At 71.3% G+C, this 53853-nt stretch carries 44 protein-coding genes, 1 tRNA gene and 2 pseudogenes; 20 read left to right on the forward strand and 27 right to left on the reverse strand.

Annotation, left to right across the window (positions count from 1 at the left end; all coding sequences use genetic code 11):
* From BN12_RS01825 to BN12_RS01835, 3 genes are all read left to right on the forward strand, one after another.
* Window positions 1–770: dihydrolipoamide acetyltransferase family protein (locus BN12_RS01825; protein ID WP_162233019.1), on the forward strand; the 770-nt coding region annotated here is incomplete at its 5' end.
* 146 nt (window positions 771–916) lie between these two features.
* Entirely contained in the window at window positions 917–2377 is a 1461-nt protein-coding gene (locus BN12_RS01830; RefSeq protein ID WP_048549781.1) for a hypothetical protein, read from the forward strand.
* A gap of 66 nt (window positions 2378–2443) precedes the next feature.
* On the forward strand, window positions 2444–3685 hold the full coding sequence (locus BN12_RS01835; protein ID WP_235432271.1) for an MFS transporter: 1242 nt from the start codon (window positions 2444–2446) through the stop codon (window positions 3683–3685).
* A gap of 43 nt (window positions 3686–3728) precedes the next feature.
* Here the strand turns inward: BN12_RS01835 and BN12_RS01840 are convergent, their stop codons facing one another.
* The 3 genes from BN12_RS01840 to BN12_RS01850 all read right to left on the reverse strand — a co-directional run bounded on the left by BN12_RS01840 (window position 3729) and on the right by BN12_RS01850 (window position 7002).
* Complete coding sequence (locus tag BN12_RS01840; protein ID WP_048555886.1) at window positions 3729–5417, reverse strand: MDR family MFS transporter; 1689 nt, start codon at window positions 5415–5417, stop codon at window positions 3729–3731.
* A 140-nt stretch (window positions 5418–5557) separates the two neighbouring features.
* Entirely contained in the window at window positions 5558–6052 is a 495-nt protein-coding gene (locus BN12_RS01845) for a MarR family winged helix-turn-helix transcriptional regulator (RefSeq protein ID WP_048549783.1), read from the reverse strand.
* 89 nt (window positions 6053–6141) lie between these two features.
* Window positions 6142–7002 carry a maleylpyruvate isomerase family mycothiol-dependent enzyme gene (locus BN12_RS01850; protein WP_048549784.1) on the reverse strand — a complete coding sequence of 287 codons (861 nt, stop codon included), beginning with the start codon at window positions 7000–7002 and terminating at the stop codon, window positions 6142–6144.
* A gap of 51 nt (window positions 7003–7053) precedes the next feature.
* On the opposite strand from BN12_RS01850, the gene BN12_RS01855 reads away from it, so the two are divergent.
* From BN12_RS01855 to BN12_RS01870, 4 genes are all read left to right on the forward strand, one after another.
* Window positions 7054–9039 (forward strand): cytochrome c oxidase assembly protein, encoded by a 1986-nt coding sequence (locus tag BN12_RS01855; RefSeq protein WP_083454340.1) that lies wholly within the window; start codon window positions 7054–7056, stop codon window positions 9037–9039.
* 6 nt (window positions 9040–9045) lie between these two features.
* Window positions 9046–9849: a carbon-nitrogen family hydrolase gene (locus tag BN12_RS01860; protein ID WP_048549786.1), complete on the forward strand. Its 804-nt coding sequence runs from the start codon at window positions 9046–9048 to the stop codon at window positions 9847–9849.
* Window positions 9846–10220, forward strand: a complete 375-nt coding sequence (locus tag BN12_RS01865; RefSeq protein ID WP_048549787.1) for a hypothetical protein — start codon at window positions 9846–9848, stop codon at window positions 10218–10220. Before BN12_RS01860 ends, BN12_RS01865 begins: the two co-directional genes overlap by 4 nt.
* A 129-nt stretch (window positions 10221–10349) precedes the next feature.
* On the forward strand, window positions 10350–12179 hold the full coding sequence (locus BN12_RS01870; RefSeq protein WP_048549788.1) for a GMC family oxidoreductase: 1830 nt from the start codon (window positions 10350–10352) through the stop codon (window positions 12177–12179).
* Window positions 12180–12278: 99 nt separating this feature from the next.
* Here the strand turns inward: BN12_RS01870 and BN12_RS01875 are convergent, their stop codons facing one another.
* The 3 genes from BN12_RS01875 to BN12_RS01885 are packed head-to-tail and all read right to left on the reverse strand — an operon-like array spanning window position 12279 to window position 14679.
* Window positions 12279–12821 carry a universal stress protein gene (locus BN12_RS01875; protein WP_083454909.1) on the reverse strand — a complete coding sequence of 181 codons (543 nt, stop codon included), beginning with the start codon at window positions 12819–12821 and terminating at the stop codon, window positions 12279–12281.
* Between the two features lie 17 nt (window positions 12822–12838).
* Entirely contained in the window at window positions 12839–14206 is a 1368-nt protein-coding gene (locus tag BN12_RS01880; RefSeq protein WP_083454341.1) for an MFS transporter, read from the reverse strand.
* Window positions 14203–14679: an SRPBCC family protein gene (locus BN12_RS01885; RefSeq protein ID WP_048549790.1), complete on the reverse strand. Its 477-nt coding sequence runs from the start codon at window positions 14677–14679 to the stop codon at window positions 14203–14205. The genes BN12_RS01880 and BN12_RS01885 overlap by 4 nt, the downstream gene beginning before the upstream one ends.
* A 366-nt stretch (window positions 14680–15045) precedes the next feature.
* Between BN12_RS01885 and BN12_RS01890 the strand changes: the two genes are divergently transcribed.
* Window positions 15046–16062, forward strand: a complete 1017-nt coding sequence (locus BN12_RS01890; protein ID WP_053079924.1) for a LacI family DNA-binding transcriptional regulator — start codon at window positions 15046–15048, stop codon at window positions 16060–16062.
* Between the two features lie 40 nt (window positions 16063–16102).
* Here the strand turns inward: BN12_RS01890 and BN12_RS01895 are convergent, their stop codons facing one another.
* The 5 genes from BN12_RS01895 to BN12_RS01915 form a co-directional block, all read right to left on the reverse strand.
* The gene (locus tag BN12_RS01895) at window positions 16103–17971 is read right to left on the reverse strand and encodes an acyl-CoA dehydrogenase (protein ID WP_048549792.1); all 1869 of its coding nucleotides are present in this window, start codon (window positions 17969–17971) and stop codon (window positions 16103–16105) included.
* A gap of 132 nt (window positions 17972–18103) precedes the next feature.
* On the reverse strand, window positions 18104–19588 hold the full coding sequence (locus BN12_RS01900; protein ID WP_048549793.1) for a mannitol dehydrogenase family protein: 1485 nt from the start codon (window positions 19586–19588) through the stop codon (window positions 18104–18106).
* A 13-nt stretch (window positions 19589–19601) separates the two neighbouring features.
* The gene (locus BN12_RS01905) at window positions 19602–20486 is read right to left on the reverse strand and encodes a carbohydrate ABC transporter permease (RefSeq protein WP_048549794.1); all 885 of its coding nucleotides are present in this window, start codon (window positions 20484–20486) and stop codon (window positions 19602–19604) included.
* A complete protein-coding gene (locus BN12_RS01910) occupies window positions 20483–21424 on the reverse strand; it encodes a carbohydrate ABC transporter permease (protein ID WP_048549795.1) in 942 nt (313 codons plus the stop codon). Before BN12_RS01910 ends, BN12_RS01905 begins: the two co-directional genes overlap by 4 nt.
* On the reverse strand, window positions 21421–22788 hold the full coding sequence (locus tag BN12_RS01915; RefSeq protein ID WP_048549796.1) for an ABC transporter substrate-binding protein: 1368 nt from the start codon (window positions 22786–22788) through the stop codon (window positions 21421–21423). Before BN12_RS01915 ends, BN12_RS01910 begins: the two co-directional genes overlap by 4 nt.
* Before the next feature lie 156 nt (window positions 22789–22944).
* Here BN12_RS01915 and BN12_RS01920 point away from each other — a divergent pair, with 156 nt between their 5' ends.
* On the forward strand, window positions 22945–23949 hold the full coding sequence (locus BN12_RS01920; RefSeq protein ID WP_048549797.1) for a sugar-binding transcriptional regulator: 1005 nt from the start codon (window positions 22945–22947) through the stop codon (window positions 23947–23949).
* Between the two features lie 18 nt (window positions 23950–23967).
* Here the strand turns inward: BN12_RS01920 and BN12_RS01925 are convergent, their stop codons facing one another.
* The 5 genes from BN12_RS01925 to BN12_RS01945 form a co-directional block, all read right to left on the reverse strand.
* Window positions 23968–24759 carry a DeoR/GlpR family DNA-binding transcription regulator gene (locus BN12_RS01925; RefSeq protein WP_048549798.1) on the reverse strand — a complete coding sequence of 264 codons (792 nt, stop codon included), beginning with the start codon at window positions 24757–24759 and terminating at the stop codon, window positions 23968–23970.
* Complete coding sequence (locus tag BN12_RS01930; protein ID WP_048549799.1) at window positions 24756–25778, reverse strand: zinc-dependent alcohol dehydrogenase; 1023 nt, start codon at window positions 25776–25778, stop codon at window positions 24756–24758. The genes BN12_RS01925 and BN12_RS01930 overlap by 4 nt, the downstream gene beginning before the upstream one ends.
* Before the next feature lie 10 nt (window positions 25779–25788).
* The gene (locus BN12_RS01935; RefSeq protein ID WP_048549800.1) at window positions 25789–26790 is read right to left on the reverse strand and encodes a 1-phosphofructokinase family hexose kinase; all 1002 of its coding nucleotides are present in this window, start codon (window positions 26788–26790) and stop codon (window positions 25789–25791) included.
* Window positions 26787–27641 carry a class II fructose-bisphosphate aldolase gene (locus tag BN12_RS01940; RefSeq protein ID WP_048549801.1) on the reverse strand — a complete coding sequence of 285 codons (855 nt, stop codon included), beginning with the start codon at window positions 27639–27641 and terminating at the stop codon, window positions 26787–26789. Before BN12_RS01940 ends, BN12_RS01935 begins: the two co-directional genes overlap by 4 nt.
* Window positions 27642–27774: 133 nt before the next feature.
* Window positions 27775–29112, reverse strand: coding sequence for an FGGY-family carbohydrate kinase (locus BN12_RS01945; RefSeq protein ID WP_048549802.1), 1338 nt, complete (start codon window positions 29110–29112; stop codon window positions 27775–27777).
* 380 nt (window positions 29113–29492) lie between these two features.
* On the opposite strand from BN12_RS01945, the gene BN12_RS01950 reads away from it, so the two are divergent.
* Both BN12_RS01950 and BN12_RS01955 read left to right on the forward strand, forming a co-directional pair.
* The gene (locus tag BN12_RS01950) at window positions 29493–29873 is read left to right on the forward strand and encodes a hypothetical protein (RefSeq protein WP_157635297.1); all 381 of its coding nucleotides are present in this window, start codon (window positions 29493–29495) and stop codon (window positions 29871–29873) included.
* Window positions 29874–30405: 532 nt separating this feature from the next.
* Entirely contained in the window at window positions 30406–31122 is a 717-nt protein-coding gene (locus BN12_RS01955; protein WP_157635298.1) for a hypothetical protein, read from the forward strand.
* Window positions 31123–31126: 4 nt separating this feature from the next.
* On the opposite strand, the gene BN12_RS01960 is transcribed toward BN12_RS01955, so the two are convergent.
* On the reverse strand, window positions 31127–31897 hold the full coding sequence (locus tag BN12_RS01960) for a GNAT family N-acetyltransferase (protein WP_048549805.1): 771 nt from the start codon (window positions 31895–31897) through the stop codon (window positions 31127–31129).
* A 193-nt stretch (window positions 31898–32090) separates the two neighbouring features.
* Between BN12_RS01960 and BN12_RS01965 the strand changes: the two genes are divergently transcribed.
* The 4 genes from BN12_RS01965 to BN12_RS01980 are packed head-to-tail and all read left to right on the forward strand — an operon-like array spanning window position 32091 to window position 35659.
* Window positions 32091–33011, forward strand: coding sequence for an ABC transporter ATP-binding protein (locus BN12_RS01965; protein WP_048555888.1), 921 nt, complete (start codon window positions 32091–32093; stop codon window positions 33009–33011).
* Window positions 33008–33775: an ABC transporter permease gene (locus BN12_RS01970; protein WP_048549806.1), complete on the forward strand. Its 768-nt coding sequence runs from the start codon at window positions 33008–33010 to the stop codon at window positions 33773–33775. The genes BN12_RS01965 and BN12_RS01970 overlap by 4 nt, the downstream gene beginning before the upstream one ends.
* A gap of 13 nt (window positions 33776–33788) precedes the next feature.
* Window positions 33789–35039 carry an ATP-binding protein gene (locus BN12_RS01975; RefSeq protein ID WP_048549807.1) on the forward strand — a complete coding sequence of 417 codons (1251 nt, stop codon included), beginning with the start codon at window positions 33789–33791 and terminating at the stop codon, window positions 35037–35039.
* Complete coding sequence (locus tag BN12_RS01980) at window positions 35036–35659, forward strand: response regulator (protein ID WP_048549808.1); 624 nt, start codon at window positions 35036–35038, stop codon at window positions 35657–35659. The genes BN12_RS01975 and BN12_RS01980 overlap by 4 nt, the downstream gene beginning before the upstream one ends.
* Before the next feature lie 15 nt (window positions 35660–35674).
* On the opposite strand, the gene BN12_RS01985 is transcribed toward BN12_RS01980, so the two are convergent.
* Window positions 35675–36448 carry a dienelactone hydrolase family protein gene (locus BN12_RS01985; RefSeq protein WP_048555889.1) on the reverse strand — a complete coding sequence of 258 codons (774 nt, stop codon included), beginning with the start codon at window positions 36446–36448 and terminating at the stop codon, window positions 35675–35677.
* 283 nt (window positions 36449–36731) lie between these two features.
* Between BN12_RS01985 and BN12_RS01990 the strand changes: the two genes are divergently transcribed.
* Window positions 36732–37202 carry a hemerythrin domain-containing protein gene (locus BN12_RS01990; protein WP_048549809.1) on the forward strand — a complete coding sequence of 157 codons (471 nt, stop codon included), beginning with the start codon at window positions 36732–36734 and terminating at the stop codon, window positions 37200–37202.
* Between the two features lie 221 nt (window positions 37203–37423).
* Here BN12_RS01990 and BN12_RS01995 read toward each other — a convergent pair whose 3' ends face one another.
* The 3 genes from BN12_RS01995 to BN12_RS02005 form a co-directional block, all read right to left on the reverse strand.
* Window positions 37424–37975: an AAA family ATPase gene (locus BN12_RS01995; protein ID WP_048555890.1), complete on the reverse strand. Its 552-nt coding sequence runs from the start codon at window positions 37973–37975 to the stop codon at window positions 37424–37426.
* Window positions 37976–38418: 443 nt separating this feature from the next.
* Window positions 38419–41742: an RCC1 domain-containing protein gene (locus BN12_RS23320; RefSeq protein WP_053079925.1), complete on the reverse strand. Its 3324-nt coding sequence runs from the start codon at window positions 41740–41742 to the stop codon at window positions 38419–38421.
* 651 nt (window positions 41743–42393) lie between these two features.
* Window positions 42394–42467: transfer RNA gene (locus BN12_RS02005), tRNA-Gly, on the reverse strand.
* 365 nt (window positions 42468–42832) lie between these two features.
* Between BN12_RS02005 and dcd the strand changes: the two genes are divergently transcribed.
* Both dcd and BN12_RS26635 read left to right on the forward strand, forming a co-directional pair.
* The gene (gene dcd / locus BN12_RS02010; protein ID WP_048555892.1) at window positions 42833–43408 is read left to right on the forward strand and encodes a dCTP deaminase; all 576 of its coding nucleotides are present in this window, start codon (window positions 42833–42835) and stop codon (window positions 43406–43408) included.
* Window positions 43409–43430: 22 nt separating this feature from the next.
* Window positions 43431–44081 (forward strand): alpha/beta hydrolase, encoded by a 651-nt coding sequence (locus BN12_RS26635; protein ID WP_048549810.1) that lies wholly within the window; start codon window positions 43431–43433, stop codon window positions 44079–44081.
* 203 nt (window positions 44082–44284) lie between these two features.
* On the opposite strand, the pseudogene BN12_RS02020 reads toward BN12_RS26635, so the two are convergent.
* The 6 genes and pseudogenes from BN12_RS02020 to BN12_RS02050 all read right to left on the reverse strand — a co-directional run.
* A pseudogene (locus BN12_RS02020) lies at window positions 44285–45439 on the reverse strand (DHA2 family efflux MFS transporter permease subunit); the annotation flags it as partial.
* 106 nt (window positions 45440–45545) lie between these two features.
* Complete coding sequence (locus tag BN12_RS24230) at window positions 45546–46517, reverse strand: glycine betaine ABC transporter substrate-binding protein (protein ID WP_053079926.1); 972 nt, start codon at window positions 46515–46517, stop codon at window positions 45546–45548.
* Window positions 46518–46587: 70 nt separating this feature from the next.
* Window positions 46588–47346, reverse strand: a complete 759-nt coding sequence (locus BN12_RS02035; protein ID WP_048555895.1) for an ABC transporter permease — start codon at window positions 47344–47346, stop codon at window positions 46588–46590.
* Window positions 47343–48083 (reverse strand): ABC transporter permease, encoded by a 741-nt coding sequence (locus BN12_RS02040; RefSeq protein WP_327152694.1) that lies wholly within the window; start codon window positions 48081–48083, stop codon window positions 47343–47345. Before BN12_RS02040 ends, BN12_RS02035 begins: the two co-directional genes overlap by 4 nt.
* A complete protein-coding gene (locus BN12_RS02045) occupies window positions 48076–49194 on the reverse strand; it encodes an ABC transporter ATP-binding protein (protein ID WP_048549811.1) in 1119 nt (372 codons plus the stop codon). The genes BN12_RS02040 and BN12_RS02045 overlap by 8 nt, the downstream gene beginning before the upstream one ends.
* Window positions 49191–49913: an IclR family transcriptional regulator gene (locus tag BN12_RS02050; RefSeq protein WP_235432273.1), complete on the reverse strand. Its 723-nt coding sequence runs from the start codon at window positions 49911–49913 to the stop codon at window positions 49191–49193. Before BN12_RS02050 ends, BN12_RS02045 begins: the two co-directional genes overlap by 4 nt.
* 52 nt (window positions 49914–49965) lie before the next feature.
* On the opposite strand from BN12_RS02050, the gene BN12_RS02055 reads away from it, so the two are divergent.
* Together BN12_RS02055 and BN12_RS24935 are read left to right on the forward strand one after the other, a co-directional pair.
* Complete coding sequence (locus tag BN12_RS02055) at window positions 49966–51531, forward strand: aromatic amino acid lyase (protein ID WP_083454343.1); 1566 nt, start codon at window positions 49966–49968, stop codon at window positions 51529–51531.
* A gap of 270 nt (window positions 51532–51801) precedes the next feature.
* Window positions 51802–53853: pseudogene (locus BN12_RS24935) on the forward strand (hypothetical protein); the annotation flags it as partial.

Consider the following 53853-nt stretch of genomic DNA (forward strand, 5'->3'; position numbering starts at 1 on the left):
CCGCGCCCGCGGCCGCCGCACCCGCCGCTCGGGGCGCCGCACCGCTCAGCGGCCGCGGCGAGACCCGCATACCCGTCAAGGGCGTGCGCAAGATGACGGCCCAGGCCATGGTGGACTCGGCGTTCACGGCGCCGCACGTCACCGAGTGGGTGACCGTCGACGTCACGGCGACGATGGACCTCGTCGCGGACCTGAAGCAGGACAAGGAGTTCCGCGACGCGAAGGTGACGCCGCTCCTCGTCCTCGCGAAGGCGATGTGCATCGCCGTCCGGCGCCACCCGGACATCAACGTCAGCTGGGACGAGGCGGCCCAGGAGATCGTCCGCAAGGACTACGTCAACCTGGGGATCGCCGCGGCGACGCCGCGCGGGCTCGTCGTGCCCAACATCAAGGACGCCGACCTCCTCGGCCTGCGCGACCTCGCCGACGCCATCGCCGCGCTCACCGAGACGGCCCGGGCGGGACGCACCCAGCCGGCGGAGATGTCCGGCGGGACGCTGACGATCACCAACGTCGGGGTCTTCGGCGTCGACGCCGGCACGCCAATCCTCAACCCGGGTGAGGCGGCGATCGTCGCGTTCGGGGCGGTGCGCCGCACGCCGTGGGTCGTCACTGCCGCCGACGGCACCGAGTCGATCGAGCCGCGGTGGGTCACGACGCTCGCGATGTCCTTCGACCACCGGATGGTCGACGGCGAGCTCGGCAGCCGCTACCTCGCCGACGTCGCCGCGCTCCTCGCCGACCCGCGGCGCGGGCTCGTCTGGGGTTGAGGCAGCGCTCCGGCGAGGTGGAAGGATCGGCCCGTGGAGACGCCGATGTTCCCCGAACCCACCCGCCGGTCGAACCCGCGCCCGACAGGGCCGGGCCACCCCGACCCGCTCCGCGAGGGCCGCGGGGGCGGGACGGGGGCGCGAGGATGACCGAGGGCATCGCGGGAGTCGTCTTCCCCGAGGTCGACGGGCGGCGGAGCACGTCGGCGTTCGGCCGGGACGTCGTCGCCGCCGCCCTCCGTGCGGTGGACCCCGTCGGGGCGGACGCCGCGGAGCGGGAGACGAACTGGCGCACGGGGTATCTCGGCCACTTCCACCGGCTCGTCGAGGCCGGGATCCGCTCACCCGAGGCGGCCCGGACCATCGCCCGCGACGGGCTGTCCGCCATCCACGCCGGCATGCGGTACCGCCCGGTGGGCGCGGACGTCGACGAGCCGCTCGGCGCGGTCTTCGATGCCCCGGTCCCGGCACCCTTCGGGACCGCGGTGGTGGAGGGGACGCAGGTCCGCGAGGAGCGCCTCACGGTGCCGCACCGCGGGGGCCGGCTGGGCGGTGACGCCATCCTGCGCCTCCTCGAGGGCTGGGTCGCCGGAGGAGTCGTCGAGCCGAGCTTCGCCGGGGCGATCGAGCGCGTCGTCGCCCACCCCGAGTGGCTCGACCTGCGCGGCTGGACCGTCGGCGTCGTCGGCGCGGGCGCCGAGATGGGGCCGCTGCGTGCCCTGACGCGGTGGGGAGCCACGATCGCGGCGGTCGACCTGCCCCGGCCGCCGATCTGGGAGCGGGTGCTCGGGGAGGCACGGGAGGGAGCCGGGCGGATGCTCCTCCCGACGGTCGGTGACGACGGGCCGATCGAGCAGCGGGCCGGTGCCGATCTGCTCACCGACCTCCCGCGCGTCGCGGAGTGGGTCTGCGGCCTCGGCGGCGACGTCGTCATCGGCAACTACGTCTACGCCGACGGCGCGACGAACGTCCGGGTCGCCACGGCCGTCGACGCGCTGTCGGAGCAGGTCCGCCGGCGCCGTCCCGGCCGGACCGCCCTGGCGTTCCTCGCCACCCCCACCGACGTGTTCGCCGTGCCGGGCGAGGCGGTCGAGCAGTCGGTGACCGCATACCGGGAGCGCCGCACGAGCAAGGTCCTCCGGGTCCCGCTGCGGACCCTGTCCGGCGGCCGGCTCCTGCGCCGCAACTACCGGCCCGGCGAGAACCCCGGCATCAACGACTCCGTCGTCCTCCAGCAGGGGCCCAACTACCTGCTCGCCAAGCGGCTCCAGCGCTGGCGGGCGACGACCGCCGCCGCGGAGGGCGCCCTCGTGTCCTTCCACGTCGCCCCGCCGACGCGCACCCGCTCGGTCCTGAAGAACCGCGCCCTCGCCGCGGCATACGGCGGAGCCCATCGGTTCGGCGTAACCGTCTTCGAGCCCGGGACCGCCAACACCCTCCTCGCGGCCCTGCTCGTCCACGATCTCGTCGAAGGGGTCCCGCGGCATGAGCACCCGTGGCAGGACGAGGCGTATGCCGCGGCCCACGGCGGGTTGTGGCGTGCCGCCTACGACCCCCGGAGCGCGCTCGGACTGGCGGCCCTCCTCGGGATCGGCGCGGCCCGCTGACCCCGGGCCGGATGGAATAGAGCGACTGCTCAAACGGTTTGGCTTCGAGGGATCCGGCGCGAGACAATGGCGCGTCCCCTCAGCCACCTCGATGCCGTCTGGAGTACTCCCGTGCTGTCCGCATACGCCCCCCTGCTGCGCGTCCCGAGCGTCGCGCCGTTCCTCCTCGGAGGGGCCTTCGCACGGGTGGGCGGATCCATGTTCGGCGTGTCGGTCATCGTCATGATCAGCTCCCGAACCGGGTCGTTCGGTCTCGCCGGCGCCGTCTCGGCCGTGGGAGTCCTCGTCCTGGCGATCGCGGGACCGCTCATCGGGCGGCTCATCGACCGGCACGGCCAGCGCCGCGTCGCGCTGCCGTTCATCATCGCGACCTTCGTCGCGGGGCTCGTCATGGTGCTCCTGTCGTTCGTCGGCGCGCCGCGGTGGACCCTCTTCGTCGCCTACGGCGTCTCGGCGTTCCTCCCCGAGATGGGGCCGCTGTCCCGGGCGCGCTGGGTGCACATCTTCCGGGGCGAGCCGCAGTCGCTCCACACGGCGATGTCGTTCGAGCAGGTCAGCGACGAGGGGGCGTTCATCATCGGCCCGGTCCTCGCGGTCCTCCTCTCGACGCTGCTGTTCCCCGAGGCCGGGCTGCTCGCCGCGGAGCTCTTCTTCACCCTCGGCATGGTCATCTTCCTGTCGGCCCGGGCCACCGAGCCGCCCGTCGTCGCCCGCGACGACCGTCCGCACGGACTGGCCGTCACGCGACCCGGGCTGCTCGTCGTCGCCGGCGTCCTCGTCATGACGGGGGCGATCTTCGGGTCCAACGAGGTCGTCGCCGTCGCGGTCACCGAGCAGGCGGGGAACAAGGAGTTCTCGAGCGTCATCCTCGCCCTCTTCGCCCTCGGGTCGATGCTCGCCGGGATCGTCTTCGGCTCCCGGCACTTCGACTCGACGCTGACCCGGCGCCTCGTGCTCGCCGCGACGGGCATGTTCCTCCTCGAGGCCCCGGCCCTCGTCGTGACGAACCTGTGGGGCCTCGCCGCCGTCATGCTCGTCGCCGGCTCCGCGACGGCGCCCATGCTCATCACGAGCCTCACGCTCGCGCAGAAGCTCGTGCCGCCCGCCTTCGTCACCGAGGGGATGGCGGTGGCCATCACCGGCATCCTCATCGGGATCTCGATCGGGACGGCGGTGGCCGGCTGGGCCGTCGAGCACTTCGGGGCGCATGCCGCGTATGCCGTTCCCGTCACCGCCGGGCTCGTCGCCGTCGCCCTCGCGACCGTCCGGTTCCGCCCCCTCCAGCGGGCCGAGCTCGCCGACGCCTGACCCGCCCCGTTCCCGCCTCCTCGAACAGGGTGGTGGGACGGAGTCAGTGGGGGAGGGCGGGCTCCGGGGCCAGCTCGTCGGGGTTGGCCCGGGCCGGGCCACCGCGCAGCTCGACGTGGGGCAGCAGGAAGATGACCGCCCATCCCACGGCCATGACGGCCGCCGCGCAGATGAAGACGAGGTCCATCGAGTCGGCATACCCGACGAAGAACGGCTTGGCCAGGCGCGGGTCGATGTGGTTGAGGAACGAGGAGTCCGACAGCGCGCCGGCGGACAGCGAGGACTGGCCGCCCGATCGCGACTCGGCGAGCTGCTTGAGGAACGCGGCGTTCGCTGGATCCGCGAGCACCGCCGGGTCCTTCGTCGCGGCCTGGAACTCGGCGCTGGGCATGATGGTCTTGAAGGCGGCGGCGATCTTGTCGGGGACGGTCGAGAAGAGGATCGAGAGGAAGACCGCGACGCCGAGGGTCCCGCCGATCTGCCGCGTGAACGTCGCGGAGGATGTCGCGACGCCCATGTCGCGGCGGTCCGCGGCGTTCTGGACGGCGAGGGTGAGCGGCTGCATCATGAAGCCGAGCCCGAGCCCGAAGACGAGGCAGACGACCGCCAGCTCCCAGTACGGCGTGTCGTAGCGCAGGAAGTAGAGGAGGACGAGCGCCCCCGTGAGCAGCCCGCCGCCGGTCCGGATGAACCGCCGGTAGCGACCGGTCCGGGAGATCAGCTGACCGGCGATGACCGAGCCGCTCATGATGCCGAGGGTCAACGGGAGCAGCTGGAGGCCGGCCTCCGTCGGCGAGGACCCCTTGACGATCTGCATGTAGAGGGGCAGCAGCGAGATGCCGCCGAACATCGCCATGCCGACGATGACCGAGACGATCGAGGCGATCCGGATCGTCGGGTTGTTGAAGAGCTTGAGGGGCAGGAGCGCCTCGTCGCCCAAGGACCGCTCGACGAGGACGAAGGCGAGGAGTCCGACGGCACCGATGAGGTATGCCGTGATGGCCCGCCCGGAGGCCCACCCCCAGTCGCGGCCCTGCTCGGCGACGAGCAGGAGCGGGACGAACCCGATGACGAGGGCGAGGGCGCCCCACCAGTCGATGCGGTGGTTGAGCCGGTGGTGGTGCAGGTGGAGGGTGCGGGCGACGACGCCGAGCGCGACGATGCCGACGGGCACGTTGACGAGGAAGACCCATCGCCAGCCGGTGATGCCGAGGATGCTCGACTGCCCGGCGAAGAAGCCGCCGACGACCGGCCCGAGGACGCTCGAGGTGCCGAAGACCGCGAGGAAGTAGCCCTGGTAGCGCGCTCGTTCCCGCGGCGGGACGATGTCGCCGATGATGGCGAGAGCGAGGGCGAAGAGCCCGCCCGCGCCGAGCCCCTGGAAGGCGCGGAAGAACGCGAGCTCGAGCATCGAGTTGGCGAACGAGCACAGCGCCGACCCGGCGATGAAGATCGAGATGGCCGTGAGGAAGAACTTCTTGCGGCCGTAGATGTCGGAGAGCTTGCCGTAGAGCGGCGTGACGATCGTCGAGGTGATGAGGTATGCCGTCGTCACCCAGGCCTGCTCGGACAGGCCGTGGAGGTCGTCGGAGATGGTGCGGATGGCCGTCGCGACGATCGTCTGGTCGAGGGCGGCGAGGAACATGCCCATCATCAGGCCGGTGAGGATCGTGAGGACCTGACGATGGCTCAGCGGGAAGTCGTCGTCCGACGACGGCGCGAGGTCCGCCACGGCGGTGGTCGTCGCGGCGCTGGCCGGCACCGGCCCGTCACCCCGGCCCGGCGCGTGCTCGAGGTGGCCGGCCCGCTCTGCCTGACGGGCACGCTCGAGCCGTCGGGCGGCCCGGCCGCGGGGCTTGGCGTGCCGGCCGCTCACGCGGTCTCCTCCTGACGGTAGGCGGCATACGCCTCGAAGAGGGTTCCCGACTCGTGGGCCGCCGTGATCGTCTCGGTGAGCTTCTCGAGGAGCTCGATGAGGCGCTCGGCCTCCTCCGGCTCCCAGTCCGACAGGATCCGCTGGAACCACCGCCCGCGGCCGACCTTGAGCCGCTCGACGAGCTCGACGCCCTCGGCGCTGAGGGAGACCATGGCGACCCGGCCGTCCTGCGGGTCGGGTACCTTCTCGGCGAGGCCCTGGGCGACGAGCGCGGACACCTGGCGGCTCACCGTGGAGACGTCGGAGTGGACGCAGGTGGCGAGGGTGGAGACCCGCCGGGGCTCCTCGACGAGGGTGAACAGCACGGGGTACGCGGAGGGCTCGATGCCCTCGTGGATCCGAGGGACGTGGGCCTTGATGCTGCTCACGAGCTTGATGACCCCGATGAGGTCGGTCGACAGCCGCGAGGCAGTGTCGGTGGAGACGGCCATGGCCTGAGCCTTCTACGAAGAGTGATTGTTTGCTGAAGACAACTATACCGTGGCTCGGCCCCGTATCGGACCATGAAGGTTCGGTCTGCTCACATCGTGACGCTCATCGCCGCCAGCACCCGGTGGGCGACCTCGTCGTCGCCGTGGACGGTGACGTGCACCTCGTCGGGGCTGCGGCGCCCGGCCGCGAGCCGGCCGAACGCGCTCGTCGACATCGCGAGCTGCGTCACGGACTCCGACCCCTCCGCCGCGGGATGCGTCGACGCCTCGCCGGTGAACAGCGGCACGCCACGGGGTCGGCCCTCGTGCTCCTCGACGCGGACGCCGATGCGGCCGACGACCGGCCCGGTGACGTCGATGATCACCGTGTTGCCGGGGGCGACGCCGGCGGAGCGGGCGACGACCTTCGGCATCCCGAGCTCGAGACGCTCCATCGTGACGCTCGCCGCGGCCGTGTCGAGGTCCCCTGGCCGCCCGATGGCCTCGCGGACGTCCTGCTCGTGGGTCCAGATGTCGACCATCCGCAGCGCGAGGACCGTGTCCGCCGGGGCGGGACCGAACGGCCCGTCGATGACCGAGTCGGCGGTCAGCTCCACGGCATACAGCTGGGACTGCCGCAGCGCGAGGACCTGTTCGAGCTCGTCGACGACCTCCTCGCCCGTCCACCCGCGACGATGCTCGACCCCCAGCTCGGTGAACCGGCCGACGTCGTTCCTGATGTGCTCGTATGCCGGGACCTCCACGGCGGGGAGCGGCTCGCCGCCGAGCCACGCCTCGAGGGCGACGACGTGGGAGATGACGTTCTTGACCGTCCACCCGGGACAGTCGGTCGGCCGGTCGAAGTCGTCCGGCCGCATCGAGCGGCCGAGGTCGATGATCGCGCGGACGACCGCGCCGTAGGCGTCGACCAGCCCCGACAGGTCCGACGGCGCGGCGGGGTGGAACGGCATGGTCGAAACCCTACGACGGGCCACCCAGCATCGCTGCTTACGCTGGGGGCCATGACGACGCGCGTGGCCGAGCCGGTGAGGCGGGCGCCGTTCTCGGTCGCTCTCGTCACCGCCCTCGCCGGCGTCGTCCTCGGGGGCCTCACGACCGCCCTCTTCAGCCCGTATGCCGTCGCCGACCCGGGGGCCCTCGTCCGCTGGGGCCTGCCGGTCACGACGGCGATCCGCGACGTCGCGATGAGCGCGACGACGGGCCTGCTCGTCCTCGCCGCCTTCATCGTCCCCGAGCGCGTGACGACCGACCGCCGCGGACTGGCCCGCCGGCTCGCCACGTGGACGGCGCTGCTGTGGGCCGTCGCCGGCCTGCTCGTCGTCGTCCTCACCTTCTCCGACCTGTCCGGCACCAGACCCGGTGCGGCGGGCTTCTGGAGCGAGCTGTCGTCGTTCATCTGGAGCCTGGAGACGACCCGGATCTACCTGCTCTCCGCCCTCGCGGGGCTCGTCGTCGCGCTCGGTGCGCCGCTGGCGCGCGGGCGCGCGGCGACGGCCTGGCTCGTCGCCGTCTGCCTGGTCGGCGCGTCGATCCTCGCCCTGACCGGCCACTCCGCCGGCGCGGTCGACCACGAGACGGCCGTCAACGCGCTCGGGGTCCATCTCCTGTCGATCACCGTCTGGGTCGGCGGCCTGCTCGGACTCGCCGCCCTCCGCCCGGTCCTCGGCGTCGACCTCGGAGCCTGCGTCGGCCGGTTCTCCGTCCTCGCGCTGTGGTGCTACGTGGCCGTCGCGGTCAGCGGCATCCAGCAGGCCTGGATCCGGCTCGGCTCGATCTCCGGTCTCGCGACGGCATACGGCGCCCTCATCGTCGCCAAGAGCGTCGCGCTCATCGCCCTCGGGATCCTCGGCTGGCGGCAGCGGGAGTCGCTGCGCCGCCGCCTGACCGCCGACCCCTCGGACGGCCGCGCCTTCGCCCGGCTCGCCCTCAGCGAGGCCGGCTTCATGGGGGCCGCCATCGGAGTGGCCGTCGCCCTGGCCCGCAGCGCCCCGCCCGTCCCGGAGACGGTGAGCGACGCGAGCCGGGTCTTCGCCCTCACGACCTTCCCCGACCCCGGACCGATGCGCTGGAGCGACTGGTTCTTCGCCTGGCGCATGGACTGGCTCATGCTCGCCATCGCGCTCACCGCGATCGGGCTCTACCTCGCCGGCGTCGTCGTCCTCCGCCGGCGGGGCGACGCCTGGTCGCTCGGGCGCACGATCTGCTGGACGCTCGGCTGGCTCGTCTTCGTGTGGGCGACCTGTGGAGGCCCGGGCATCTGGGGACGCATCCTCTTCTCGGTCCACATGGTCATGCACATGTCGATCGCCATGATCGTCCCGCTCCTCCTCGTGCCCGCGGCACCCGTCACCCTCGCCCTGCGCACCCTGTCGGCCCGGCACGACAAGACGTGGGGACCTCGCGAGGTCATCCTCCAGGTCGTCCACTCGCGGGCGCTCGCCGTCATCTCCAACCCCATCGTCGCGGCGGTCCTCTTCTTCCTCAGCCTCGCGCTGTTCTACTTCACGCCGCTGTTCGAGCTCGCCCTCCGGACCCACACGGGGCACCTGCTCATGCTGGCCCACTTCCTCCTCACGGGCTACCTGTTCGTCAACGTCCTCATCGGGGTCGACCCCGGTCCGAAACGGTGGTCGCCGCTGCTGCTGCTCATCATCCTGTTCGCGACGGTGTCCTTCCACGCCTTCTTCGGCGTCGTCATCACCGGCAGCCAGACCCTCCTCGCCCCTGACTTCTTCCAGACCCTCCAGCTACCGTGGATGACCAACCCGATGGCCGACCAGGTGACGGCCGGCGAGATCGCGTGGGGTGTCGGTGAGCTGCCCACCCTCATCCTCGCTCTCCTCGTCGCCCAACGCTGGGTCCGCGCCGACCGGGCCGAGGCCGAGCGGAGCGACCGCCAGGCCGCGAGGGACGGCGACGCCGAGCTCGCCGCATACAACGCGATGCTCGCCGAACGGCGGGCGCAGTACCGACAGAAGGGTGACTGACGCACGATGCGGGCCGCACTTGTCCAGATCGCCTATGGCGACGACGAACCCGTGACCGACCGCGTGGCACGCGTCGCCGCACTCGTCCGCGACCAGGCGGGCCACGACCTCGTCGTCCTCCCCGAGCTGTGGGCCCCCGGCGGGTTCTCCTACCGCGAGTGGGAGACGCGGGCCGAGCCCCTCGACGGGCCGACGGCGCAGGCGATGTCCGCCGCGGCACGCGACGCGGGCGTCGTCCTCCACGCGGGGTCGATCGTCGAGCGGCTCCCGGCCGTCGGCGCCGACGGGCGGACCCTCGCCAACACCTCGCTCGTCTTCGGTCCCGACGGCAGCCGTCTCGCGGCATACCGGAAGATCCACCGGTTCGGGTTCGGCGCGGGGGAGCCGCGGCTCATGGAGGCCGGGACCGACCTCGTGACCGTCGACGCGCTCGGCACCCGTCTCGGTCTCTCGACGTGCTACGACCTGCGGTTCCCCGAGCTCTACCGCTCCCTCCTCGATGCCGGCACCGAGGTGCTCGTCGTGCCCGCCGCCTGGCCGATGGCGCGGGTCGCCCACTGGACGCTCATGGGGCGGGCCCGGGCCGTGGAGGACCAGTGCTGGCTCCTCGCGTGCAACACGGCGGGGACCCATGCCGGCACGACGATGGGCGGCCACTCCCAGGTCGTCGCGCCGACCGGGGAGGTCGTCGCCGAGGCCGGGCCCGACGAGGAGGTCCTGTCGGTCGACGTCGACCTCGCGCTCGTCCCATCGACGCGGGAGTCCTTCCCGGTCCTCGCCGACCGTCGCTGGCAGGGAGCGCCGGCATGACGTCGGACACCTCGCGACTCGCCAACCGCACCGAGACCCTGCTCACCGCCCTCCGGACGATGGACGAGTCCTCGTATGCGGAGGTCGACTCCGTCGCGGCGGTCCTCGTCACCCCGGGCTTCGGTCGCAACCCCGTCGCGGCCCCTGTCGACCGGGCGCTCGCCGAGCACCGCGAGGGCCGGCGCCGCGAGATGGCGACCGTCCTCGCCGGCCTCGACCCGGCCGTCCGGGCGCACCCGGTCTCGTTGGCCCTCGCCCTCACCGACCCGCTCGACCGGCTCGTCCACCCGATGACCGACGAGGTCATGTGCCTGCTCGACTGGGTGCTGCGCGGCGGCGACGCCGACCAGGCCCTCGCCGTCCTCGGCTGACCCGGGTCCGCGTCCCGACGCGGTCACGGTCACCGCGGAGGGCGCCCTTGTCACCGTCGCGAGAGTGTGGTTGCGTGTGCCGCACGTCCGGCCGACCGGATCGGGACAGACCGCAGTGAGGTGGCGTCGATGGGCTCGAGCTATGACTACGTGGTGGTGGGGGCTGGGTCGGCCGGTGCGGTCGTCGCGGCGCGACTGAGCGAGGATCCGGACGTCACGGTCTGCCTCGTGGAGGCCGGTGGACCGCCGCCACCGGCCGAGCTCATGCCGGCAGCGGTGGCCAGCCTGCAGAACGACCCCACCACCGACTGGATGTTCGAGGGCGACCCCGGTGGTGTCGGCAAGGGCCTCGTCGGCGGCCGGATGATGGTGCCCCGCGGGAGGATGCTCGGTGGCACGTCGGGGCTGAACTACATGGCCTACGTGCGCGGCCACCCGGGGGACTTCGACGCGTGGGCGGCGGGCGGGGCCGAAGGGTGGTCGTACGCCGAGGTGCTGCCCTATTTCCGCAAGGCCGAGGGCTTCGTCGACCATCCGCAGCTGCACGCCGACCTCCCGGCGCACGGCACCGAGGGCCCGGTCGGCGTCTCGGTGCGCGAGCCGGTCCTGCCGGCCGCGGCGCAGTTCGTCGACGCCGCCGGCGCCGCCGGGCTGAAGCAGGGCGACTACAACGGTCAGCAACGCGAAGCGCCGGAGGGGGTGGCCTCGCTCTTCCAGACGACGACCCGGGACGGCAGGCGCAGCTCGACCTTCCATGCCTACCTCGAGCCTGTGCTCGACCGGCCCAACCTGACCGTCGTGACGGGCGCCGTCGTCGAGCGGATCCTCCTCGCCGGCGAGCCGGGCGTGGTGCGCGCGACGGGGGTGGCCTACCGCACGGCGGACGGTCCCGAGGAGGTGACCTCCTCGGTCGAGGTCGTGGTGTCCGCGGGTGCGATCGGGTCGCCGCACCTGTTGCTGCTGTCCGGGGTCGGCGACCGTGCGCAGCTGGGCGACGCCGGGGTGGAGTGCGTCGTCGAGCTTCCGGATGTCGGGCGCCATCTCAAGGACCACCTGCACACCCCTCTGATGTTCGCCGCCGACGGCATCGGCGAGACGATGACCGAGGTCGCGCTTTCGCTCGGGCCCGATGCGCTCCGGGCGCCGGCCGGCCCGCTCCCCGCCGACCCGGCCGACGACGCGAGCCTTCCGCCGGAGCTGCAGGCGGTCAAGGCCGAGGCCGAGCGACGCCTCGGCGAGTGGTTCACCACCGGCCGCGGCATCGCCTCGTCCTCCCTCTACGACGCGGTCGCGTTCTTCTCCACCGGACTCGGCGACCCGCATACCCACGACGCCCAGATCGGCTTCCTCGCGTGTGGGTACACCCCGCCGATCTGGGAGGCCGTGTTCCGGATCCCCCCGACGGCGTTCTTCGAGGACCCTGCGACCTTCCTCGACCCGACCTGTGGACAGATAGTCCTGCTGGCCAACCCGGTACAGCCGCACTCCGAGGGCTCGGTGACCCTCGCGAGCGCGGATCCCGGCGTGCCGCCGCGGATCGAGCTGAACTACTTCGACGACCCGCACGACGTCCGCGTCATGGTCGCCGTGCTCCGCAAGGCCCTGGAGATCGCCGCTGCGTGGCCCGGCGGCGGACTCGGCGACCCTGTCATCCCGCCGCACCTCGCGCGGGTCCACGGCCACGCGGCCGGCAGCGAGCCGAGCGACGAGCTGCTGGAGGACCTCGCCCGCCACTACGCGCTGACCGTCTACCACGAGACGTCGACGTGCCGGATCGGCGATGTCGTCGACCCGCAGCTGCGGGTTCTCGGTGTCGCGGGACTTCGGGTCGCCGACGCGAGCGTCATGCCCAACGTCGTCAGCGGCAACACGAACGCCGCCGCGATCATGATCGGCGAGAAGGCAGCGGAGCTCATCGCCACCGAGCACGGCGTTCGCCTTCATCAGATGGTCCGTTGAGCTTCGTTCGCGAGGCCATCGGCCAACACGAAGCAAGTGCTCCTCTCGATGGAGCGCCCTTCCTCCTCCGCCTTGGCGGGGAGGGCCTCGCTCTCGGTCTCACCGAGCCGCAGGTTCGTCATCCGCCGGAGGCGGGCTCCAGCTGTCGACAGGGGAGTCCTCGGGAACGACCAGGTCACCCGTCTCCGCGACGGGACGGACGATGAGGACGTCGCAGCGCGCCTGCTTGGTGACCTCGGTCGCGACGGTGCCGAGCAGGCGGTCGGCGACGGACCGGTCTCGACGGGCCCCGACCACGATCACGTCGGCGCCCCGCTCCTCCGCGACGCTGAGCAATGCCTTGGCGGGCTCACCCTCGACCAGGAGGGCGGCGGCGATGGTGGCGCCGTTCGCCTTGCCGAGGCCGACGGCCTGGGCGAGGGCGTCGCTGGCGGCGCCCCGGCCGAGCACCTGGCCGAAGCGGACGTCACCACCGAGTGTGGCGACGTTCTTGGCGTCGAGCCGGCGGGACATCTCCGCATACGCACAGACGATGACCAGGTCGGCATCCTCGTGCGTGGCCAGCCACGCGGCGCGGGCCACGGTCGGCTCGGCGAGAGCCGACCCGTCCGTGCCGACGACAACGGTCCGGTAGTCCTTCATGGCCATCCTCGGCCTCCTCAGTGAGCGCTGGGCATGTAGGAGACCTCGTCGACATCGCGGACGATGGGCGGTTCCTTGATCCACATCGTGGCGGCGGCGGCACAGGCCAACAGGATCCCGGCGAACATGATCGCGTTGGTCGGGTTGTCTCCGAGGACGTGCTTCAGGATCGTCCCGAAGGTGAGCGACTGGATGAGCATCGGCACGACGATCATCATGTTGATGATTCCCATGTAGACGCCGTACCGGGTGGAGGGGATCATCCGGACCACCATGATGTAGGGCACGCCCATGATCGAGGCCCACGCGATGCCGAGCCCGATGATCGGGATGAAGAGCAGATATTGGTTCGTCAGGTGCGGGAAGATCACCAGCCCGATCGCCGCCAGGGCCAGACAGCCGGCGTGCACGCGCTTGGCCCCGCGTCTGCGGGCGATCGCCACCAGGGAGAAGGCCACCGAGAAGGTCACGATGTTGTACCAGCCGTTGACCAGGCCGGTCCAGGCCACCGCCTCCTGGAACCCCTTGGAGTTGACGTCGGTCGTGCCGTAGACGGACTTGGCGATCGCCAGGGTCACGAACTGCCAGTAGCAGACCATGCCGTACCACTGGAACAGGTAGACCAGGGCGAGCTTGCGCAGCTGGGTGGGCATCTCGACGATGGCCTCGACGACCTCCCTGACCGGGTTCGCCTTCTTCACCTTCAGTGCGGCGAGCTCTTCGGGCGTCGGCGGGATCTCCGGCGTACTGAGCACCGAGACGAGGACCGACCCGATCGAGCAGACGGCACCGAGCATGAACGACCCGAGCACCCAGTAGGGGATCCCGGCGGACGTGCCGCCCGTGATGACCTTCTGGAAGACGAACAGGGAGATGTTGGCCAAGGTGATGCCGAAGCCGGTGAAGAAGCTCTGCGCCAGGAAGCCCTTGGCCAGCTGCGACGGGGGCAGCTTGTCGGCGATGAACGCCCGGTAGGGCTCCATCGCCGTGTTGTTGCTCGCGTCGAGCAGCCACAGCAGCAGCACGGCCATCCAGACAGCAGCCACGAAGGGGAAGAGGAACAGGCAGATCGCGCAGCCCAGCGCACCGACGAGGAAGAAGGGCTTGCGCCGGCCCCAGCGCGGGCTCCACGTCTTGTCCGACAGGGCACCGATCATCGGCTGGATGAACAGGCCCGTGATCGGCCCGGCCAGGTTGAGGATCGGCAGCTCTGAGGGGCTGGCGTGCAGGAAGGCGAAGATCGGATTGACGGCCGTCTGCTGCATTCCGAAGCTGTACTGGATCCCGAAGAAGCCGAAGTTCATGAGCAGGATCTGCCGCATGTTCATCAGCGGCTTCTGCCGCACGACGGTCGTGTGCTGGATGTTCGGAGCCTCCGCGGTCATCGCGCCCCTCCGACCGTCGAGGTCTCCCCGAGGTATGCCGCGAGCCTCGTTAGCTCCTTCTCCCAGCCTTCGCCGTGCCACCCGGCGACGTCAGGGTCGTACGGGCCCTGGATGATGCGCAGGAGCGTGCCGTTGCGTCCGTACTTCGTGAACTCGACGCGCAGTTCGAGAGGCTCCTCGGGGTCGATGCCGGGGTCGCCGGTGATCCGCTCACGCGAGACGAAGACGTCGGGGGAGAAGTACTCGGTGTAGACCCCGTCGGTCGTCACCCGGGTCGCCGAGTCGTTGTCGCGAACCTTGACGTGGTGATGCCGTCCGCCCAAGGCCCGGTCACCGGCCGTCGCCTCCTCCACGTGCCATCCCGGGCTTCCGCGCCATCTGCTCAGCTCCTCGGGCTCGACCCAGGCCCGGAACACCGCCTCGCGTGGTGTGTCGAACTGCCGCTCCACGACGACCATCACGTTCGCCGTCATCGTCGACCTGCGCTGAGCCGATGGTTGCGTCGACTGCCGCACCGGCGACGGCCCTTGCCCGACATCCGTGTCATGACCCACCTCACTGTGGCGTCCCGAGCCTCGAGGGCGAACTGCTCCTGGAAGCGTTTGCAGACGGGGACTCTAGTATTCATAGCGGAAGTCCACAAGAGGGTACGGATATGCTGGATCTGTCTGCTATACAGAGTGTTCCGCCATATCGGAACCTGCAGAGAAGAGCGGAAGCGATTTCAGCAGCGAGCATCGGGGCACGCCTCTCCGGGTTCAGGTCCGACGATCTACGCTGAGTTCGTGGACAGCGACGTCGATCGAGGGTCTGGGACGGGCCGGTCGAGGATCGCTGACGTGGCTGCGTTGGCGGGGGTCTCCCCCGCCACGGTCTCCCGGTCGCTCAGCGGCCAGGGCAACGTCTCGGCACAGACGCGTGAGCGGGTCAGGGATGCGGCCCGGAGGCTGTCCTACGTCCCTTCCCCCCTCGCGTCCGGCCTCGCGTCCGGGCGTACGAGGACGATCGGTGTCGTCGTGCCCTTCCTGACCCGGTGGTACTTCGGCAGCGTCGTGTCCGGGGTCACCCGGGTCATGGAGGCTGCCGGCTACGACGTTCTCCTCTACCACCTGGGCAGCGCCGCCGACCGGGACCGGTTCTTCGCCCGGATGCCACTGGCCCGGCGCGTCGACGGGGTGCTCAGTCTCTGTATGCCCCTCACCGAGGACCACACCCTGGCCCTGCGCGCCCTCGATATCCCGCTGGTCAGCGTCGGGTCACGGATGGCCGGCCTGCCGTCGGTGTGCATCGACGACGTCGCCGCCGCCCACGCCGCCGTCAACCACCTCATCAACCTCGGGCACGAGAACATCGCCTTCGTCGGCGGCATCCCGGACGACCCGGGCTTCGGCTTCGTCTCCTCCGAACTGCGGCTCCGAGGCTACCGATCGGCGATGGGGGCGGCAGGTCTGGCGCCCCCGTCCGCGCTGGAGGTCTTCGGGCGTTACGGGATCGACGGCGGAGCCACCGCGATGGCCAGGCTGCTGTCCGGAGCCCGCCTGCCGACCGCCGTGTTCGCGGAGTACGACGAGCTCGCATTCGGCGCCCTGTGGTCCCTGCGCCGCGCCGGACTCGCGATCCCCCAGGACGTCTCGGTCGTCGGCCTCGACGACCACGAGATGGCCGAGGTGCTGGACCTCACCACCGTCGGACAGGATGCGGCCAGCCAGGGATCGCTGGCGGCCACCATGCTCCTCGAGACCCTCGACGGGAGGTCGGATACACCGCCGACCGACATCGTGCTCCCGACCGAGCTGCGCGTCCGTGGGACGACGGCCCCGCCGCGTCGTGGCGTGGGCGTCGTCCCGTCGACGTGACCCGATGGCGCTCGGTGGGACGGTGCCGCGGAGCCCGAGGTCAGAAGGCGGACTCGGGCACGTCCATGAGGTCGTTGTCGGACGCCTCGGCGATGGCGCGCTCGGCGGCGAGCCTCGGCAGGACGTTCTTGGCGTAGAACGACGCTGCCGCGACCTTGCCGGTGTAGAAGTCGGCGTCCCGGCCGGTCGCGCCCGCGTCGAGGGCCTCCTGGGCGACGGCGGCCTGCCGGAGCAGGAGCCAGCCGACGAGGAGGTCGCCCGCGGAGAGCAGCAGCCGGGTGGTCTGCTGGCCGACCAGGTAGACGTTCCGCGGGTCGCCGCCTTGGCGCGGGTCGGAGCGCATGAGGTCGCCGATCATCGCGCCGACGATGCCCTGGACGTTCTCCAGCGCCTCGGCGAGCAGCTCACGCTCCCGGTCCAGGCGCCCGCCCTGGGCGCCGGTGTCCTTGGCGAACTCCTGGATCTGGCTCGCGACGTGGGCGAGGGCCTGGCCCTTGTCCTTGACGATCTTGCGGAAGAAGAAGTCCTGGCCCTGGATCGCCGTCGTGCCCTCGTAGAGGGTGTCGATCTTCGCGTCGCGGACGTACTGCTCGAGCGGGTAGTCCTGGAGGAAGCCGGAGCCGCCGAAGGTCTGCAGCGACTCGGTGCCGAGGAGCACCCACGCGCGCTCGGACCCGAGTCCCTTGACGATGGGGAGCATGAGGTCGTTGACGCGGGCCGCGAGCTCGGCCGGGCTGCCCGGCTCGAGGGCCTCGGACCCGGTGCGCAGCTGCTCCATGTCGACGATGTCCTGCTGGCTCGCCGTGTAGTGGACGAGCGCGCGCAGCCCCTCGGCATACGCCTTCTGGAGCATGAGGCTGCGGCGGACGTCCGGATGGTGGGTGATCGTCACGCGAGGGGCGTCCTTGGCCGGGTTCGCGAGATCGGCCCCCTGGACGCGCTCCTTGGCGTAGTCCAAGGCGTTGAGGTAGCCCGTCGATAGCGTGGCGATGGCCTTCGTGCCGACGAGCATCCGGGCGTTCTCGATGACCCGGAACATCTGGGCGATGCCGTCGTGGACGTCGCCGAGGAGGGTCCCCACGGCCGGCCGCTCGCCGCCGAAGGTCAGCTCGCACGTCGTCGAGACCTTCAGGCCCATCTTCTTCTCGACGTTCGTCACGTAGACGCCGTTGCGCTCGCCGAGCTCGCCGGTCTCGAGGTCGACGTGGTACTTCGGCAGGACGAAGAGGGACAGGCCCTTGGTGCCCGGACCGGCGCCCTCGGGACGCGCGAGGACGAAGTGGACGACGTTGTCGACCATGTCGGACTCGGCGGAGGTGATGAACCGCTTGACCCCGGTGATCGTCCACGTGCCGTCGCCGTTGTCGTGGGCCGTCGTCCGGCCGGCACCCACGTCGGAGCCCGCATCGGGCTCGGTGAGGACCATCGTCGTGTGCCAGCCGCGCTCGACGATCCACCGGGCCAGCCGGCGCTGGTCCTCCGTGCCGAGGACGTGGAGCAGCCGGGCGAAGGAGTACGTCGCGTTGAACATGGCGACGGCGGGGTTCGCGCCGAGGAGCAGCTCGTTGATGGCCCACTTCAGGCTCGGCGGGCCGTAGACGCCGCCGAGGTCGCCACCGGCCTCGAGGCTCCAGAAGCCCGAGTCCTGCCACGCGTGGAAGGACCTCGCGAACGACGCGGGCATCGTCACCTGCTGGGTCCGCGGGTCGTAGACCGGCGGGTTGCGGTCGCCGTCGGCGAACGACTCGGCGATCTCGTGCTCGGCGAGCCGGGCGACCTCCTTGAGCATCTCGCGGGCGGTGTCCGCGTCGAGCTCGGCATACGGCTCCTGGCCCAGCACCTCGTCGCGGCCGAAGACCTCGTACAGGTTGAACTCGATATCGCGCAGATTGCTCTTGTAGTGACCCATGGGGGTGCACCTCCTCGTGCCGGAACGCCTCGGTTACTCACGAGTAATACTACTCGGTAACAAAGGCGTCCGGGAGCGAGTTCGGTCACGTCGGAGCCGGTCGAGGAGGGCGGGGGCGGCAGGCGCCGGAGGTCAGCCGGCCATGAGCTCCTCGAGCGTGGCGCGGGCCCCCTTGGCGTGGAGGGAGCCGAGGAGACGGAGGTATGCCGTCGTGAAGCGCTCGTCGTCGGCGAGGCCTCCGAAGAGGTCGGGGTCGCGGATGAAGGCCAGCGGGTCCTCGTCCTGTCGCGCCGCGGCGGCCATCACCGCGTCCCTGAGCCGGTCGACGACCTCGATGGGCCGGCCCTGCTCGTCGACGCCCTCGGCATACCGGGCCCAGGAGGCGACGACGAGGGCCGAGCAGTCGATCTCTCCGCCGTCGCGGAGGTTCGCGACGATGACCGGCACGAGCCACTTGGGGATCCGGTCCGAGCTCTCGGCGCACAGCCGGGCGAGGGTGTCGCGGACCTCGGGGTTGGCGAACCGCTCGATGAGCTCGTGGCGATAGGCGTCGAGGTCGACGCCGGGCACGGGCGGGAGCGTCGGGGACCCCTCGCGCTCCATGTAGCGCAGGAGGAAGCCGGCGAAGAGGGGGTCCTGGCATACCTCGTGGGCGTACTGGTATCCCGCGAGGGTGCCGAGGTAGCACAGCGCCTGATGGCTCGCATTGAGCAGGCGCAGCTTCATCAGCTCGTAGGGCACGACGTCGTCGACGAGCTGGACGCCCGCGTCCTCGAACGGCGGCCGGCCGCGACCGAAGTGGTCCTCGAGCACCCACTGGGTGAACGGCTCGCAGACGACGGGCCAGGCGTCCTCGACGCCGAACCGGTCGCGCAGCGCCTCGATGTCGGCGGATGTCGTGACCGGCGTGATCCGGTCGACCATGCCGTTGGGGAACCGGACGTGGGAGTCCATCCAGTCGGCGAGCTCGGGGTCCTTGAGCCGGGCGAAGGCGCCGATCATCCGGCGGGCGATGTCGCCGTTGCCCGGGAGGTTGTCGCACGACATGACGGTGAAGGGCTCGGCACCGCTCGCGCGGAGCCGGCGCAAGGCCTCGGTGACGAACCCGAAGACGGTCCGCGGCGGACCGTCGCCGGCGATATCGGCCTGGATGTCGGGGTCGCCGGCGTCGAACTCCCCGGTCACCTGGTTGACGTGGTAGCCGCCCTCGGTGACGGTGAGGCTGACGATCCGGGTCGCCGGGTCGGTGAGCCGGTCGAGCACGGCCGCGGGGTCGTCGGGGGCGAAGAGGTAGTCGACGATCGACCCGATGACCCGCGGCTCGAGCGTCCCGTCGGGATGCTTGACGACGAGCGTGTAGAGGCCCTCCTGCGGCCGGAGGGCGTCCCGCATCCGCGCGTCGCCGGGAAGCGTTCCGACCCCGACGATGCCCCAGTCCATCGCCTCGCCGGCGTTCATGAGCCGGTCGACGTACATCGCCTGGTGGGCGCGGTGGAAGCCGCCCACGCCGAAGTGGACGATGCCCGGGGTGACGTGGGAGCGGTCGTATGCCGGTCGCCCGACCTCGGCGGCGAGGTCGCCGAGGTGGGCGGAGGACAGGGTGATGGGGTCGGTCACGTCCCCACGCCTATCACTTGACGGCGCCCATGGACAGGCCTTGGACGAGCTTGTCCTGTGCGGCGAAGCCGGCGATGAGGACGGGGAGGGAGATGACGAAGGAGGCGGCGCAGACCTGGGCGAGGAAGAGTCCTTGGCTGGTGACGAACCCGGTGAGGAAGACGGGTGCGGTCTCGGCTCGGGTGCCGGTGAGGACGCGGGCGAAGAGGAGCTCGTTCCAGGAGAAGATGAAGCAGATGAGGGCGGCCGAGGCGATGCCGGGCATGATGACGGGGGCGATGATCTTGCGGAGGGTGGTGACGAGGTTGGCGCCGTCGACCTCGGCTGCTTCGAGCATCTCGACGGGGACCTCGGACAGGAACGAGCGGAGCATCCACACGGCGATGGGCAGGTTCATCGAGGTGTAGAGGATGACCAGGAGCCAGATGTTGTCGAGGAAGTGGATCTTCTCGGCGATGAGGTAGACGGGCAGCAGGGCGGCGACGGCGGGCATGAACTTGGTGGAGAGGAAGAAGAAGAGGACGTCGCTCCACTTCTTCACCGGCCGGATCGACAGGGCGTAGGCGGCGGGCAGGGCCAGGACGATGACCAGGGCGGTGGAGATGATGCTGGCCGTCGCGGAGTTGAGGATCGGCGGCCAGGGGTGGGATCCGAAGAAGGCGTGGTAGCCCTCGGTCGACAGCGGGGCGAAGATCTTCGGCGGGTTGGCGGCGGCGTCGGTCTCGGAGTGGAAGGAGGTGAGGATCATCCACAGGACCGGCAGGACGAACAGGATGCTGATGATCCAGGCGAGGGCCGACAGCAGCATGGCCTTGCGGGGCGGCTTGTGGTGGCGGATCTCCTGGGTGGTGGCGGTGCCGGTGGTGGCCCGGCCGGGGGTGGCGGCGGTGGTGCTCATCGGGTGTCCTCCCGGAACAGGCTGATGACGGTTCGCAGGGCGAACGTCGCGATGATGATGGAGCCGATGACGACGATGACGCCGGCGGCGGAGGCGCGGCCGTAGTCGTGGGCGGAGTAGAACGTCTCGTAGATGTAGTAGGGCAGGTTGGCGGTGCCCAGGCCGCCGCTGGTGATGGTGAAGACCGCGTCGAAGTTCTGGATGATGTAGATCGCGCCGAGCAGGCCGGACAGCTCGATGTACTGGCGCAGGTGGGGCAGGGTCATGTTGGTGAAGATCTGCCAGGGGGAGGCGCCGTCGATGCGGGCGGCCTCGACGACGTCCATGGGGCGGCTCTGCAGGCCGGCGAGCAGGATGAGCATCATGAACGGCGTCCACTGCCACACGAGGGTGACGACGATCGCCGCGAGCGGATGGTTGCTGATCCAGTCCGGCTGGGGAGCCCCGCTGCCGCCGATCCAGCGCAGGATGCCGTTGAGCAGGCCGTACTGCGCGTTGTAGATCGCGTGCTTCCACACCAGCGCCGCGGCGACGGGGACGATGAGGAAGGGCGTGATCATCAGGGTCCGGGCGACGGCCCGGCCGCGGAACTTGCGGTCGAGCAGGAGCGCGATGAGCAGTCCGAGGACGAGGCTGAGCAGGACGACCGAGACGGTGAGGATGATCGTGACGATGATCGCCTGGCGGGCGTCGACGTCGGTGAGGACCTTGCCGAAGTTGGACAGGCCCGCGAAGCCCCGGTCGTCGGGGTAGTAGGCGTTCCAGTCCATGAAGGAGATGACCAGGGTCGCCACGAAGGGGATCTGGGTCACCACGATCATGAAGACCAGCGCGGGCAGCAGGGGCGCGCGGCGGGCCCAGTCCCCGGCCCGCTGCATCGTGGAGGGCGCCGGCGCCCCGGGGGCCGTCGTGGGCGCGGAGGTGCTTGTCGTCGTCATTCGCCCGCTCGCTTCCGGTAGTCGGCGGCCACGTCGTCGGCTCGCTGCTGGCCCCGTTTGAGAGCCTGGGCGACGGACATCTTCCCGGCGATCGCCGAGCTGACGTCCTGGCTGACCTCGGTGCCGAGGTTGGTGAACTCAGGGATGCCGACGAACTGGATGCCCGGTGCCGGGCGGGGCTGGACACCCGGGTTCAGCGGGTCGGCGGAGGAGATCGCTTCCAGCGTCGGCTTGGCGAACGCGCTGGAGGCCTTGAGGTAGTCGGGGTTGACGTAGGTCGAGGCGCGCTTGCCGGCCGGGACGCGGGACCAGCCCAGCTGCTTGCCGACGAGCTCCTCGTACTCGCGGCTGGAGGCCCAGGAGATGAACTTCCACGCCGCCTCCTTGCGGGGGCTGGCCTGCTCGATGGCCCACGCCCACGTGTACAGCCACCCCGAGCTCTTGGTCAGGACGACCGGAGCCGGGGCATACCCGATCTTGCCCTTGACGGGAGAGTCGGACGACTCCAGCGACCCCGCCGCGGACGTCGCGTCGTACCACATCGCGACGCTGCCCTGGGTCAGGTCGTTGAGGCACTCGGTGAACCCGGACTGCGCGGCACCCTTCTCGCCATGCGCCCGAACGAGGTTGACGTAGAAGTTCGTCGCCTTCGTGAACCCCGGCCCGTCGACCTCGGCCTGCCAGTCCTTGGTGAACCACGTCCCGCCGAAGGTGTTGACGACCGTCGTCAACGGCGCGAACACCTGACCCCAGCCGGGCTGGCCGCGCAGGCAGATGCCCGCCATCCCCGGCTGCGCCCCGTCGACCTTCGCCGCGATGTCGGCCACCTGCGGCCACGTCGGATGCGCGGGCATCGTGATGCCCTTGGCCGCCAGGACGTCCTTGCGGTACATGAGGAAGCTCGACTCACCGTAGAACGGCTCGCCGTACAGCTTCCCGTCGACCGTCAACGCCTGCGTCATCGGCTTGAGGATGTCGTCCTGGTCGAACCCGGGATCGTTCGCGACGAAGTCCGACAACGGCGCGACCCACTTGCTCTTGGCATAGATCGGGATCTCGAAGTTCGACAACGACGCCACGTCGTACTGACCCGCCTGGCTGGAGAACTCCTGGCTCGCCTTGTCCCGCAGGTCGTCCTCGGGCAGCACCGTGAAGTGCACCTTGATCCCGGTCTGCTTCGTGAACTGCGGCGCCAGCTGCTGCAGATCGACCATCTGCGGGTTGTTCACCATCAACACACTGATCGAGTCCGTACCACCGCCGCTCGAGGCGCCACCACCCCAGCCGGCACAGCCGGAGAGGACGATGCTCATCGCCGCGCCGCCGGCGGCGATGACTGGCCATGCTCGTGTCCTGGGCACCATTGCCCTCCTTCGGCCCTGGGGGCCCGTCCGTCGCATCGGATGACCTGGCTCAGATGAGCGCGTACTGTGCACAGATGAGATTGCTGTGATTCGGGCCCGTTGTCAACACCGGGCCCCCGAGAATGGGTCAGGATCCGTGCCGGATGAGGAGGCCAGATGGCGGCGATCAGAGGGCCCTCGGAGGCCGTGCTCGTCGACGCCGTGGCTCGTCGTCACTACCTGCTCGGCCAGTCGAAGGTCGACATCGCTCACGCCCTGGGGATCAGCCGGTTCAAGGTGGCGCGGCTCCTCGAGCTCGCGATGAGCAGCGGCGTCGTGCGGATCGAGATCGTCGGACCGAGCGGGATCGAGCCGATCCTGTCCGAGGAGCTGCGGCAGCGGATGGGCCTGGAGTATGCCGTCGTCGTCGCCGCGGAGGGCAGCGGCCGGCAGGTGCGCGAGGAGCTCGGTGCGGCCGGCGCCGGCCTCGTCGCCGAGATCGTCGGCCCCGACGACGTCCTCGGCCTGCCGTGGAGCCGCTCGGTCAACGACGTCGTCGACCGAATCACCGACCTCCCACCGGTCCCCGTCGTCCAGCTGAGCGGCGCGCTCGTCCTGCCGGACGAGAACTCCAGCTCGCCCGACGTCGTCCGTCGGGCCGCCCGCATCACCGGCGGGCCGGGTCACGTCTTCTACGCCCCGCTCGTCCTCGACGACGCGGCCTCGGCGGCTGCGCTGCGCCGGGACCCCGCCGTCCGGGACGCGATGCGGCACGTCTCCACGGTGACCGTCGCCGTCATCGGCGTCGGTGCCTGGCGGTGCGGCGCCTCGACGATCCACGACCTCGCGAGCGAGCAGGTCCGCCGCGCGGTCGCGGACGCGGGGGCCGTCGGCGAGGTCGCGGGCGTCGTCTTCGACAGGATGGGGCGCGAGATCGACGGGCCGCTGGCCCAGCGGGTGGTGAGCGTGACGGCCGAGCAGCTGCGTCGCATACCGCACGTCGTCGCCGTCGCCCACGGCCCGGCGAAGGCGGGAGCGATCGCCGCCGCCGTCCGCGGCCACCTCGTGACGAGCCTCGTGACGACGGCGGACACGGCACGGGTGCTGCTGGAGGAGTTCGCGGACGGCGTCGACGGTGAGGTCGCCGTGCCGGAGCGTGACGCGCGGACCGTGGATCACTAGGCCGTCCCGGGGCGATCCCTAGACCCGGATGACCTCGACGCCGCAGGACTGCTCGAGGTGGGCGGCCTCGTCGCGGTCCATCCCGGTGTCGGTCACGAGGACGTCGATGTCGGCGAGCTCGGCGTAGCGGAAGACCGACTCGCGACCGGCCTTCGAGTGGTCCGCGAGGAGGACGCGCAGGCGGGCCGACTCGACGAAGGCCTGCTTGACGGCGGCCTCCGCCTGGTCGGGTGTCGCGAGCCCGTGCTCGAGGGAGAAGGCGTTCGCGCCGAGGAAGGCGACGTCCGCGCGCACCGACTCCAGGTGCCGCAGCGCCCATTCGTCGACCGTCGCCTGGGTCTCCGCGCGGACCCGGCCGCCGAGAGTGGTCACTGTGCCCGCACGGCGCAGGAGGGCGAGAGCGATGGGGAGGGAGTTCGTGATGGCGATGACCTGCGGGCTCTGCGGGAAGGCCTCGGCGAGGGCCGCGATCGTCGTCCCGGAGTCGAGGAGCACGGCGCCGCTCTCGGGAACGAACTGCCGTGCCGCCGCGGCGATCCGGGCCTTCTCGTCCGCATACGACGTCCGGGCGCCGACGTGGGGCTCGTACGAGAGGGACTCGACGGGGACGGCTCCGCCGTGGACGCGCTGCAGGAGGCCGCGGTCCTGGAGGTAGAGGAGGTCCTTGCGGACCGTCTCGTGGGTGACGCCGAACGTCTCGGCGATCCCGGCTGCGCTGACCTGCCCCCTCGTGCGGAGCGTGTCGAGGATGGCCTGGTGCCGTTGCGCCGCGAGGTGGAAGTCCCCGGCCGCTGGTGTGGGATGGTTCATGGCCGGATGAGGACCTTGATCTCGTGGCCGCTCGACGACGCCGCGAACGCCGCCTCGGCCTCGGCGAGCGGGAACTGCTTCGTGATGAAGTCCTCGGCCCGCACGGCGCCCGCCTGGAGCATGGCGATCGAGGTGGCGTAGTCCTCCGGGACGTAGGTCGCGCAGCCCTGGATGCGGATCTGGTTGTCCTGCACCGTGATCGTGGGGATCGTGACGTCGGCGGACGGGACGCCGACGATGGCGACGGTGCCGCCCTTCGTCGCGAGGGCGATGGCCGCGGTGATCGTCTGCTGGACGGCGACGCAGTCGAAGACGACGTCGGCGCTCTCGCCGAGGGCCGAGCGGACCCGGTCGACGAGGCCGTCGGCGGTCGCGTCGACGACCTCGTCGGCACCGTGCCGGAGCGCGGTCTCCCGCTTGTCGGGCAGTGGGTCGGTCATGACGACGCGGCGCGCGCCCTGGTAGCGGGCGACGGCGAGCATGAGCAGGCCGATCGTGCCGCAGCCGATGATGACGACGGCCGCGCCGTCGAGGGGCCCGGCGATCCGGCCGGCGTGGACCGGCGTCGACAGCGGCTCGATGAGCGAGGCGGCGAGGTCGTCGACGTCGTCGGGGATGACGTGCAACCGGTCGGCGCGCACGACGAACTCGTCGGCCATGCCGCCCTGTCGGTAGCCGCAGCCGAAGAACTGGAGATTCTCGCAGAGGTTCTCCTCGCCGCGGCGGCACTGCTTGCACTCCCAGCAGGGGAGGGTCGGCTCGACGGTCACCCGGGTGCCGAGGGCGACGGACGTCACGGCCGACCCGACCTCGGTGACGACGCCGGTCACCTCGTGGCCCGGGTAGTACGGGATGGGGATGAGGGGGTGCCGTCCGTGGAGCGCGTGGGTGTCTGACCCGCATACCCCGATGGTGACGGTGCGGGCGCGAACCTCGCCCGGCTCCAACGGGGTTGGCGCCTCGGTGTGCAGCTCGACGCGGTCGAGCCCGGTGACGACGATGCGGCGGATGTCGGTCATGGGGAACCTCTCAGGCGGGGGTGATGGTGGTGACGATGATGCCTTCGGTGCCGCGTCGGCCGGGTGTGGGATCGACCGTCGTCGCGGACAGGCAGGCGGAGCGGCCCCAGGCCAGCGCGCGGGCCATCCGGTCGGTGGCCCGGCCGGGCCCGGCGAGCCAGCCGGAGAGGAAGGCGTCCCCGGCTCCGGCGGTGTTGACCGGGACGAGGACGGGGCCGCTGCCGTGGAGCGCGGCCGTCCCGTCGGTGTGGACGGCTCCGTCGCCGCCCATGCTGACGAGCAGCTCGACGCCGTGTGCGGCCGCGAGCCGGTGCGCGGCCGCGGCGACCTCGGTGGCGGTTCCGCTGGAGAGGTCGTCTCCGGCGATCTCGCCGAGCTCGTGCCGGTTCGGCGCAAGGAGGTCCGCCCGTGCCTCGAGTGCCGTCGTGAGAGCCTCGCCCGAGACGTCGACGGCACATCGGGCGGTATGCCGGTGCGCCAGCTCGACGAGATCGCCCACCACGGTGGGGGAGATCCCCGGCGGCAGGGAGCCGCAGATCGCGAGCCATCGGTCGGGAGGGTTGCCGGCCCTCTCGTCGGCGACGAGGCCGGCCCTCTCGTCGGCGGCGGCATCACTCTCGTCGGCGACGAGGGCGCGCTCGACGGTGTCGAGGAGCCGCTCGATCTCGGCTGCTTCCAAGGGTGTTCCTGGGCCGTTGACCTTCACCGTGTCGCCGCCTCGCAGGAGGAGCGAGGTGTTGATGCGGGTCTCGCCTCCGACGGGTACCCCGACGTGGTCGACTCCTTCGGCCTCGAGGAGCTCGAGGAGGTGCTGTCCCGTGCCGCCGCCCGCGGGGAGGACGGCGAGGGTCGACACCCCCGCGGCGTGGAGCGTTCGCGACACGTTGACGCCCTTGCCGCTCGCCTCGACCGAGGCGGTGCGGGCGCGGTGGACGTCGACGTCGCCGAGTGTGGCCTCCTCGAGGGCATACGTGAGATCGAGGCTCGGGTTGAGCGTGACGGTGACGATCACGAGGGGTCACCTCCGGCGAGCCCGACGAGCGCGGCGAGCTGGGCGACGACGTCGGCGAGCGCCTCCCGGGCGGGGCGCAGGTAGCGCCGCGGGTCGACGAGCCTCTCGTCCTCGGCGAGGGTGGCCCGGACGGCCCCCGTGAAGGCGACGTTGAGGATCGTCCCGATGTTGATCTTCACCATCCCCGCGCCCACCGCGGCTCGGAGCTGGTCGTCGGGGACGCCCGAGGAGCCGTGGAGGACGAGCGGCACGGGAAGGGCCTCGGCGAGGGCGGCGACGAGGTCGAGGTCGAGCGCCGACGTCCGGTCGGTCATCGCGTGCGAGCTGCCGACGGCGACGGCCAGCGTGTCGACCCCGGTCGCCGCGACGAACGCCTGGGCTTCGCCAGGATCGGTCCGGACCCCGGGCGCGTGGGCGCCGTCCTTGCCGCCGACCTTGCCGAGCTCGGCCTCGAGGTAGAGGCCCCGGTCGTGAGCCCAGTCGGCCGCCGCCCTCGTCGCGGCCACGTTGTCCGCATACTCGAGATGCGAGGCGTCGAACATGACCGAGCTGAGCCCTGCATCGGCCGTCTCGTGAAGAAGATCGACGCTCTCGACATGGTCGAGGTGGATCGAGAGGTCGGCTCCGGAGCCCTCGGCGACGGCGACGGTCGCCGCCGCGAGCGGTCGGAGCGCACCACCGTGGTAGCGCACGGCGTTCTCGCTGATCTGGAGGATCGCGGGGGTGCCCGCCCGCTCGGCGCCGGCGGCGATCGCCTCGGCGTGCTCGAGGGTGATGACGTTGAAGGCGGCGACGCCGTGGCCGGCGGACTGCGCTCGGGCGACGAGGTCGGCCGTCGTGACGAGAGGCATGGTGGCTCCTGATGCTGCTGGGCTCGTGCGGTCGTGGGATGCGATGCGGTTGCGTGTGCGGTGCGGTCGCTCGGGAAGCGGTGGTCGTGGGTGCGGGGCAGGTGGTCGGTGTGTCCGGTGCGATGCTCGCGGCTCAGGTGGTCGCCGCTGTCGGTAGGTCGGGAAGGTCGGCGTAGGTCCCGTCGGCGAGGCCGGCGAGGAGCGCGGCGCCGCGGCAGCCGGCCTCGGCCGTCGTCGCGCGACGGACAGGCCCGACGCTCGCGGCCTTGGCGCTCATGAAGGTCGTGCTGTGCGTCCAGCCTCCGGCGACGACGACCTCGCCGCGGGGACCGGTGGCCCTGGTCAGCACGTCGCTCAGTGCGGCGGACTGCCCGCTCACGCCCTTCGTCGCGGCTCGCCAGACGGTGCCGGGCTCGGCCGCGCGGTCAATCGTCACGTCACCCGCGCCGGGTCCGAGCGTCACGGCGTCCGGCACGTCGGGCGCGGAGGCGGCGAGCCGGTCGAGCTCGGCGAGCCCGTCCCGCTCGACCCCGAGTGCGGCGAGGACCTTGCCGAGGACGAGGCCGCCCTGGGTCGCTCCGAGGAGGCACCAGCGCTCGCGGACGGCGCTCCAGCCGACGGTGACGCCCTGCCTCGCGAGGTCCTCGACGACGTCCTCGGCGAGTCCGGGTGTCGCGGTCCGCAGGAGGGCCTCCGCCGTGCCGCACGAGACGAACTCGTCGCCGGGAGCGTGGCAGCCGAGGCCGATCGCCGCCGCCTGGTGGTCATGCCCGGCGAGGGTGAGGACGGCACCGTCGACGGCGGCGAGGGGGCCGCTCGTGCGGGCCCTCCCCACCGGCGTGCCGGCGCTGACGAGGTTGGCGAGGAGGCCCGCGTGGGCCCCGGACCACTCCATCGCCTCGGTCCACGGCTCTGCGGTATGCAGGTCGAGCCACCCCGTCCGGGAGGCGAGGGACAGCTCGCTGGCCGGCTCGCCGCCGAGTCCGCGGACGACCCACTCCGCGATGCTGTAGCGGCGACGGGCTCGCGCGGTGGCGGGGACGTGGTCGCGGAGCCAGCGGTGCTTCGTCAGGCTCCACTGGGTCCACAGCGGCAGGCCGGTCCGCCGGGAGAACCGCGAGCCGCCGAGGTCGCGGATGAGGACCTCGAGCTCCGCTTCGTCCCGGTGGTCGTGCCAGGCGATGACCGGCGCGAGCGGGGTGTCCGCCGCATCGGTGAGGACACCCGACTCCGCCATGCTCGCGACGCCGATGGCGCTCACCCGGTCGTCCGGGCACTGCTGCAGAGCCTCCGCGAGAGCGCTCCGGGCCGCGTCGAGGACGAGCCGTCCCGAGGTCTCCGCCCCCGCCCCGGTCTGCGTCCAGACGGTGGGGGCGCGTCCGACGGCGAGCTCCTCGCCGTCGGGCGTCATCAGGAGCGCCTTGACCGACGTCGTGCCGACATCGACTCCGGCGAGCAGTGACCGCGCCATCCACGCCTCCACACATGCGTTTGATTGGATTTCGTTGGATCTTGTTGTAACAGATGGAGCCCATCACCGTCAAGCACCCGGCGTTCCGTCGGTCGAGGCATTCGCGGACCGTCGTCGTCGGGTCCTCTCCTACCTCGACTCCCCGGCCGCCCCGCCGGTCGAGGTATCCAGTGACGTTCGGGTGGTCTCTCCGTACCTCGACTCCGCGGGCACCTCCACGGTTCGAGGTATCCAGTGACGCTCAGAGGAAGGCCGGATCTCCATGTACCTCGACTCCGTGGCCGTCCCTCCTGGTCGAGGTAATGGGGGACTCCCGCCAGGTCTCTCCGTACCTCGACTCCGTGGCCGTCCCTCCGGTCGAGGTAAGGAGCGACGTTCGGGTGGTCTTCCTGTACCTCGATCCCGCCAGTGTCCCGCCCGGTCGAGGTATCCAGCGACGCTCAGAGGAAGGCCGGGTCTCCCTGTACCTCGACTCCGTGGCTGCCCTCCCGGTCGAGGTATCGAGCGACCTCCAGAGGGTCTTCCCGCACCTCGACCCCGCGGCCATCCCTCCGGTCGAGGTATCGAGCGACGTTCGGGTGGTCTCTCCGTACCTCGACTCCGCGGGCGTCCCTCCGGTCGAGGTATCGAGCGACGTTCGGGTGGTCTTCCTGTACCTCCACTCCAGCACTGCCCGGCGGGTGGAGGTAATTGGTGGCCTCCGCACGGTCGCTAGATACCTCGACTCCCGCGTTCCCCTGGCGGTTAGAGGTATCTCATGACGTTGACGTAGTGCTTGACGCCGGATACCTCGACTTCCCTGCGGTCCCGCCGGTCGAGGTATCCGGTGACGTTCGGGTGGTCTTTCCGTACCTCGACTCCGGGGGCGCACCGCCGGTCAAGGTATCCAGCGGAGTCCCATGACCACGCCACGCTTCGGAAGCCGACCATCTCTCCGGGCGGCGTCCAGGGTGGACCCGTGTTTACGTCCGCGTCCGGGCATGGTTCGCTGGTGCCGTGCCCGGCGACGGGGCCGATTCGCGCCCACCCCACGACCCCGCCTCGGCGCAGGCTGCCCGGCAGGACTCCGCGCCGGCGAGTCCTGCGGCCCAGGACCCGGGCAGCTCTGCGACTCAGGATCCCGCGAGCCCCGCGGCCCAGGACCCGGCGAGCCCTGCGGCCCAGGACCCGGCGAGTCCCGCGGCCCAGGACCCGGCGAGCCCCGCTGCCCAGGATCCCGCCAGCTCTGCGACCGAGGATCAGGGCTCCGAAGGTCAAGTGGCGGGCGACCCCACCCCAGGCTCGACTCCGCCGGTGGAGGCATCACACCCGAGTGGGGCCTGGCATGCCCCGGAGGGCCGCACCTCGGGCAGCCCCTCCCCGGGCAGCCCCTCCCCGGTCAGCCCCGCCGTCACCGCGGCACGCGCCCACCTGGCCGAGGGACGGCTGTGGAAGGCGCGGGATGTGCTCGTCGACCGGGTCGCCGAGCATCACGACATCGTGGCCCTCGACCTGCTCGGGCAGGTGCTTCACGACATGGGCGATCTCCCGGCGGCCGGCGCGGTGTGGTTCGGGACGCGGCGTCAGGGCGACGACGTCGACGCCTCCGTCGCAGCGTGGCGCGACCGGTACGACGACGACTTCGTCGCGATGTGGCGCAGCCTGCCCCGCTCGGTGCGGATCCACCCCGGGTCCCGCCGGCTCGAGGCGCTCCGCGAGCGGGCCCGGCAGGCCTCGTCCGACGTCATCGAGCGCGGACGCCCGGATCCGCGGTCACCGGCTCACCCGCATACCGACCCGGCATCCGCTCCGCACGGTGACGCATCACCCCGTGACCGAGGCGAGGAGGCCCTCTCCCGGCCGCCGCTCGACGGGTCCTCCCAGGCGCCGGACGGCACGGTCGGCGAACCCGAGGGTGGCTCGGGTGGCGGGTTCGATGCGGCGACCCTCATCGCGTGGGTCCTCGCCGCCGTCTTCGTCGTCTGCGCGATCATCGGGCTCGTCACCGTCCTGCGGTGGATCGTGCCCTGAGGCGTCAGCCGACGATGCAGGCGGTTGCGACGCGCCGGAATCCGACGCGTTCGTAGACCCTCGCCACGGCGTCGTCCTGGGCCGAGAGGAAGCACGTCGTCACGCCACGGTCGCCCGCGTCGGTGGCCAGCTCGGCCGCGATCGCCGCGCCGAGGCCCCGCCGCCGGGCGGACGGCAGGACCGCGATCCCCATGAGCTCGGTCGTCTCGCCGCGCGGACTGTGGCTCCCTCCTCCGACGGGCCGACCGAGCTCGCCGTCCTCGAGTTCGAAGGCTCCGACGTATGCCGTGAGCCCGCGCTCGATGGCGTCCGGCCAGTTGCCGACGGGAGCCTGCGCCACCTCCTCGCTGCCCGCGAAGCCGGCGTCCACCGCGCCGACGACCTCCCCGAGATGGCGCGAGTCCGGGGGCATGAGCTCCAACGCATACCCGTGGGGCGGCTCGGGAGCGACCGGCTCGTCGAGGACGAGGATCGGGCAGACCTCGACGTCGAGCCCGGCCTCGCGGGCGGCGGGCAGGAGCGTCGGGGTCGTCTCGTCGACCCACTCGAGCTTCCGGGGCACCCCGATCTCGTCCTGGCGCGCCAGCGTGGCCAGGACGTCGTGGACGGTCACCTCGGCGTCGAGGCCCAGCCGCGGCCGCGCGTAGTAGGGATGCCCGCCCTCGCCGCGGCGGACGAAGAGGGTGAGCGGACCGATCTCCTCCGTCGTCGCGAATGCCCGGGGCACAGTGTCGTAGTAGGCCTCGAGGGTGGCGAGCAGGTCCGTGATGCGCATACGTCAGTGTGCTCCCGGCGCGTCGTCGGAGGCCACCGCCTGGGCGCGTTCACCGGATGTCCAGGGACAACCCCTGGTCCCTCGCACGACGAGGCCTCGCCGGGGCCTGTCCCGTCCCTCCACCGATCGGTTGACGGGTTTCGTCGCCGGGGGGTTGATGCACCACGTCGCGGGTCTGCCGAGACTCGAGGGCATGGCAGAGACAGCGGTGGACGTCAAGGATCTCAGCAAGCGGTACGGCGATCGGGTCGTCGTCGACGATGTCGGCTTCGTCGTGGAGGCCGGGGAGATCTTCGGGATCCTCGGGCCCAACGGGGCCGGCAAGACGACGACGGTCGAGTCGATCGCGGGTCTGCGGATCGGCGACGCGGGATCGGTGCGGGTTCACGGCATCGACCCCTGGACCGATCGCCGGTCCTTGACCCGCGTCCTCGGCATCCAGCTCCAGGAGAGCCGCCTGCAGCCGAAGATCACGGTTCGGGAGGCCCTCGAGCTGTGGTCGGCGCTCCACCCCGATCCCGAGCCGTGGCCCGGGCTCGCCGAACGCCTCGGGTTGGAGCCTCACCTCGACCAGCGCTTCGTGTCGCTGAGCGGTGGCCAGCAGCAGCGCCTGTCCATCGCGCTCGCGCTCGTCGGCCGGCCGCGGGTCGTCATCCTCGATGAGCTGAGCACAGGCCTCGACCCGCGTGCGCGCCGGGACGTGTGGCAGCTCGTGCGCGACGTGCGCGATGCCGGGGCCACCGTGCTCCTCGTGACCCACGCGATGGAGGAGGCGCAGGAGCTGTGCGACCGGATCGCCATCGTCGACCACGGCCGGATCACCGCACTCGACACTCCGGACGGACTCATCGAGGCGGCCGGAGCCCTGACGAGGACGTCGTTCGTTCCCTCCGCACCGACGGATCTCGAGGCATTGCGCGCCATTCGCGGCGTCGCATCGGTCCGGCGCGCCGACGACCGCGTCGTGGTGGAGGGCATCGAGGACGCCGCCCTCGCGGTGCTGTCGGCGCTCGCCGGCCAGCAGGTCGTGCCGCACCGGCTCCGCGTGTCGGGCGCCACCCTCGACACCGCCTACCTCGACCTCACGGCCCACCCCGACAAGGAGTTCGCATGAGCACCACCACCACGACCACCACGACGACACCGGCTGCCGCCGTCCTGCGCACCGAGACTCGTCTCTTCCGACGCGAACCCGGCTCACTGTTCTGGATCCTCGTCTTCCCGACCGGCCTGCTGTGCATCCTCGGAGCCATCCCGGGCTTCCGTCTCGACAAGGCGGGGCTGGGTGGCTTCAGCGTCGTCGACCTCTTCGTCCCGGTGTCGGTGCTCGTCTCGATGACGCTCGCGGCCGTCCAGGCCATGCCGCCGGTGCTCCTGGCCTACCGGGAGGCCGGTGTGCTCCGCCGACTGCGGACGACACCCGTGCAGCCGGCGACGCTGCTGGGCGCACAGGCCCTCCTGCATGCCGGTGCCGTCGTCCTCTCCTCGGCGCTGGTCGTGTCCGTCGGCAGGCTGGCATTCGGCACCCCGCTTCCGGGGTCCTGGCCGGGGTATGCGCTGGCCTACCTCCTGGCGCTCGCCGCCGTCTTCTCGATCGGCTCCCTCATCACGGCACTGTCACCGAACACGCGCATCGGCTCGGCCGTGAGCACGGTCGTGGTGTTCCCCCTCCTGTTCACCGCGGGGGTCTGGCTCCCCGTCCAGGCGATGCCGCACCTGTTGCGCGACATCGTCGATCTCACTCCGCTGGGCGGCGCGTCCGAGGCGATGACCGAGGCCATGGCCGGCCACTTCCCGGCAGGCTCGCATCTGCTCGTGACCGCCCTCTGGGTGGTCGTCGTCGGCGCCGTCTCGGTGCGCACCTTCCGCTGGGAGTGAGAAACTGGGCGTGATGTCGTCCGCTCCGACCAGCGTCGAGCTCAGCGAGTCGAGCGCCGAAGGCTGGGCCAGGAAGATCGAGCGCTACCTCCCGCTCGGTCTCCTCGGTGTGGCCACGGTCGCCGCCCTGGTGAGCGGCTCGGTGATCGGATGGCTCTCGCCCTGGCCACGGCTCGCTGGGCAGCTCGGGATCGCCGTCCTCGTCGGCCTCTGGTTGGCCCGGCGGATGGGTCGCCCGATGACCGTCCGGGCGTATGCCATCCGATCCGGCGCGGCCTTCGTCCTCACCGTGCTCAACCCCCTCTTCTGCATCTTCGCGTGGATCGGCTACACGGACGCCGACCGGGTCTTCCGGGGCCGCAGGCTCTGGACCGCGTTCGCCGCGACGGCCGTCACGATGGCGTTGGGGCAGTCCGGTGGCCTGCCGCGCTCGTGGGGCCAGGGGTTCCTGTTCATCGGACTGCTCGGCATCAACTTCGGCATCGCCTACGTGGTCGGGCGGCAGGTGCAACAGGAGAACCGGGTCAGTGCCGATCGCAAGGTCGCGATCACCGAGCTCGAACGCGCCAATGCGTCGCTGCACCAGGCGCTCGAGGAGAATGCCGCTCTGCACCGGACGATCGTCGACCAGGCTCGTGAAGCCGGCATACAGGCGGAGCGGCAGCGGCTCGCGCGGGAGATCCACGACACGATCGCGCAGTCGCTGGCCGGCATCCTCGCCCAGCTGCAGGCGGCCCGTGACAACACCGACCTGGTCGACGTGCGCCGCCGGATGGAGCGAGCCCTCGAGCTGGCGCGCGACTCGCTCGCGGACGCCCGCCGCTCGGTCATGGACCTCGCGCCGGCACCGCTCGCGGAGCACCCGCTCGCCGACGCGATCAATGCCCAGGTGGACGATTGGGCAGCCCATCACCCCGTCCGGGTCGACATGGTCGTCACCGGTGACGTGCGCGCCCTCCACCTCGAGGTCGAGGCGACGCTGCTGCGCATCGTCCAGGAGGCGCTGTCGAACATCGCGAAGCATGCCGCCGCCTCGAGGGTCGGCGTGACCCTCACCTATCTCGACGAGGAGGTCGCCCTCGACGTTCGCGACGACGGGGCCGGGTTCGACCCTCGCGGGCCCGTGACGTCGGGGTCGTTCGGCCTGCGCGGTATGCGGCAACGGGCCCAGCTGCTCGCCGGTGTCCTCGAGGTCGAGTCGGAGCCGGGTCACGGGACCGCCGTGTCGGTCCGGCTGCCCGCCATCGTGCAGGGGGCCGCATGACGACCCGGATCCTCGTCGTCGACGACCACCCGGTGGTGCGCGACGGCGTGGCCGCCACCCTGGCGGCGGTCGACGCCTTCGAGGTCGTCGGCCAGGCCGCGGACGGGCTCGAGGCGCTGCGTCTCGTGGCGGCCCTCGACCCGGACGTCGTCGTCATGGATCTGCGGATGCCGGGCGGCGGTGGGGTCGACGCCATTCGCGAGATGAAGCGGCGTGGCCTCCGGGCCGCCGTGCTCGTGCTGACCACCTTCGACACCGACTCGGCCACGGTGGCCGCCATCGAGGCGGGAGCGATCGGCTACCTGCTCAAGGACGCGTCGTCCGAGCAGCTCGTGTCCGGCATACGCGCGGCGGCCGCCGGCGAGACCGTGCTCTCACCCGCGGTGGCGACGCGGCTCGCCTCGCACGTGCGCGCACCCCACAGCACCGCGCTCAGCGCCCGCGAGCGCGAAGTGCTCGCCCTCGTCGCCCGGGGCACGACGAACCGGGCCATCGCCGAGCACCTCTTCGTCAGCGAAGCGACGGTGAAGACGCACCTGATCCACGTCTACGACAAGCTCGGTGTCAGCGACCGTGCCCAGGCCGTCGCCCGCGGCTACGAGCTGGGGATCCTCGGTTAGGACTCACCGGGACCCTCAACCCCGCGGCGTGGGTGCGGGGGGATGGGCCGGTATGCCGAGGTGCCGCGCGAAGAACCGCGTGTCCAGTCGATCGGCCGGGACGCGGAAGTGCGAGCCCGGGAACGCGAGCAACGTCTTCTCCTCCGAGGCGAACGCGTCGAAGACGGCGAGCCCGTGCTGGCGGCCGATCTCCGGGTCGTCCCACGGCAGGAGGAACTCGGTCGGGATCGTCACGTGTCGGGCCGCCTCGAGCAGGGCGTCGTACACGAAGACGCCACCGAAGATCGCCGCACGGATCCGTGGTTCCGCGACGACCAAGGGGATCCCGATGGCCGTGGCGATCGTCATGCCGGAGTAGCCGATCGGTGAGGTCGTGCCGATCTCCGGCAGCTCCTGCAAGGCGTCGATCGTCATCCGCCACTCCGGCACGGCGCGTTCGGCCAGGGAGATGTTGAAGGGAGCGATGATCGGGTCGAGGGGCTCGCCGTTCTCACGCGCGCGGAACAGCGCATCGACCCACTCCTGGTCCTCACGTGAGGGAGCGCGTACGCCGTGACCGGGCACGTCGATGGCCGCGACGTGGAACCCGTCGCGGAGGACCGCCTGCCGGGCGCGGGCCACCAGGCCGGGCGACCTCTTGTGGAGGCCGCCCCCGTGACCCATGAGCAGCAGCGGAGTGCCGGGCGCGGCGGACGGCGGCGACCAGAGGACGCCGGGGACGTCCCCGACGGTGAACGAGCGGTCGACGATGAGGTTCGAGACGTTCTCCGAGACGACGGCGAGTTTCATGATGGTGCCTTCCGAGAGTGCGGAGCGAGGCACTCCCCGGGGCGACAACTACCCGTGTCGTCCCGTCGTGAATTCGAGGGGGAGCACCCATGAGTGTGTGGTGGTCACGGTCCTCACCTCCCTCGGTCCGGCCACGACGGCGTCACTCTAGGTTCGCGATTCCCGCTGTGACAACGGGTTTAAGGTCGACGTAGCGTCGCGTGCTGGTGGCAGGCAGTGCCAGGCATGGAGGCGCCGAACAGAAGGAGGTCGACGATGCTCTCGTCGGACCCTTCGTCGTCGCGTGGCTGAGCGCGAGACGACCAGGCTGATCGCTTGGGCTCAGGAACTGCGCGAGGTGCACGCACGCTTCCGCGAGGCTCTCCGGGTGACCCGAGCATCAGTGACCGATGGTGTGACGGATGACGTGATCCCTCGGGATCTGCTGCTCCACTGCCACGGCTTCTGTGCCGCACTGGATAGCCATCACCGCGGTGAGGATCGCACGCTGTTCCCCGCGATCGCCGCCGCCCGTCCCCAGCTGCGGCCGGTACTCGCCCTGCTGGAGCAGGATCACGCGATGATGGCGGAGCTTCTCCTCGCCTTGCGTCACGCGGTCGATCGACGGGCGCCGAGCGAGGAGCTGGACCGTCATCTGGAAGGCGTTGCGGCCATCATGGAGAACCACTTCCGCTACGAGGAGCGCCAGTTGCTCGCCGTCCTCGAAGACGTCGACCTCGACGCAGACCCACGCGCAGCGCTCGGGCCGTTCTGAGAGGCACGAGACTCACTGTCTGGCGGGTCGGTTCTGCGGTCCCGGGTATGAGCGACTCATCGAGGCTGTCGAGCTGCCTGATCGCCGCGGACCTTGCCTGTCGCGGGCTGAGTCTGCGGCTGTGGCTTCGCGTCGACCATCTGAGCTCTGGTGGAGTCTGGCTGTTGCTCCGTCCATCGGACGGACCCTGACCTCGCTGTGCCGACGAGACTCTCCCCTGGCTACCGGGTTGCGGACATGGTCTGGACGACGAGGTCGAGTCGGGCGAGCCGGGCGGACTCCGTGCCGCTGAGCTCTTCCACGCGGGTATGTGCGGAAATGATCTCGGCGTCGTCGATGAGGTCCAGCAGGGCATCGTTCATCGCGTCGCGCAGCTCGAGGTCCTCCTCCGGCGACAGCCAGATCGTCGAGTCCAACGGCAGGACAACAAGCAGGTCGACCGACCTCATGGCCTGGGTCGCCAGGGACCATGCCCAAGGATCGACGACTCCTGAGCTGCGGCTACGGCCGAGGGTATGCAGCGCGGTCAGATAGGCGAGGAAGTCCACGGGTCCTCGCTCGGCAATCAGGTCCGCATCGACGGATGCCTCCAGAAGCCGCGCGGCGGCGATCTCCAACTGGAGGTAGTACGCGCCCGAATCCGGTTGCTCCAGCGCGGCATCGACGAGTTCGAAGGGATCGCCCAATGTCGCATACTCGGCGTGATGGGATGCGAAGTCGGCCACCAGGGTGCTCTTCCCCGTGCCGTGCGTGCCTGAGACGACGATCCGCATGCCGAGACTGTAGGCCGCCGCCTCACCAAGCCGGCACAGCACTCGACCGAAACCGCCCCGTGTCACTCCGTCCTGGTAAGCGGCTCGGGGCTCGGAAGCACGAACAGCGCAGCAGGCGGTGACGTGTGGGTGAGCGTGCGGAGTCGCACCAGGTCGCCGGTCATCGAGGCCGACAATGACAGGGACATATCCGGCCAACCAGACCCACCCGATCCCTGCCGACACCAGCCCCGCGCGCCTCCTCGGGAATCGAACCCGCGTGTCCAGCTTGGGAATCCTGCGGACGGCTACAGGAAGTGCCGATTCGTGCTCCCGCAGGTGACCCTTGATGACCCCGACGGCACGACGTGGCCTGGTGCTTGTGGCCCGCCTGTGGCCCATCGCAGATCATTGCAGCGCAATGGGTCAGCGGCGGGCCGCTCTACAGGTTGTGTGCGAGGCTATTAGAGTCCGATGACCGGAACCGGGACCGAGGAGTCGTTGGTGGTCCCGTTGCCCAATTGCCCGGCGCTGTTGTATCCCCAGCAATCGGCGGCACCGGAGGTGAGGACCGCGCACGACTGAACGTAGCCAGCGATGATCGAGGCGACTCCGGCTCCGAGCCCGGTGACCGGGACCGGGATCGGGACCGGGGCCGATATGTCGTTGGTGGTCCCGTTGCCCAACTGGCCGAAGAAGTTGTATCCCCAGCACTTGGCGGCGCCGGAGCTAAGGACTGCGCAGGTGTGCCCGTAGCCGGCGCTGATTGATGCGACACCGGCATTGAGTCCGGTGACTGTGACTGGGACCGATGAGTCGCTGGTGGTCCCGTTGCCCAGCTGTCCGTGGTCGTTAGATCCCCAGCACCTGGCGGCACCGGAGGTGAGGACTGCGCACGTTTTGGCAGTTCCGGCGCTGATTGATGCAACTCCGGCATCGAGTCCGGTGACTGTGACTGGGACCGACGAGTTGGTGGTGGTCCCGTTGCCCAACTCCCCGGAGTGGTTGTCTCCCCAGCACTTGGCGGCGCCGGTGGTGAGGACCGCGCACGTGTGGTTAGACCCGGCGTCGATCGAAGTGATCCGGGCGTCCAGTCCGGTGACTGTGACCGGGACCGACGAGGTGGTGGTGGTCCCGTTGCCCAACTCCCCGTAGTAGTTGTCTCCCCAGCACTCGGCGGCGCCGGTCGTTAGGACCGCGCACGTGTGATCGTCACCAACGATGATCGACACAGCCCTCGCGACGAGTCCGGTGACCGGGACGGGGACCAACGATGCGCTGGAGGTCCCGCCGGTGGCGGCGCCGTTGCCCAGCTGCCCGAAGTAGTTGTCTCCCCAGCATTTGACGGCGCCGGTCGTTAGGACCGCACACGTGTGATCGTATCCGGCGCCGATCGAGGCAACCCCCGCGCCGAGCCCGGTGACGGGGACCGGGACCAACGATCCGGTTGTGGTCCCGTTACCCAGTTCCCCGGAAGAGTTGTCTCCCCAGCATTTGGCGACACCGGAGACAAGGACCGCGCACATATGGCCTGCGCCCGCACTGATTTGTTTGACAGAACCCGATCCGCTCCCTCCACTCGGTGACTGCCAGAGCTGCGTCCGCCAGAGGTCTTTCTCGGCGAGGGCGACGCTGACCTTGAAGAACACCAGCCGCAGGTCGAAGCTTGCTCCCACGCTTACGCCGCCGTAGACGGACAGGAGGTGGCTGGCCGCGGGGGTGAGGTCTCCCTCCACGAACAGCCGTCCCTTGATGGAGGGTCCGATGACTCCGGCGATCACGAAATCGACTTCGGGACCGGCGGAAAGGCGTCCAGTGACGGTAGTCGACCCGGATGGTTGAATGGTGCCGACCTGGAACTTCAACGACTGATGGGTTGACGAAGTCAACGTTCCGTTGGCGTACTCCGCGGTGACGCCGAACGCGCCGACGGTGGTGACCGGGATCTTTGACAGGGGGCCGCTGAGCTTCACTTCTGCGCCGGTGGTGACGACCGGGACGATCGGCCCGATCGGCGGCAAGGCGATGGTCGGCCCTGGCACCGGAATGTTGCAGTCGATCGCGATGTTGCCGCCAAGGGTCCACGTGCCGGTGAGGGAGACGTCGACGGAGCCCTTGAAGTAGGGTGCCTGCCCGAGGCCCCAATGCGACTCAACATGCGTGCTGTAGCGGGGAGTGAAGGTCACCTTGCTGTCGATCTGCCCGCACGGTTGCACGATGTCCCCGCGGTGAGGAACAGCGCGGTTCGTGCCCTTGCCGTCCTCAGCCGTGATGGGTGCACCGTCCGCGGCGCTGGTCCCGACGATGGATCCTGACGCGAACGCCTGTTGCAGCGGGACGTTGACGACGTTGGTGGTGGTGCCGTTGACGGCGGTGACCTGCCCGACGACGCCGTCGCCGTTGGCGCCACCGGGCGGCAGATACACGTACTGGCCGACCGCGGCGGGGCCGGCCGCGGTCGTGGTGATGGTGCCGGTCCCGCCTGGCGTGGTCGGAGCCGCCACGCTCTGCGTCGCGGCCGCAGGGACAACGATGGTGTCTTGATCATGAGTCAGCGCCACCTGGGTGGGGATGTTGAAGTATCCGACGATGTCGACGACCAGATCGGTGTTCGCGTAGGAGTACAGCGTCACCTTGCCGGCGGTACCGACCTTGACCGTGATGGAGTTGGCCCGATTCACGCCGCCGACGTAGTTGACTGTGGACGCAGTCGGCCGGGAGACCCCGGCCGGGTATGCCGTGACGTATCCCGAAGACGTGGGGCTCGCGACGGTCACGTTGGCCTCGACGGCGTTGACCCCGTCCGCCGGGACCCCGCCAGTCCCGGTCACCTGCAGGGTGACGGACCCACCGGCCGGTACCCGCGCCTTGGGTGCGCCGGTGGCGTTTCGGGTATCCAGGAACCGCGTCGGGGTTAGAGGCGTGTAGTCGCTGGTCGTGGGGATCCAGCCGGAGACGTCGACGACCAGGTGGGCTCGCTGCTGGGTGTAGACGGACACCTGACCGTTGGCGCCGACCTTGGCGATGACCATCCCGGCCGTGGTCTGACCCGGCTCGTAGTTCAGGGTGGACGCGGTGGGCCGAGCCACCCCGGCCGGCCACGCCGTCAGGTACCCCTTTCCGGCGGCACCGACGGCAGTCACCGTCAACACCACCGCGGCCGCCCCGGTGGCGGGTACCCCGCCTCGGCCCGTCACCGTCACCGTCGTGGTCGACCCATCGGCGGGCTCGACCCCGAGGCGGGTATCCAGCAGTCGGGAGGGCACCAGCGGGTCATACGCCGCCCCTGTCGGGAAGTAGCCGGTGACGTCTACAACCAAGTGCGACGACGCGTACGAATACAGGTCGACGACGCCACCGGTGCCGACTTTCACGATCGCCTGATCGGCGACGGTCTGCCCTCGGGCGTAGTTCACGTTCGAGGCCGTCGGCCGGGCTGCGCCAGCCGGCCACGCCGTGACGTACCCCGACTGGGCCGGCGCGGTCACGGTCACGTTCAACACCACCGCCGCCACCCCCGCAGATGGGACGCCTCCGCGGCCCGTAACGCGCAGCGCGGTCGTCGACTTGGCCTTCACCGAACCGACCGGTGCCCCATTGCCCGTCCGGGTGTCCAACAGCCGGGCGGGGGTCAACGCCACCAACCCAGTTCCGTTCTGGGTGTACGTCGACAAGGTCGCTGCCACCGCTGGTGCTGGCGAAGCCAAACCCACGCCGGCCGCCATAGCAAGGGCGGCAATCAGCCAACCCACCAACGCCATACGCAGCCCACGGAAAGACCGGCCCATCCCACCATTCCTCATCACTGACCAGCAATGGACCGCCCCAAGGAACCCCGGAGCGGCGAGGCGGCCCTCCATCCGCGAATGGCAGGGTATAACCGGCATCGGTTTGCGTGTGGCACATTCGACGAACCCCGAGCCTGATGCTTGAGGTACGTCCGCTGAACAAGCTGGTTTCCGCTCTGGCCACGGCGACTTGACACAGAGGGGTGCCGTTCAGCGGACACTCCCGACGCCCCAACGGCAAAGGTCGAATGCGAACCTGACCCGTCCGGTGGGGCTCTCATCCGACGCCGTGATGCGACAAATCCCAAGGGCGTCCGTTCCGACAAATCCCAAGGGGTGTCCGTTCCGACGTGGCCGCGTGTTGCCCGTCGTCAGCATCCCCGCAGGTGGGAGTGTCCGCTAAACGGCACCTCTCTGTGTCACGTCGCCGTGGCCAGAGAGGTGCCGTTTGTCGGACCGGCCCGCCTCACGGGCATGGCAGCGGCGTGGCTCGCCTGTTGCCCGCCGCTGGCATTCCCGTAGGTCACAGCCACGTGACGAGAACCAGTAAGCTGGACACTCGCCAGCCGCTGTGATGTTGCCCGTTGTGGCCCAAACCCGTCGAGACCCTCGATCGGATTGCGCCCTGCAAGCCTGTGACCTGCAGAAACGTGGAGCCGATGACGGGAATCGAACCCGCGTGTCCAGCTTGGGAAGCTGGCGCTCTGCCATTGAGCTACATCGGCACGCGCGCCGTCGAACGTGGCTGCGAGCGCGCGAGGAAGTCTAACGTAGCCCGGTCGTGTTACTTACCAGTGATGGGCCCACGGTCCACCTACAAGTCGCGGCCTTGTGACAGCGTCGCGCCGATCGGCGGGACTTCCTCGCAAGACCGCGCCAGCTGGGGCTCGGATCGAGAGGTCGAGCCCTTGTGGGGAAGCTGGTGTGAGTCTGGACTCTGGTCAGTTTCCCCACAAGGATCTCCGGGTCCGTCGCACGTGCGGGGTTGTCGTCGTGGGAAACGCTCACCGGACGACATCTTCTCGGCACGTGCGGGCCTGGCGTGGTCTCGGACGGTGCCGAGGAGCGCGCGGACGGTAGCCTGACGCCCGTGCTGCTCTCCGACCGCGACATCCGCGCCGAGGCGGACGCCGGGCGCGTCGTCCTCGAACCGTGGGATCCCGCGATGATCCAGCCGTCGAGCGTCGACGTGCGTCTCGACAAGTATTTTCGGCTCTTCGACAACCATAAGTACGGCGTCATCGACCCCGCCCTCGACCAGCCCGACCTCACCCATCTCGTCGAGGTCGACCCGGCCGAGGGGTTCGTCCTCCACCCGGGCGAGTTCGTCCTCGGGAGCACGTTCGAGACGATCACCCTCCCCGACGATCTCGCCGCCCGGGTCGAGGGCAAGTCGAGCCTGGGGCGCCTCGGCCTGCTGACCCACGCGACGGCGGGGTTCGTCGACCCGGGGTTCAGCGGTCACGTGACGCTCGAGCTGTCGAACGTCGCGACCCTGCCCATCATGCTGTGGCCGGGGATGAAGATCGGCCAGCTGTGCTTCATCCGCCTCTCGAGCGCCGCCGAGAACCCCTACGGCTCCGCGACGTACGGCTCGCACTACCAGGGCCAGCGTGGACCGACGGCCAGCCGCAGCTTCCAGAACTTCCACCGCACCCCGGTCTGACCGCCGAGAGGGCCTGGACGCCATGACCGCACGCGGCACGGCCGACCTGCGCTGGACGAGCCGGCCGGCGCACGCCGAGGCCGTCGTCCTCGTGCTCCACGGCGGGGCGGAGACGAGCGACCACGAGGTGCGGTGGCGTGACCTCGCGGTCCTCCGGCTCCTGCCGTTCGCGCAGGCGGCCAAGCGTGCGGGTGGGAGCCGGCTGGCCGTCGCGCGGCTCCGGTTCGCCGTCAAGGGCTGGAACGGCACCGACGCGCGGCCCCTCCACGACGCACGGTGGGCGCTCCAGCAGGTGCGCGCGGCCTACCCCGGCCTGCCCGTCGGCGTCGTCGGGCACTCGATGGGCGGTCGCGTCGCCCTCCAGGTCGCCGGCGACGACGACATTCGCGCGGTCGTCGCCCTCGCGCCCTGGGTGCACCAGCACGACGCGCCGCGCGGCGGGCCGGGAACCGCCGTCCTCGTCCTCCACGGCGCCGACGACCGGATCACCTCGCCCCGCGCGAGCGAGGAGTTCGTCCAGAGGCTGCGAGCGCAGGGCGTCGACGCCACGTTCGAGGAGGACCCCGGCGAGGGGCACGCACTCATCCGCCACGCGCGGGCGCACCACCGGCGGGCGGCGACGTGGCTGCGGGACCGGCTCCTCCCCGGCCCGGAGCCAGCCCGAACCAGCTGACGACCCCACCGGCCGCGAGCAGCACCGCACAGAGGATCAGTGCCCTCCGGTACCCCGGCGTGAAGGCGGCCGCCTCGGCATACGCATCGCCCCCGAGTCCCACGAGTGCGGGAAGCGCCGCGACCGCGAGGAGCGACCCGGCCCGCCACGGCGTTGTTGACCCCGCTGGCGGACCCTGCATAGCGATCAGGTGCAGCCGCGAGAACCGTTGCGGTGAGCGGTGATACGAGGAGGGCGAGGCCGAGGGAGAAGACGACGACCCCCGGCAGCACACCCGTGAGGTATGCCGTGCCCTCCCCGACCGGAACGAGGAGCAGCGCGCCGACGGCGCACAGGAGCGGGCCGAGGGACATCGGAAGGCGCGGGCCGATGCGTGCCGAGACGGCCGCCGCGCGCGGCGAGAGGACGAGGAGCAGGATCGTCGTCGGGACGGTCGCCGCGCCGGCCGCGAGCGCCGAGAGTCCGGTGCTCACCTGGAGCTGGAGCACGAGGAAGAGGAAGACCCCGGACAGCGCGCCGTAGACGAGGAAGGTCATGGCATTCGCAGCGCTGAACACCCGGGAGGAGAACAGGCTCATCGGGACGAGGGGCCGGCGAGAGCGTCGCTCGTGGACGACGAAGGCCGTCGTCGCCGCGAGGCCGAGGACGAACGCTGCCGTGACGACACCCGGGGACGCGGAACGGGTCAGGGCATAGGTGAGCAGCCCGAGCCCTGCGACGCTGAGAAGCGCGCCGATGACGTCGAAGCGCCGGGACGCCTCGGGATCGCTGCTCTCCGGGGTGTACCGGAGGGCGAGGACGACGACGGCGAGGACGAGAGGAAGGTTGAGGAAGAAGATCCAGCGCCACCCGCCGTGGTCGACGAGCCACCCGCCGACGAAGGGCCCCGCGGCGCTCGCGATGCCGGAGTACCCCGCCCACACTCCGATGGCCCGGGCCCGGTCCACGGGGACGAAGCTCGCCTCGATGATGGCGAGCGCCCCCGGCGTCGCGAGCGCCGCACCGACGCCCTGGACGACGCGGGCCGCGACGAGCTGCTCCGGCGTCCGGGCGAACCCGCACACGGCCGAGGCCACCGCGAAGACGACCATGCCGGCGAGGTAGACCCGGCGCCGCCCGAGCCGGTCGCCGAGCGATCCGCCGACGAGGACGAGCCCGGCGAGGGAGAGGGCATACCCGTTGACGACCCACTGGAGCTGGGCGAGCGAGGCGTCGAGCGCCACGCCGATCGTCTTCAGGGCGACGTTGACGATGCTGCCGTCGAGGATCCCGACGGCCGAGCCGAGCGTGACGGCGACGAGCGTGAGGCGGCCCCGCCGGTCCCGAAGGTCCAGCTGCCCCTCGCTCGCCGCCGTCATCGCGTCGAGTCTGCCACCGTCACGTGCCGTCCGACGGCCGCCGACGGCCCGGCAGCCGTCAGCCCGCCGGCCGCCGGCAGCCGTCAGCCCGCCGGCCGTCGGCCGGTCAGCTCACCGGCTTGGCGAGATCACCGATCGACTGCAGCCCGTACTTCTCCGCCGTCTGCTTCGTGACGACGATGGCGTCGCTGTCCTGGGCCTGCGAGATGTCGAGCGCCTCGAGGTTGGACGGGAGCGCCTTCTGGAGGGCGGCGTAGACGTCCTGCGGGCTCGTCGCCGTCGCGTTCTTGTCGATGTACTGCAGGATCGTGCCGGTGTACTCGGGGAACAGCTCGAGGTTGCCGCTCGCGAGCGCCGGATAGTACTTCTCGCGGCTGCCGATGTTGAGGGTCCGCTTCACCGAGGCGCCCTGTGCGGTGAGCGCGTCGGCGTAGATGTCGGCGAGGATGACGTTCTCGGGGAAGTTGGCCGACCCGACATGGATGACGGAGCCCTTCGCGTCGGTGCCCGAGGCGTCGAGCCCGGCCTGCTTCAGCCAGGCCTGCGCGACCTTGTCGGGGTCCTCCTTGTCGTTCTGGACCTTGCCGACGAGCTCGGAGAGGCTCTCCGTCGTCAGCTTCGCGGAGACGCCGTTGAGGACCTTCTTGACCCCGTCGCTCGCCTTGGCCTTGTTGATGATGGGGACGACGTTCTGCGCCGCGAAGTTGGACTTGGGGTCCTTGAGGATGACGAACCCGTTGGCCTCGATCGACGGGTCGGTCGTGAAGAGGTCGGCCGCGTCGATCTGGCCGTTCTTCAGGGCGTTGACGGTGACCGGCCCGCCGACGTCGGTGACGGTGTACTTGCCGAAGGCGACCCCGTAGTTCTTCTGGAGACCGGGCAGGCCGTCGGCGCGGGTCTTGAACTCCGGCGGGCCGCCCATGATGAGCTGCGAGGCGATCGTCTTCGTCGACGAGCCGGTGCCGCTCCCGGAGCTCGAGCCCGAGTTCGACGAGCTGGAGCCGGCCTGGCCGCAGGCGGCGAGCCCGAGGGCGACGGTGGCAGCCGCGGCGGTCGTGAGGAAGGTCTTGCGGTTCATGGTGTTCCTAACGTCTTGACGTGCAGGGGAGAGAGGGCTGGCAGGTGGAGGCCGGCGGTCGGCATACGACTCAGGTGTGCTCCACCCCCGCCTCCTCGAGGTCGGCCGCGACGGCGCCGCCGACGGTGGACTTCGAGAACCGCTTGGTGAGGCCGCGGCTCACGGTGTAGCGCTGGACGAGCGCGAGGACGAGGTCGGCGATGAGGGCGAGCGCCGCGACGAGCACGCCGCCGCTGATCATCTGCGGATAGTCCTGCTGGGCGAGCCCGTCGTAGATGAACCGCCCGAGTCCGCCCAACGTCACGTATGCCGCGATCGTCGCCGTCGCGATGACCTGCAGCGTCGCCGAGCGCAGTCCGGAGAAGATGAGCGGCAGGCTGTTGGGCAGCTCGACCCGCCAGAGCACCTGCGGGCCCGTCATCCCCATCCCGTAGGCCGCGTCCCGGACCGCCGGGTCGACGTTCTGCACGCCGGCGTACGTGTTGGACAGGATGGGAGGCACGGCGAGGAGGATGAGGACGATGAGCGTCGGGATGATGTAGCCCTTGCTCGTCCGCCCGTGGAAGTGCGGCGCGATGATGACGACGAGGAGGACGAGCACCCCGACGGTCGGCAGCGCACGGACGGCGTTGAGCCCGGAGATGAGCGAGGTCGCGCGACCCGTGTGGCCGATGGCCAGCCCGAGGGGCAGCCCGATGACCAGGGCCGCGAGGACCGCGATGACGGAGTAGAGCAGGTGGGTCTGCAGCTGGGCCCAGATGCCCGTCGTGAACTGCGTGCCGTTCCAGTTGTCCGGGTCGTTGAGCCACCGCAGGACGTTGCCGATCACGAGCGCACCGCCTTCCGCCACGGGGTGAGCATCCGGCCCAGGAGGATGACGAGGAGGTCGAGGACGAGGGCCAGCAGGACGCAGAGGAGGAGGCCGAGGACGATGGGCGGGTAGTACGGCGTGTCGGTCGACAGCTTGAACCCCTGGTCGAAGAGCAGCCCGAGGTTGACCATGCCGATCGTGCCGGCGACGGCCACGATGCTGACGTTCGCGACGACGGCGACGCGCAGCCCGGCGGTGATGACGGGGACGGCGATGGGCAGCTCGACCGTGAAGAAGCGGCCCACCGGTGTGTACCCGATGGCCGTCGCGGCCTGCAGCGTCTCCTCGGACACCGAGCCGAGGCCGTCGGCGACGACCCGGACGAGGAGGGCGACGGAGTAGACGGTGAGGGCGATCGGCACCTGCAGCGGGCTCAGCGGGTCGAGGCCGAGCAGCGGCGGCACGAGGACGAAGAGGGCGATGGACGGGATCGTGTAGAGGAGCCCGCTGACCGTCATCATCGGCGGGTAGGCCCACTTGTGCCGGCTCGCGAGCCAGCCGATGGGCAGCGCGATGATCAGGCCGGCGATGACCGGGACGACCGACAGCCAGGTGTGGGCCCACAGCCACCCCATGACCTCGGAGAAGTGGTCGGCGAAGTACTGCGGGAACCTCCACGGCGAGGAGTTGTCGTCGGCCGGGAGGAGCGCCGGGAGCATGCGGGGGAGCCCCGGGAGGTATGCGACGTCAGCCATCGGCACCTCCGGTCACCTCGGCGCGCTCGCGGCTCGCGATGAGGTCGGTCACCGCGTCGAGATGGACGGTGCCCTCGAGCCGGCCGTCACCGTCGACGACGACGCCGCGTCCGGACGGCGAGGACAGGCACGCGTCCAGGGCCGCCCGCAACGAGCCGCCCTGCGTCGCGAGCGTGCCGCCGCGGAACAGCGCCGCGTCGTCGATCGGCGACCCGGGCGGCGAACCGCTCGGGCCGCTGCGCAGCCACCCCTGTGGCTGGTCGGTGTCGTCGACGACGAGCGTCCACTCCTCCAGCCCCCCGGGTGGCACGCGCTCCCCGAAGCGGACCGTCGGCTCGGGTGTCGTCGGGAGGGCGGCGCCCCGGGCGAACCCGAGCGCGCGGTACCCCCGGTCACGCCCGACGAACCCGGCGACGAACGCGTCGATCGGCCGGGCGAGCAGGTCGGCCGGACTCGACAGCTGGGCGAGGTGGCCGCCGACCGCCATGACGGCGATCTGGTCGCCGAGCTTGATCGCCTCGTCGATGTCGTGCGTGACGAAGACGATCGTCTTGCCGAGCTCCTCCTGGAGCTGGAGGAACTGGTCCTGCAGCTGCTCCCGGACGACGGGGTCGACGGCCGAGAACGGCTCGTCCATGAGCATGACGGGCGGGTCGGCCGCGAGCGCCCGGGCGACCCCGACCCGCTGCTGCTGGCCGCCGGACAGCTGGGCGGGGTAGCGCCGGGCGAAGTGGGCGGGGAGCCCGACCCGCTCGAGGAGCTCCGCCGCACGGGCCCGGGCCTGCTTCTTGTCGGTCCCGAGGAGGAAGGGGACCGTCGCGACGTTGTCGATGACCGTCCGGTGCGGGAAGAGGCCGGCGTGCTGGATGACGTAGCCGATCGTGCGGCGCAGCTCGTGGGGCGGCAGGCTCGTCACGTCGCGGTCGTCGATGGTGATCGTGCCCGACGTCGGCTCGATCATCCGGTTGACCATCCGCAGGCTCGTCGTCTTCCCGCAGCCGGACGGCCCGACGAAGACGGTGATCCGGCCGGTCGGCGCCTCGAGGGTGAGGCCGTCGACGGCGACCGTGCCGTCGGGGTAGCGCTTGGTGACGTGGTCGAACCGGATCATCGGCTGACCTCCTCTTCGGTCGGGGTGAGGGCCGTCGGTCGCCGCGACGGAGTGACGCCCAGAGCGGCACCGAGGGCTCGGGCCTCCCTGTCGAGGATCTGCCCGAACCGCTCGATGGCGTCCCCGTCGATACGGTAGGTGGGACCTAGGACATTGAGGGCCGCCGCGACTCCACCGGGGCGGCGGACGGGCGCGGCGATGGCGGTGAGGTCTGGCTCGAAGCGGTCCCGCTGCGCGGCATACCCCGCCGGTCCGACGTCTCCCGCGAGGGCGAGGCCGACGGCGAGACCCTCGAGGGGGACCGACCGGCCCACCCAGCTCGTGTGCCGGATCGAGCGGGTGCCTTCGACCATCGCGATGTAGACGGCGGTCCCGCCGGGCCCCCTGACGACGAGGTATGCCGACTCGCCCGTCGCCGCGACGATCCGCTCGAGCGCGGGCTCGGCGAGCCGGACGAGGGTGCTCCGGCCGAGAGCGGTCGCCCCGAGCTGGAGCAGACGCGGACCCGCGGAGAAGCGGCCCGCGTCCGCGCGGACGACGAAGCCGGCCGCCTCGAGCGTCCGCAGGTGGCGCAGGGCGGTGCTCGCCGGCAGGCCGCTGCGCCGGGCGGCCTCGGTGAGCGAGACAGGGCCGTGCTCCCCGACGACCGACAGGAGCGCGAGGGCGCGGTCGACCGTCCGGGTGGAGGTGGGCTCAGCGGCCCGCAGGTCAAGACGCACGGGTCCTTCCACTCCGTAGCAGCGCGTTTCCGTCCCTCGGTAGCATCGCACGGTGACCGCGAGTCCGCACCACTCCGTGCTCCGCGTCGGTGACGGCACGCTGACCAGCGGCGACGTCGAGCGGGTCGCCCGCGGGGAGGCTCGGGTGGTCCTCGCGCCGGATGTGCTCGACCGGGTCGGGCGATGGGCCGTCCGGGCCGCCGAGTATGCGGGGAATCGCCCGATCTACGGCCGCTCGACGGGGGTCGGCGCGAACCGCGGGGTGCCCGTCACGCCGGACGCCGGCCATGCCCTCCGGCTCCTGCGGTCCCACGCGACGTCCGCCGGCCCGCTCCGATCCCCCGAGCGGGTGCGGGCCATGCTCCTCGTGCGCCTCGCCCAGCTCGCGGCCGGCGGCAACGGCATCGACCCCGCGGTCGTCCAGGCCCTCGTCGCCCTGCTCGACGCCGACGCGCTGCCGCCGGTCCGCGAGTGGGTCGGGATCGGCACCGGGGACCTGTCGGCGCTCGCGACGACGGCCCTCGTCCTCACCGGCGAGGTGCCCGCCTCCCGCCCGGTCCCGATGACGGTGACCTTCGGGCCGGGCGACGCGCTCGCCTTCCTCTCGAGCAACGCGGCGGCTCTCGGGGACGCCGCCCTCGCCGTCGCGGCGCTGCGCCGACTCGCCGCGGCCTCGCTCGTCACCGGTTCCCTCACCCTCGCCGCGGTCCGGGGGAACCGGGAGGCCTTCGCCCCGGCCGTCGCCGTCGCGACGCCCTTCCCGGGTGCGGCCACCGTCTGCCGGACCGTCCGGACGCTGACCGACCCCTCCCGGGACCCGGGGCCGCGGGGAGCCGACGAGCCGGCCCGGCCTCAGGGGGCGGAGTCGCGCGAGGTGGCGGGCCCGAGGGACGATCCCCGGGGCGTCGGCGGGCCCGCCCGGATCCAGGACCCCTTCGGGCTGCGGACGATGCCGCAGGTCCACGGTGCGCTCCTCGACGCGCTCGACCGGGCCGAGGCGGTCGTCACGGCGATGGCCACCGCGCCGAGCGAGAACCCCGCCCTCTCCCCGGAGCACGGCGTGGCCCACCACGGCGCGTTCCACGCGGCATACCTCGGGCAGGCCCTCGACGCGCTGCGGCTCGCGGTCGCCGAGGCGGCCGCGACGACGCTGTCCCGGGTCACCATGCTCGCCGAGCCGGAGCTCACGGGGGACGAGCCGTTCCTTGCCGACGGGACGCCGGGCGCCTCGGGGACGATGGTCGTCGAGTACGTCGCCGCCGCGGTCGTCGGGGACCTGCGGGCGTCCGCGGACCCGGCAGGACGGCATACCGTCACCGTGTCGCGCGGGCTGGAGGACGGCGCGAGCCAGGCCTCGCTCGCGGCACGCGAGACGCTCGGCGTCGTCGAGCCGCTGCGCGTCCTGCTCGGCTGCGAGCTGCTGACGGCGGCCCGGGCGCTCGGCCCGCTCGGCCCCGCGGCAACGCTCCCACCCGCGCTCGAGCCGGTCCTCGAGGCCGTCGCCGAGGCGGTGCCGCGCCTCGGCGACCGCGCGGACCGCGACCTCACCACCGACCTCGAGGAGGCGGTCCGTCTCGTCGACGGCCTGCCGGCCCTCGCCGGCGCGTCCCTGGGATAGGTGGAGGACGGGGTCGTGGTCGCGGAGCGAGCCCCTCGATGCTCCGCGACCGCCACCGGCGGCCCCCTGCCGCCGGTGGCCCGAAGGACCCTGCCCCTCACTCAACGTCCTTCGGTGCGACCCCGTCACTGCCGGCCACCTGACGACCATCGTTCCGGGGCCGTCCGCGCCTCCGCATCGGTGGTTCTACGTATGTTTGGCCGCGGATGCGGGCGCGCCACGCGTGGGAGCGGCCGTGGTGCCGGAACCGCGCCTCGGTAGCCTCGAGTGGTGGTGCTCACCCCGTCGATCGGTCGCGCGGAGGTCCAGGCGGAGCTGGACCGTGCGCTCGACGCGTCCCGATGGGTCACCATCGTCGGCCCTCCCGGGAGCGGGAAGACGCTCCTCGCGCGGCACGTCGTGGCCCGCCGTCCCGAGTCCGCCTGGGTCAACGCGACCGGGCTGCCGGGCGTCGACGAGATCGTCCTCGCCTGCCTCGACGCCCTCCACGTCGACGTCGGGCTCGGCGACTCCGCCGCCTCCGTGCTCCGCCGCAGCCTCGACGACCGCGACACCCTTCTCGTCGTCGACGGGCTCGGCGCCGACGTGTCCGCCGTCGGCGACGTCCTCGAGGAGGTCGTCGACGCGACGACGAGCTCGCGGATCGCGACGACCGCCGTCGCCGTCGCCGGCCGTCCGGGCGAGCGCGTCGTCCGCGTCGGGCCGCTCGCCCTGCCCCGGCCGGGTCGGCCACTGGCCGGACCGGCATACGAGCTGTTCCAGGCCCGGATCCAGGCGACCGGCGCGGCACCGATCGACCTGCGGCAGCACGAGGCCGACCTGCGGCGGCTCCTTCTCGCGACCGGCGGGCTCCCGCTCCTCATCGAGCAGCTCGCCGTCCAGGTCGCCCTCGTCGGCGTGACGAACGTCGTGCCCGCGGCGTCCCTCGCGGAGGCGGTCCACGCGACGTACGTCCTCCTCGAGCGGGAGCAGCAGCGGTGCTTCCGCCGCGTCGCCCAGATGCGCTCGCCCATCGGGCTCGACGTCCTCTCGGCGATCACGGGGACCGACCGCGAGCAGGCCGCCGAGCTCGCCGCGGGGCTCGTGCGACGCTCGCTGCTCGACGTCCAGCCGGACGGCCGGTTCGAGATGCTCGCCCCGATCCGGCGCTACGGCACGTTCGTCACCGCGGCGACCGATGACGGGGCCGCGGCCCGGCAGGGGCTGTTGACGTGGGCGGAGTCGGTCCTCCCCGACGACGCGAACGTCGGTGCTGCCGACGCCCCGTGGCTCGCCGACCTGCCCGTCATGCGGGCCGCGATCACCGCGGCGTGCGCGGACGAGGCGACCCGACCCCGGGGGTTCGCCCTGGCCAACGGGGTGTTCTCGACGCTCTACACGGCGATGCGGGCCCGGGAGGCCGTCGAGATCCTCGAGGGGGTCCTCACGAGCGGGGAGGGGCCGTCGGACATCGGGGCGCAGGTCGCCCGCCGCGCGGGGATCGCCGCGAGCGAGGCCCGGGGCACCTACGAGGGGCTCTGGCTCCTCGAGCGGGCCGAGGAGTATGCGTCGCGCGCACCGCATCCCGACATGGAGCGGGCGCGGAACGCCTCGATCCGCGGCGAGATGCACCTCGACGCCGGAGACCTCGACCGGGCCGAGGAGGACGCCCGGCGCGCCATCGCCCTCGGCACGAGCGACCCGTACATCACCCGGCAGGCCCAGCGGACGCTCGTCGACGTGTTCGTCTCGCGGGGCGACTTCGCCGACGCCGAGGAGCTCGCCGACGCCGTCATGACGGGGGCGCCTCCGGAGGAGCGCTGGATGGCGCTGTCGGCCCGCGTGCTCTGCGGCCGGATGGCCCTCGAGCAGGGCCGGATGGCGGAGGGGGCGGCCGCCGCCCGGACGGCATACGAGGAGGCGAGCCGGATCGCCGAGGACCGGATCGCGCTCCTCGCCGAGACGCTGCTGCGGCAGATCGACCCGGACGCGACCCCCTCGGACGTCGACCGCGAGACCCTGCCGTGGGCGGTGCGGCTCACGGTCCTCGCCCAGGACGCCCGGCAGCTGACCCACCGCGGCGAGCTCGACCGGGCGGCCGGCCTCGTCGCCGACGTCGTCGTCCTCGCCGACTCCGGCCGGCTCGGGCGCGACGCCGTCGAGGCGCGGCTGCTCCTCGCCGACTGCCTGCTGCGGATGGACGACCTCGACCAGGCCCTCTCGACGTACCTCGCCGCTCTCGACCGGGCCGCGCGGTGTCCCATGCCGCTCCGGGCGGCGGACGCCCTCGACGGCCTCGCGGCGATCGCCGCCGCCCGCGGGCATGTCGGGGCCCGGTCCCTC

Source organism: Nostocoides japonicum T1-X7, from assembly GCF_001046855.1.
Taxonomy (GTDB): domain Bacteria; phylum Actinomycetota; class Actinomycetes; order Actinomycetales; family Dermatophilaceae; genus Nostocoides; species Nostocoides japonicum.

What these genes read in the sequence shown, in the direction of transcription:
- BN12_RS01855 (WP_083454340.1), top strand. Translation starts at nt 7,054, where the DNA reads ATGACGACGCGCGTGGCCGAGCCGGTGAGGCGGGCGCCGTTCTCGGTC.
- BN12_RS01885 (WP_048549790.1), bottom strand. Translation starts at nt 14,679, where the DNA reads ATGACGGCGAACGTGATGGTCGTCGTGGAGCGGCAGTTCGACACACCA.
- BN12_RS01930 (WP_048549799.1), bottom strand. Translation starts at nt 25,778, where the DNA reads ATGACCGACATCCGCCGCATCGTCGTCACCGGGCTCGACCGCGTCGAG.
- BN12_RS01905 (WP_048549794.1), bottom strand. Translation starts at nt 20,486, where the DNA reads ATGAGCACCACCGCCGCCACCCCCGGCCGGGCCACCACCGGCACCGCC.
- BN12_RS01895 (WP_048549792.1), bottom strand. Translation starts at nt 17,971, where the DNA reads ATGGGTCACTACAAGAGCAATCTGCGCGATATCGAGTTCAACCTGTAC.
- BN12_RS02045 (WP_048549811.1), bottom strand. Translation starts at nt 49,194, where the DNA reads ATGATCCGGTTCGACCACGTCACCAAGCGCTACCCCGACGGCACGGTC.
- BN12_RS01880 (WP_083454341.1), bottom strand. Translation starts at nt 14,206, where the DNA reads ATGACCGCGGAGGCTCCGAACATCCAGCACACGACCGTCGTGCGGCAG.
- BN12_RS01915 (WP_048549796.1), bottom strand. Translation starts at nt 22,788, where the DNA reads ATGGTGCCCAGGACACGAGCATGGCCAGTCATCGCCGCCGGCGGCGCG.
- BN12_RS01925 (WP_048549798.1), bottom strand. Translation starts at nt 24,759, where the DNA reads ATGAACCATCCCACACCAGCGGCCGGGGACTTCCACCTCGCGGCGCAA.
- BN12_RS01830 (WP_048549781.1), top strand. Translation starts at nt 917, where the DNA reads ATGACCGAGGGCATCGCGGGAGTCGTCTTCCCCGAGGTCGACGGGCGG.
- BN12_RS01870 (WP_048549788.1), top strand. Translation starts at nt 10,350, where the DNA reads ATGGGCTCGAGCTATGACTACGTGGTGGTGGGGGCTGGGTCGGCCGGT.
- BN12_RS01865 (WP_048549787.1), top strand. Translation starts at nt 9,846, where the DNA reads ATGACGTCGGACACCTCGCGACTCGCCAACCGCACCGAGACCCTGCTC.
- BN12_RS01975 (WP_048549807.1), top strand. Translation starts at nt 33,789, where the DNA reads ATGTCGTCCGCTCCGACCAGCGTCGAGCTCAGCGAGTCGAGCGCCGAA.
- BN12_RS01945 (WP_048549802.1), bottom strand. Translation starts at nt 29,112, where the DNA reads ATGGCGCGGTCACTGCTCGCCGGAGTCGATGTCGGCACGACGTCGGTC.
- BN12_RS01875 (WP_083454909.1), bottom strand. Translation starts at nt 12,821, where the DNA reads ATGAAGGACTACCGGACCGTTGTCGTCGGCACGGACGGGTCGGCTCTC.
- BN12_RS01845 (WP_048549783.1), bottom strand. Translation starts at nt 6,052, where the DNA reads ATGGCCGTCTCCACCGACACTGCCTCGCGGCTGTCGACCGACCTCATC.
- BN12_RS01970 (WP_048549806.1), top strand. Translation starts at nt 33,008, where the DNA reads ATGAGCACCACCACCACGACCACCACGACGACACCGGCTGCCGCCGTC.
- BN12_RS26635 (WP_048549810.1), top strand. Translation starts at nt 43,431, where the DNA reads ATGACCGCACGCGGCACGGCCGACCTGCGCTGGACGAGCCGGCCGGCG.
- BN12_RS01850 (WP_048549784.1), bottom strand. Translation starts at nt 7,002, where the DNA reads ATGCCGTTCCACCCCGCCGCGCCGTCGGACCTGTCGGGGCTGGTCGAC.
- BN12_RS01860 (WP_048549786.1), top strand. Translation starts at nt 9,046, where the DNA reads ATGCGGGCCGCACTTGTCCAGATCGCCTATGGCGACGACGAACCCGTG.
- BN12_RS01965 (WP_048555888.1), top strand. Translation starts at nt 32,091, where the DNA reads ATGGCAGAGACAGCGGTGGACGTCAAGGATCTCAGCAAGCGGTACGGC.
- BN12_RS01995 (WP_048555890.1), bottom strand. Translation starts at nt 37,975, where the DNA reads ATGCGGATCGTCGTCTCAGGCACGCACGGCACGGGGAAGAGCACCCTG.
- BN12_RS01835 (WP_235432271.1), top strand. Translation starts at nt 2,444, where the DNA reads ATGGCGCGTCCCCTCAGCCACCTCGATGCCGTCTGGAGTACTCCCGTG.
- BN12_RS01980 (WP_048549808.1), top strand. Translation starts at nt 35,036, where the DNA reads ATGACGACCCGGATCCTCGTCGTCGACGACCACCCGGTGGTGCGCGAC.
- BN12_RS24230 (WP_053079926.1), bottom strand. Translation starts at nt 46,517, where the DNA reads ATGAACCGCAAGACCTTCCTCACGACCGCCGCGGCTGCCACCGTCGCC.
- BN12_RS02040 (WP_327152694.1), bottom strand. Translation starts at nt 48,083, where the DNA reads ATGGCTGACGTCGCATACCTCCCGGGGCTCCCCCGCATGCTCCCGGCG.
- BN12_RS01985 (WP_048555889.1), bottom strand. Translation starts at nt 36,448, where the DNA reads ATGAAACTCGCCGTCGTCTCGGAGAACGTCTCGAACCTCATCGTCGAC.
- BN12_RS01910 (WP_048549795.1), bottom strand. Translation starts at nt 21,424, where the DNA reads ATGACGACGACAAGCACCTCCGCGCCCACGACGGCCCCCGGGGCGCCG.
- BN12_RS23320 (WP_053079925.1), bottom strand. Translation starts at nt 41,742, where the DNA reads ATGGGCCGGTCTTTCCGTGGGCTGCGTATGGCGTTGGTGGGTTGGCTG.
- BN12_RS01960 (WP_048549805.1), bottom strand. Translation starts at nt 31,897, where the DNA reads ATGCGCATCACGGACCTGCTCGCCACCCTCGAGGCCTACTACGACACT.
- BN12_RS01920 (WP_048549797.1), top strand. Translation starts at nt 22,945, where the DNA reads ATGGCGGCGATCAGAGGGCCCTCGGAGGCCGTGCTCGTCGACGCCGTG.
- BN12_RS01940 (WP_048549801.1), bottom strand. Translation starts at nt 27,641, where the DNA reads ATGCCTCTCGTCACGACGGCCGACCTCGTCGCCCGAGCGCAGTCCGCC.